This window comes from Corynebacterium sp. MSK047 (assembly GCF_030232285.1).
In the GTDB taxonomy this organism is placed as follows: domain Bacteria; phylum Actinomycetota; class Actinomycetes; order Mycobacteriales; family Mycobacteriaceae; genus Corynebacterium; species Corynebacterium jeikeium_D.
In genome coordinates this window covers 114,492-156,478 of the sequence record NZ_JASPJI010000002.1, presented here as the reverse complement: position 1 = coordinate 156,478, position 41,987 = coordinate 114,492, and the positions used below count along the sequence as shown (strand labels likewise).

The 41,987-nt window shown below is 57.8% G+C and carries 36 protein-coding genes and 1 tRNA gene (1 of these 37 only partly in view); 20 read left to right on the top strand and 17 right to left on the bottom strand.

What is annotated here, in order from left to right; all coding sequences use genetic code 11:
* Positions 1 to 380 precede the first annotated feature (380 nt).
* The 8 genes from QP981_RS01460 (at position 381) to QP981_RS01425 (ending at position 13,930) form a co-directional block, all read left to right on the top strand.
* Positions 381 to 1,028, top strand: a complete 648-nt coding sequence (locus QP981_RS01460; RefSeq protein WP_070603613.1) for a hypothetical protein — start codon at positions 381 to 383, stop codon at positions 1,026 to 1,028.
* A gap of 940 nt (positions 1,029 to 1,968) precedes the next feature.
* Positions 1,969 to 4,971, top strand: coding sequence for a VaFE repeat-containing surface-anchored protein (locus QP981_RS01455; RefSeq protein ID WP_284857314.1), 3,003 nt, complete (start codon positions 1,969 to 1,971; stop codon positions 4,969 to 4,971).
* Positions 4,972 to 4,980: 9 nt separating this feature from the next.
* Positions 4,981 to 5,748, top strand: coding sequence for a class F sortase (locus tag QP981_RS01450; RefSeq protein ID WP_038627376.1), 768 nt, complete (start codon positions 4,981 to 4,983; stop codon positions 5,746 to 5,748).
* Between the two features lie 165 nt (positions 5,749 to 5,913).
* Complete coding sequence (locus QP981_RS01445; protein ID WP_005511660.1) at positions 5,914 to 6,273, top strand: hypothetical protein; 360 nt, start codon at positions 5,914 to 5,916, stop codon at positions 6,271 to 6,273.
* Between the two features lie 673 nt (positions 6,274 to 6,946).
* Complete coding sequence (locus QP981_RS01440; RefSeq protein WP_049181743.1) at positions 6,947 to 8,563, top strand: SpaH/EbpB family LPXTG-anchored major pilin; 1,617 nt, start codon at positions 6,947 to 6,949, stop codon at positions 8,561 to 8,563.
* A 237-nt stretch (positions 8,564 to 8,800) separates the two neighbouring features.
* Positions 8,801 to 9,814, top strand: coding sequence for a class C sortase (locus QP981_RS01435; RefSeq protein WP_284857319.1), 1,014 nt, complete (start codon positions 8,801 to 8,803; stop codon positions 9,812 to 9,814).
* Positions 9,807 to 10,739 carry an isopeptide-forming domain-containing protein gene (locus tag QP981_RS01430; protein WP_049181738.1) on the top strand — a complete coding sequence of 311 codons (933 nt, stop codon included), beginning with the start codon at positions 9,807 to 9,809 and terminating at the stop codon, positions 10,737 to 10,739. The genes QP981_RS01435 and QP981_RS01430 overlap by 8 nt, the downstream gene beginning before the upstream one ends.
* Positions 10,739 to 13,930: an LPXTG cell wall anchor domain-containing protein gene (locus tag QP981_RS01425; protein ID WP_049181735.1), complete on the top strand. Its 3,192-nt coding sequence runs from the start codon at positions 10,739 to 10,741 to the stop codon at positions 13,928 to 13,930. Before QP981_RS01430 ends, QP981_RS01425 begins: the two co-directional genes overlap by 1 nt.
* A gap of 107 nt (positions 13,931 to 14,037) precedes the next feature.
* Here the strand turns inward: QP981_RS01425 and QP981_RS01420 are convergent, their stop codons facing one another.
* Positions 14,038 to 14,670, bottom strand: coding sequence for a trypsin-like serine protease (locus QP981_RS01420; RefSeq protein WP_049181734.1), 633 nt, complete (start codon positions 14,668 to 14,670; stop codon positions 14,038 to 14,040).
* Positions 14,671 to 15,493: 823 nt separating this feature from the next.
* Between QP981_RS01420 and QP981_RS01415 the strand changes: the two genes are divergently transcribed.
* The 5 genes from QP981_RS01415 to QP981_RS01395 all read left to right on the top strand — a co-directional run bounded on the left by QP981_RS01415 (position 15,494) and on the right by QP981_RS01395 (position 18,359).
* Positions 15,494 to 16,021 (top strand): Asp23/Gls24 family envelope stress response protein, encoded by a 528-nt coding sequence (locus tag QP981_RS01415; protein WP_049181732.1) that lies wholly within the window; start codon positions 15,494 to 15,496, stop codon positions 16,019 to 16,021.
* A 65-nt stretch (positions 16,022 to 16,086) separates the two neighbouring features.
* Positions 16,087 to 16,284, top strand: coding sequence for a hypothetical protein (locus tag QP981_RS01410; RefSeq protein ID WP_005511694.1), 198 nt, complete (start codon positions 16,087 to 16,089; stop codon positions 16,282 to 16,284).
* Positions 16,281 to 17,369 (top strand): Asp23/Gls24 family envelope stress response protein, encoded by a 1,089-nt coding sequence (locus tag QP981_RS01405; RefSeq protein WP_284857313.1) that lies wholly within the window; start codon positions 16,281 to 16,283, stop codon positions 17,367 to 17,369. Before QP981_RS01410 ends, QP981_RS01405 begins: the two co-directional genes overlap by 4 nt.
* Complete coding sequence (locus tag QP981_RS01400; RefSeq protein WP_284857312.1) at positions 17,356 to 17,811, top strand: hypothetical protein; 456 nt, start codon at positions 17,356 to 17,358, stop codon at positions 17,809 to 17,811. The genes QP981_RS01405 and QP981_RS01400 overlap by 14 nt, the downstream gene beginning before the upstream one ends.
* Positions 17,808 to 18,359: an alkaline shock response membrane anchor protein AmaP gene (locus QP981_RS01395; RefSeq protein ID WP_284857311.1), complete on the top strand. Its 552-nt coding sequence runs from the start codon at positions 17,808 to 17,810 to the stop codon at positions 18,357 to 18,359. The genes QP981_RS01400 and QP981_RS01395 overlap by 4 nt, the downstream gene beginning before the upstream one ends.
* A gap of 58 nt (positions 18,360 to 18,417) precedes the next feature.
* On the opposite strand, the gene QP981_RS01390 is transcribed toward QP981_RS01395, so the two are convergent.
* The 4 genes from QP981_RS01390 to QP981_RS01375 form a co-directional block, all read right to left on the bottom strand.
* Positions 18,418 to 19,002 carry an RNA polymerase sigma factor gene (locus QP981_RS01390; protein WP_172954594.1) on the bottom strand — a complete coding sequence of 195 codons (585 nt, stop codon included), beginning with the start codon at positions 19,000 to 19,002 and terminating at the stop codon, positions 18,418 to 18,420.
* A gap of 102 nt (positions 19,003 to 19,104) precedes the next feature.
* A complete protein-coding gene (locus tag QP981_RS01385) occupies positions 19,105 to 20,538 on the bottom strand; it encodes an ABC transporter permease (RefSeq protein WP_070858334.1) in 1,434 nt (477 codons plus the stop codon).
* A complete protein-coding gene (locus QP981_RS01380) occupies positions 20,525 to 21,262 on the bottom strand; it encodes an ABC transporter ATP-binding protein (RefSeq protein WP_070644176.1) in 738 nt (245 codons plus the stop codon). Before QP981_RS01380 ends, QP981_RS01385 begins: the two co-directional genes overlap by 14 nt.
* Positions 21,263 to 21,271: 9 nt before the next feature.
* Positions 21,272 to 22,381 (bottom strand): efflux RND transporter periplasmic adaptor subunit, encoded by a 1,110-nt coding sequence (locus tag QP981_RS01375; protein WP_258225596.1) that lies wholly within the window; start codon positions 22,379 to 22,381, stop codon positions 21,272 to 21,274.
* A 363-nt stretch (positions 22,382 to 22,744) separates the two neighbouring features.
* Here QP981_RS01375 and QP981_RS01370 point away from each other — a divergent pair, with 363 nt between their 5' ends.
* Positions 22,745 to 24,274: a catalase gene (locus QP981_RS01370; protein ID WP_284857310.1), complete on the top strand. Its 1,530-nt coding sequence runs from the start codon at positions 22,745 to 22,747 to the stop codon at positions 24,272 to 24,274.
* A 181-nt stretch (positions 24,275 to 24,455) separates the two neighbouring features.
* Here QP981_RS01370 and QP981_RS01365 read toward each other — a convergent pair whose 3' ends face one another.
* The 10 genes from QP981_RS01365 to QP981_RS01320 form a co-directional block, all read right to left on the bottom strand.
* On the bottom strand, positions 24,456 to 24,797 hold the full coding sequence (locus QP981_RS01365; RefSeq protein ID WP_284857309.1) for a hypothetical protein: 342 nt from the start codon (positions 24,795 to 24,797) through the stop codon (positions 24,456 to 24,458).
* A 139-nt stretch (positions 24,798 to 24,936) separates the two neighbouring features.
* Complete coding sequence (locus tag QP981_RS01360; RefSeq protein ID WP_284857308.1) at positions 24,937 to 25,242, bottom strand: hypothetical protein; 306 nt, start codon at positions 25,240 to 25,242, stop codon at positions 24,937 to 24,939.
* Positions 25,243 to 25,830: 588 nt separating this feature from the next.
* Positions 25,831 to 26,172 (bottom strand): monovalent cation/H(+) antiporter subunit G, encoded by a 342-nt coding sequence (locus QP981_RS01355; RefSeq protein WP_284857307.1) that lies wholly within the window; start codon positions 26,170 to 26,172, stop codon positions 25,831 to 25,833.
* Positions 26,173 to 26,196: 24 nt separating this feature from the next.
* Entirely contained in the window at positions 26,197 to 26,487 is a 291-nt protein-coding gene (locus tag QP981_RS01350) for a monovalent cation/H+ antiporter complex subunit F (protein ID WP_005511667.1), read from the bottom strand.
* Positions 26,484 to 26,966 (bottom strand): Na+/H+ antiporter subunit E, encoded by a 483-nt coding sequence (locus QP981_RS01345; RefSeq protein WP_016421915.1) that lies wholly within the window; start codon positions 26,964 to 26,966, stop codon positions 26,484 to 26,486. Before QP981_RS01345 ends, QP981_RS01350 begins: the two co-directional genes overlap by 4 nt.
* Positions 26,966 to 28,507: a monovalent cation/H+ antiporter subunit D family protein gene (locus tag QP981_RS01340; protein ID WP_284857306.1), complete on the bottom strand. Its 1,542-nt coding sequence runs from the start codon at positions 28,505 to 28,507 to the stop codon at positions 26,966 to 26,968. The genes QP981_RS01345 and QP981_RS01340 overlap by 1 nt, the downstream gene beginning before the upstream one ends.
* Positions 28,508 to 28,518: 11 nt before the next feature.
* Complete coding sequence (locus QP981_RS01335; RefSeq protein WP_049190869.1) at positions 28,519 to 29,001, bottom strand: sodium:proton antiporter; 483 nt, start codon at positions 28,999 to 29,001, stop codon at positions 28,519 to 28,521.
* Positions 28,998 to 31,904 (bottom strand): DUF4040 family protein, encoded by a 2,907-nt coding sequence (locus QP981_RS01330; RefSeq protein ID WP_502869546.1) that lies wholly within the window; start codon positions 31,902 to 31,904, stop codon positions 28,998 to 29,000. The genes QP981_RS01335 and QP981_RS01330 overlap by 4 nt, the downstream gene beginning before the upstream one ends.
* A 774-nt stretch (positions 31,905 to 32,678) precedes the next feature.
* A tRNA-Pro gene (locus QP981_RS01325) sits at positions 32,679 to 32,755 on the bottom strand.
* A 171-nt stretch (positions 32,756 to 32,926) separates the two neighbouring features.
* Positions 32,927 to 33,862 carry a metallophosphoesterase gene (locus QP981_RS01320; RefSeq protein ID WP_284857304.1) on the bottom strand — a complete coding sequence of 312 codons (936 nt, stop codon included), beginning with the start codon at positions 33,860 to 33,862 and terminating at the stop codon, positions 32,927 to 32,929.
* A 39-nt stretch (positions 33,863 to 33,901) separates the two neighbouring features.
* Between QP981_RS01320 and QP981_RS01315 the strand changes: the two genes are divergently transcribed.
* Positions 33,902 to 34,363 carry a GatB/YqeY domain-containing protein gene (locus QP981_RS01315; protein ID WP_005511696.1) on the top strand — a complete coding sequence of 154 codons (462 nt, stop codon included), beginning with the start codon at positions 33,902 to 33,904 and terminating at the stop codon, positions 34,361 to 34,363.
* Between the two features lie 95 nt (positions 34,364 to 34,458).
* Here the strand turns inward: QP981_RS01315 and QP981_RS01310 are convergent, their stop codons facing one another.
* Positions 34,459 to 36,867, bottom strand: coding sequence for a transglycosylase domain-containing protein (locus tag QP981_RS01310; RefSeq protein WP_070841443.1), 2,409 nt, complete (start codon positions 36,865 to 36,867; stop codon positions 34,459 to 34,461).
* Between the two features lie 370 nt (positions 36,868 to 37,237).
* Here QP981_RS01310 and QP981_RS01305 point away from each other — a divergent pair, with 370 nt between their 5' ends.
* The 4 genes from QP981_RS01305 to QP981_RS01290 all read left to right on the top strand — a co-directional run bounded on the left by QP981_RS01305 (position 37,238) and on the right by QP981_RS01290 (position 39,424).
* Positions 37,238 to 37,600, top strand: a complete 363-nt coding sequence (locus tag QP981_RS01305) for a WhiB family transcriptional regulator (protein WP_005511664.1) — start codon at positions 37,238 to 37,240, stop codon at positions 37,598 to 37,600.
* A gap of 99 nt (positions 37,601 to 37,699) precedes the next feature.
* Complete coding sequence (gene sp36 / locus QP981_RS01300; RefSeq protein WP_141744780.1) at positions 37,700 to 37,861, top strand: Sp36 family protein; 162 nt, start codon at positions 37,700 to 37,702, stop codon at positions 37,859 to 37,861.
* 135 nt (positions 37,862 to 37,996) lie between these two features.
* A complete protein-coding gene (locus QP981_RS01295; protein WP_070854037.1) occupies positions 37,997 to 38,473 on the top strand; it encodes a RidA family protein in 477 nt (158 codons plus the stop codon).
* Positions 38,474 to 38,608: 135 nt separating this feature from the next.
* On the top strand, positions 38,609 to 39,424 hold the full coding sequence (locus QP981_RS01290; protein WP_005511689.1) for an MBL fold metallo-hydrolase: 816 nt from the start codon (positions 38,609 to 38,611) through the stop codon (positions 39,422 to 39,424).
* 600 nt (positions 39,425 to 40,024) lie between these two features.
* Here QP981_RS01290 and glxR read toward each other — a convergent pair.
* On the bottom strand, positions 40,025 to 40,708 hold the full coding sequence (gene glxR / locus QP981_RS01285; RefSeq protein WP_005511668.1) for a CRP-like cAMP-activated global transcriptional regulator GlxR: 684 nt from the start codon (positions 40,706 to 40,708) through the stop codon (positions 40,025 to 40,027).
* A 500-nt stretch (positions 40,709 to 41,208) separates the two neighbouring features.
* Between glxR and nth the strand changes: the two genes are divergently transcribed.
* Positions 41,209 to 41,987, top strand: partial view of an endonuclease III gene (gene nth / locus QP981_RS01280; RefSeq protein WP_502869545.1) — the 5' portion only. The gene runs 151 nt beyond the window's last position; the window shows 779 of its 930 coding nt (coding positions 1–779); it begins with the start codon at positions 41,209 to 41,211; its stop codon lies off the right edge, out of view.

Sequence of the window (41,987 nt, the reverse complement as noted above, 5' to 3'; positions counted from 1 at the left end):
CTTCGTGCTCTCAATGACAACTACTCCCCACTAGTCGGTAACTGATTTCTCAGTCCAACTAATGGGGAGCAGTTCATTAGGTGCCGGGGCTTTTCTGCTGGAAAAGGCGAGCCTGGTTTGGGGTGACCAAAAGGCTAGCAATGTGACCCGTGACATGCGACGTTTGGGCATAAGTGCAGGTTAGATTTTGCCGTTTTTCTATTTCCAATTACTTGGCTGAAGTGCGTCGATTTTCTATATTGTGACCGTTTTTCATCACCGGTACGGTTTTCGTGTGAGCACGGCAGTGGCCGCAAAGGAGAAGGCGAGAAGCCCTTTACCTTCAGCTCTGGGCATCGCGCCACACCATCTATCTACACTTCATTTTCTAAAGGATCATCATGGATAACCTGTGCAATATCTGCGAACTGATTTCCTCCTTGCCAGCACCGGCTCCGCTGCCGGTACCTGAGTTCAACGTGAACTTCCCGGAGGGCCCACTGGTTCAGGTCGACTCTCTGTTCCCGAACTTCCACTCTCTGACTGAGGGCGGCAACCTGGGTCTGCAGAATGTCGGTGGCGATCAGGACAACGCTCTGCAGAACGTCGGTGGCAACCAGGGTCTCCAGAACGCTGGCGGCGACCAGCTGAACGGTGGCGACCAGATTGGCGGCGACAAGCTGGACAAGGGCGACAAGGTCGGCGGCGACCAGGTTAACGACAAGGGCCAGATCGGTGAGCGTCAGTCCGGTTTCCAGACCGGTGGCCAGGATCAGAGTCTGCAGAACGTCGGTGGCGACCAGGGCCTGCAGAACGGTGGCCAGGAGCAGGGTCTCCAGACCGGCGGTAAGAACCAGAATGGTCTCCAGACCGGCGGCCAAGAGCAGGGCATGCAGACCGGTGGTAAGAACCAGGGTGGCCTCCAGACTGGCGGCCAGGAGCAGGGTGCCCAGACCGGCGGCAACAACCAGGGTGGCCTGCTGGCCGAGGACGGTGCGGGTGACAACCTGCCAGTCGACCTGGACCTCACCGGTGCAAAGGCTATCTAAGGCCGTTTAAGCTGACTTAGGCACTGCACTACAATGACACTGCGCAGCTATTAGCTCTCGCGGCAGTTAATGCGTAACAGCGCACGAGCGCCTTCTCACTCCTTGTGGAGTGGGGAGGCGCTTTTTTGCGTTTATAGCTGGCGACGTTGGGTCGATCCGAGTTACTGACTACGTTTATGACAAAAATGGCCCGAAAAATGGCTTGAAACTGTCATAAACTCGCACAGTTTCACATTTGCAGCCCTCTATTCAGGCGTGATTTACATAACGTGATCTGCTGGAATGTCTTGAATCGGATCCACTTTTGTCTATTAACTGCGGATGGAGAGGGCTGGGGCAGAGAGGCGATTATTTATGCAGCCGTAATTAACGCACAATTATGTGGCTTATTAAATGCGTCTAGGAGGTGTTTTTGCAAATGGCTCAGAGGTGTCATTATTGCGTTCGGAAAATTATTGGGGTGCATTTTCATTAGGTGGGGGTGGGGTGTCGGCTGTGCCTTATCTCACAATTATAAGAATCGTGACATGGGAGACATTTCAACCCGAATTAATGGGTGGAGATTTATTGAAAAATCTTCATATCTGCAGGTAATGGGGGTTTATCTGGGCTGAATGGCTAGGCGTCGTAGAGGAAGGTGGAATGTTGGTATTTGTCTGGTATCCATATGGCTACCCCAGAAAAAATATGCAAACAACAATTATTGGCATTGAAATAAAAGGAAATAGGGGTGCCAATTAAATGGCCTAACAAACATAAAATGTATTTGTTATATTCGGGGACGGCCAACGCTATAAATGAGAATTAGAAGGCGATGTCAACTGGGCTACCTGTGATGGGGGCTGGAGACGCTTATGCGTGGTCATTGATTGTTCATTGAAGGCTGGAAAGGTAGCGAAAGGTGTATAACGCACTGAAATCGAAGGAAGGGGGAGGGCTCATGTTCGGTCGTTTTACAAACGAGAAGCGCTGGTTGGCGCTTTTTAGCTTCATGGCTGTGCTCGCTCTTTTCTTCGCTAAATCTCCAATAATTGCGCATGCGCAGGATGCAGAAGACACTGGCGAAACCCTGACAATCCAGAAGATTTTGAGTGTTCCTGGAACCGTTAAGGGTGTTGAAGCCAATGGAAATGTCCGTGATTTTGGGCCACTCATTGCGGCATTTGACGAGGCTGCAACTCCATTTGGTAGCCACAAAATGGGTTACTGCATTGAGGCCAGCGTCGCCGGTGATCTTTATGACACCGGTCGTGTGCAGAACTTCAGTCAGTTCTCGCGCAGTACAGATACCAATAACAAGCTGCGGAACGACTTTGACCGATACCGGAAGCTCAACTGGATTGCGCACCACGGTTCTCCAGCTGTTGGTTTGGATGAACTGGGGAAGGCAGCTGGAGTTAAAGGACGTCTGAATGTGCTGGACGCCAATAACGCAACTCAGTTCGCTCTGTGGCACTTCTCCGATGACATTGACTTCTCCCAGGGCATTCACAACCCATCGACGAAGGCTGTCTACGACTACCTCACTGGTCCGGCTAACGTCGGTCAGGGCACTGTCGACGGTACGAACCGCACTGGCTACATTTTCAACAATGGTAAGAAACAAGACATCATTGTGATTGACAATGTCACTCCGTCTTCCGGTGAAGTTCCGGCAGAGCCGACGAAGCCAACCGAGCCGGAAAAGCCGACTGAGCCGGAGAAGCCGACTACTCCGACCACGCCTGCGGAGACCACGACTCCGTCCGAGTCGACCAAGCCGTCTGAGCCAGAAAAGCCGAAGACGCGTAAGCCGTCGATCTCCACGCAGGCTCGCCTGAACGGCAACAAGATTGTTGCGGGCGCTGTGGTTAAGGACATCGTGAAGTTCACCGACCTTGTTCCGGGTAAGAACTACCGCCTGGACGCCACCCTGGTGGACAAGATCAATGCTGATCGCATCCTGGGTACCGGCAGCGTCGAATTCACTCCGGAGACCTCTTCGGGTGAGCAGGCCGTCATGATTACCGTCTCCGATGATGTAGATGAGCCGGTATCCGCTGCTGTTGCATTTGAAAAGCTGACCTCGACAGAGGTCACCGCCGATGGCCAGGACAACACCGATGGTCAGCGGGTAGAAATCGCTACCCACGAGGACATCAACGACGCAGCTCAGACCGTTCACGGCGAAAAGCCGGAGCAGCCGTCGACCTCCGAAGAGACCCCGACGAGCGAAGAGACGACCGAGGAGACGACCGAAGAAACAACGGAGCCGTCGTCCAGCGAGACCGCTACTTCTGAGACCAGTGAGTCTGAGACTCCGACGACGTCGGAAAGCGAAGAGCAGCCGAGCTCTTCGACGACTACTCCTAACACCTCCGAGTCCACGAAGCCGGCCGCTCCGACGGAACCGACCGAGCCGACTGACAGCACTGAGTCGCAGACCACGGAGCCGAGCGAGCCGACTGAGACTACCGAACCGTCCAAGCCGAGCGAGCCCGCTGATACGCCGCTGGAGCCGGAGCTACGCACGGTAGCTGAGCTTCAGGGCAACCGCATTGAGGCTAATGCCAAGGTTGTCGACACCGTACATTTCGAGGGCCTGGTGCCTGGTAAGAACTACACCCTCTCCGGTGAACTTGTTAATAAGGCTGATGGCTCTGTGATTGGTCATGGCGAGGCGACGTTCAAGCCGACGTCGGCAAGCGGTACTGTGACTGTCACTCTTGAGGTGTCTGACTCTGTTAAGACTCCTGTTGCTGAGGCTGTAGTGTTCGAGCACCTGACCTCTGATGAGGTTGACTCGACTGGTAAGGAAAGCGCTGGTCAGGTCAATGAGATCGCTGACCACGCAGATATCAACGACGCTAGCCAGACCGTGACCGGCGAGGTTCCGGAGAAGCCGGAAGACACTCCGACTGAGGAAAGCGAAACTCCGTCCGAGGAGACGACCGCACCGGAGACCAGCTCGACTGAGCCGACCACGTCCACGGTTCCGGCAACGCCGAGCGACGATGAGCCGTCCGAGCAGCCGGAGACGACACAGCCGGAAAAGCCGTCTGAGACGACAACTCCGTCTACGTCCGAGTCCGCTCAGCCGGAAAAGCCGTCCAAGCCGACCAAGCCTGCCCAGCCAGAGAAGCCGAGCAAGCCGACCAAGCCTGCCCAGCCAGAGAAGCCGAGCAAGCCGAGCAAGCCCGCTCAGCCAGAGAAGCCGAGCAAGCCGACTAAGCCCGCTCAGCCGGAAAAGCCGAGCAAGCCGACTAAGCCCGCTCAGCCGGAAAAGCCGAGCAAGCCGAACCACCCGAGCACCCCAGCGCAGTCTGAGGACAACCCAGCCATCACGACTACTGCCGGTATTGCCGGCAAGGCTCAGGTTGAGAAGGGCGCTGTCGTCATCGACACCGTGCACTTCACTGGCCTGAAGCCGGGCACGAAGTACACCCTGACCGGTGAGCTGATGTGCAAGGAGACGGGCAAGTCCACTGGCGCTAGGAGCCGCCTGCACTTTGTGCCGACGGCATCCGCAGGCACGGTTGATGTTCCGATCATCATCACTGATGCCGACTGCGCTTCTCAGGTTGTCTTCGAGACGCTGACCGATGCCAATGGCAAGGAAGTTGCTGTTCACAAGGACATCAACTCTGCGGAGCAGACTGTCACGAATGGCAAGACCCCAGAGAACACGCCCGCTGAGCAGTCCAAGGGTGAGGGCGAGCAGAATACGCCTAACGACGATTCCTCCGCACCCACCAGCGATGCTGCCACCCCGAACACTGTGATTAATCAGCATTCGGAGCAGTACAACACCAACGTCACTGTCATTGGTGGCACTGGCCAGGACAAGCAGAAGAACCATGGAAAGCCGTTGGCTCCGAACTCGGAACGACGTGCAATTAGTTCGGTTCCGTCTGGCCCGACCGGTTTGGCTACTCACGCTCTGCCGACGGTAGCTACGAACTAAGGAGATTCCATGACTGATCAGTTTGGCTCGGACGAGGCCGGACAGGAACCTGGAAACGCACCAGGTTACGAACCGGGCATCGAACCGGAAACCGATACCGGCGCACTCGACCACGTTGATGCGTTTGACCAGGACGAAGACCAGGCCGACGGCCATGTCGAAGACCTGCAGGACGTGCCGTGGTGGAAGCAGCCAAGGATGTATATCGCCGCTATCGCATTAATCGGCGTTATCGCTCTGCTGGTTATTGGCCAACTGAACCGCAATGATTCGGCGCTCGAAGGTGCGCAGGAGAATCTGCCCACTCCAGCACAGGGTTCTCGGGGAGCTGTGCACGAGATGGAGATGCTCATTGATGGTAAGTCGGCTCCGATTGATTTCGTTCAGCTGACTGATCAGGGATCTCTGATTCCGCCGACGGATGTTTCACGCCTTGGCTGGTACTCAGCTTCCGCGATTCCCGGTGAGGAAGGTGCTGCTGGTTCGTCCGTCATCACCGGCCACGTCAATGAGGTGGACCAGGGTGATGGCTACGCTGCACGTTTCGCTGACCTGAGGGCTGGAGACACTGTCACGGTGAAGGTGGATGGCGAAAGCCGCGACTTCACCGTCAGCCACGATCCGATTCAGGTGGTCAAGGGCGCTCGGATGCCCGAGGCCGTCAACGATGCAGTTGGTGAGAACCGCTTGGTTCTCATTACCTGCGGAGGCGAGTTCGTCGGCGGCACGTTGGGATACGCAGACAACATCATCGTCGAGGCCACCCCGGTGCGCTAATCCAGTGCGCTAGGGCGCGGCTCTCAATTCATTGACCAATTCCATTGGCTGTGGTTGTTTGGCGCCGTCGAACAACGGCGGTGCCGCTAACCACAGAAAACACAGATAACCACAGAACAAATCTGCAGAAACACTGCAGAAACACTGAAGATAAGGAAGGTACCTATGAGCATGTTGAAGAAAATCGGTGTCTGGGGTGTGGGCGCACTTGTGCTTGCCGCTCCGGTTGCTACTGCCGCACAGGCGGTAGCTGCACCTGCAAACTCTGCTGACACCGCAGTTGTCGCCCCGGGCAAGGGCGGATTCCTCCACTCGGGCAAGCTGGCCGTCAACCGCTACGTCTTCGAGCTTGAGCATCGCGATGGCAAGGACTACGTCAACATCACTTTCACCGGTGACCACAGCGCTGACGTGCAGATCATGCCGGATGGTATGACTCCCGAGGGCAAGAAGAAGGTCGATCAGATTGGTGACGTCCTCAAGCTCAACGGCTACAACGATGTTCATTACTGGGCGGTTCTCTAAACGTCTTAACTGACGCGGTAGGGCGCCCCGTGTCGCTTACTGTCTTTGTGTTTTTACAGGTCCTAGCACAGGGCGGTGCGTCGCGGGGCGGTTTGCTGCAAACGGCTTTTGCTTTCGCTTGACGACGTTGTCGTGGCAACAAATTCGAGAAGGTTGATAAGTCCCCATTTTCCTGGGATGTACTGGGGGGATGACGGTTTCCCATGGAGGTAATCGGCATGGGTCATTTGGCTGCCCCCGGTTGTGGGGGGTGGGTGGATTCTGCGGGGATTCGAGAATGTTTTGGTCTGATTGGAAAAAGTCGTTGTGACCTCTATAAAAGCGATACCAATCTTCGATAATTCTTACTTTTGTATAAGTTTTCCGTGCGTTCCGGCTTGGCGGCGTGTTTGCGTCGAGTGTTGGCTAAGCGCTGAACAGGTTAAGTTATTTATAAGCGGTTCACTGAGCGTTGTTAACCGAACGAGCAATGGGCCTGAGCTGGAATGTTTATAAATATAAACATAAAAGTTCATGATGCTTAAGCTTAGAAGGTTAGGCGGACTGGTCTTTCCTTTAAGGGAACTCTCAGTTTTGTGCGGTCGGGGAATATCAATGTCGCCGTCTGAAGTGAATCGCGAGACGTATTGAAGCGTGTCGCTTCATTTTGGACTTCTGTAAAGGACCTGTTTTCGTGAATAAGTTCTCTCGTACCGCTCGTTCGGTAACCTTCGCTGCCATCGTGGGTCTGTCGATGGGCGTCTCCGCCCCGGCTGCAATCGCTCAGGACACTGCCGTCAACCAGGCTGCCGGCGACTCCCCACTGGTGAATAAGGGCGCCAAGGGCTCGCTCACCATTCACAAGTTCGGTAACCCGACCGGCGAAGGACATCCCTCTGGTACCGAAGCTGACGTCAAGGATGTTGAGGCCAACGGTGGCCAGAAGCTTGAAGGTGTCGGCTTCACTGTTTACAAGATCAACAAGACTGCAGACGGCGCTACCGACATTGATGTCACCACCAACGAGGGTCTGCTGGCTGCTTCGAAGCTGAAGGCATCTGACTTCTCTCAGGGCGCAGCTCTTAAGGGCGACCTTCCTGCGGGGGTCCTGCAGAAGGTCGCAGACGGCAAGACTGACGCAGACGGCAAGTGGAACGTTGGCACGGATTTGCCTCTCGGTGCTTACCTGGTTGTTGAGACTTCCCCGAAGGAAGGCTACGACCCAGCTGTTCCGTTCATCGCTTTCGTTCCGATGACCAGCAATGGCAAGGTCGGCGCCGAGACTCAGGGCACCACCTGGAACTACGACGTTCACGCATTCCCGAAGAACTACAAGGACGAAGAGCCGGACAAGACCGTCAAGGACAAGGACCAGAACGCAGGCGACAAAAACCTGGTCTACACCGTCACAGGTACTGCTCGCCAGCTGAAGCCGAACACGGAGCGCACCCAGTTCCAGATCACTGACCAGATTGACCCGAAGCTGGAAATCACCGACGTGAAGGTGACGGTCGCTGGCCAGGAGATCCAGCCGACGCAGGATGTTGATGGGAAGTTCTTCGAGGGCAACAAGGTCGACGTCGACCTGAAACCAGAAGTTGCAAAGACTCTCAATGCTGGTGACAAGGTCGTCGTTACCATCACCACCAAGCTGAAGCCGCAGTTCGAGAACGCTACCGACATCGCACCGAACACCGGTTTGGTCTTCCAGAACAACCCAGACGGTACCGAGAACGACACTCCGAAGAAGACTCCGGAGGTCAAGACCTACTGGGGCGGCCTGCAGTTCAAGAAGGTCGATGGCGACCGCAAGGGTCTGGAAGGCGCTGAGTTCCAGATTGTCCGTCAGGAGGCTGGCAAGCAGTGCTCCGAGATTGACACCAAGAAGAAGGACTCCTGGACTCCGGTAAACGGTCAGCAGGGTGGCGAGGTTAAGACCACCTTCGTCTCCGACCAGGACGGTACCGTCAAGATCACTGGTCTCCACGTCAACGACTTCGAAGACAACGCTGTGGTTGAAAACGACAAGCAGTCCCACTACTGCCTGATTGAGACCAAGGCTCCGAAGGGCAAGGAGCTGCTGCCGGAGGCTCTCGAGTTCAAGCTGGTTGCTACCTCGACTGACCCGGAGCGCGTCTACGAGCTGGCTTCCGTCCAGGTCGGCGCTAACGAGGGTGAGGTTGTTAACTCCGACGACACCACCCCGAACCTGCCGATGACCGGTGGCGCCGGTGTTGGCATCCTGGCTGCTATCGGTGCAGCTATCGTAGCAGCTGGTGCATGGTTCGCCCGCCGCGGTTCCAAGAACTAAACCCGAGTAAAGGCTCGGTCACTGGAGCGCTGTAGCTCCAGTGTTGCGGGAATAGCGTGCGTTCAACAGCGCACGCCATTCCTGTAGTTTGCGCATCACTGAAATTACTGTTGCGGCCTTTCGATGTGCTCTTTTTCAACAGCAGGCAACCCCATGCCGGTGAGAAAGAGAAAGGCCACATCCCTTTTTGATTGACTTCTTGGGAGTTCCTCCGTGGGTAAACACTCTGCGTCGACGCTGACGCGGGACGCATCAGATGACCAGCCTGATCAGCCTGAGCAGGCGAAGAAGAACAGCATGGTTCTCCCCGCAATTCTGGTGATTGTGGGTTTACTTGTGATGCTGTACCCGGTTGTCTCCACGGCATTGAACAATTACGGCACCTCTAAGGCGGCCAAAGAGTTCGCCAAGTTGGAAAAGTCCGTACCCCAAGAAGTTAAAGATAAACAGTGGGAACGCGCTCATTCTTACAATGAGCGCCAAACCACCGGCCCGATTCTGGACCCGTGGCTTAACGAAGTTAATGACCACAACCCCGAGTACGCCGCTTATCTCGATCAGCTAAACGCTACCGACGTGATGGCGCGTCTGATCTTCCCAGAGATTCAGGCCGACCTGCCGATTTACCACGGCACCAGCGATGAGGTGCTCGCCAAGGGGCTCGGACACCTATACGGATCCGATCTTCCAGTCGGCGGTGTTGGAACCCACTCCATCATTACCGGTCACACCGGACTTACTAACGTAACGCTCTTCGATAACCTGCGGAAAGCAAAAGAGGGAGACGCCTTCTATATCCAGGTCGCAGGTCACAAGCTGAAGTACGAGATTGATCAAATCAAGGTTGTACTTCCGCATGAGACCGATGATCTTCGTCCCATTGAAGGCCAGGACTACATCACCCTCATCACTTGCACTCCTTACGGAATTAACACGCATCGTTTGCTAGTGCGTGGGCACCAAGTGCCGATGGATCCGTCGGAAAGCAAAATCTTCGATCAAACGCACGGAGCTGGATGGCAGTGGTGGATGTATGCCCTGCTTGTAGCGGTACTTGTGCTTGGCACGGGCTTTGCGTGGTGGCTCTGGCGCCAGCGCCTCGACGCCGACGAAGAGCTTGACGACGACGCCGAGAACGCGGACGTCGAGACTGCTGATGGCGACGCAGACAGCGATGGACTCGCTGACGGCAGCGAATCAGCGTCCGAGGATAATAACAACACTTCGTGGTGGGAAAACGACAATGAATAAATCTTTGACATCCACCTGGAACCGGATAGCTGCGTTCTTAGCTGCCTGCGCTCTGGTTTCAGCAATGGGTGCAGTTGGCGCGAATGACGCCAACGCGGCCAGAATTGTTGGGCATCAGGATGCCCCGGGCGTTTCAGCAACGAGCGGCACGGACATTGTGCGCATTACCTTGAGCCCAGGAAACCCGGACGATGATAATTCGCCAGCTTCGGGTTCTATTTCTGGTGTGACCGTCCATCTGGAGCGTCTCAAGGGAGTCTCGCCGTCTAGGCCGCAGGACCGCGAGAAGGTTGAAAAGGCCACTGCCGCTGAGCTTGCTGCGTGGCCGAAAGACCTTCACTTTAGCCAGGTCACTGATGAAAACGGCTCCGTGAAGTTCAGCGATTTGCCGCAGGGTATTTACCTCGTTACCTCGACGGCTCCGAACGACAGCTACCGGGAGATTAATCCCTTCCTAGTATCGGTGCCGTTCTATGGGCTGGATTATGACTCCACTCCGGTAGAGGGAGTCATTGTGGCGAAGTCGCATAAGCCGGGGGAGACGCCACCACCGTCGACACCTCCGACAACTCCGCCGAAGACCCCGCCAACGACGCCGCCGGCAACACCGCCGAAGACTCCACCGACGACGCCGGGCACATCGACTCCGCCGAAGACCCCGCCAACGACGCCGACAACACCGGGTGAACCGGGAACCTCGACGACCCCGTCGACTACCTCCACGCCACCTGATGAGCCGGGGACCTCGACACCTTCGGACTCTTCTGGATCCTCGTCGAGCTCCGGAAGCAGCGGAAGTTCCGGCTCGCTGGCGCTTACCGGTGTACAGGTGGCAGGGCTGGTAGCTCTCGCCGCAGCCCTGATTGGTGGAGGATTCGTCATTATCGCCGCTAGCAGGAAGAACTCAGAAAGTAGGAAGAACTAATGTTTTCGACAACATTCCGCTTGCCGGATTCACTGCGAACTGTGCTTCGCATGTTCTTGGCTGCTTTGCTAGCGGTAGCTCTCGTTGTCAGCGGTCAGGCGTTTGCGCCCAACGCGCCGCAGGCGCAGGCGCAGACGGAGGTCATTCCGACGTCTCCGCCGAAGTATGAGTTTAAGAATATTGATGCTCGCCCCACTCCTGAATACGAGTTCACAATCGATAGGGATGCGACTATTGACAGCCTGCAATTCAACGTTGGTGGGAAAGGATGGATTCAGGGCTATAGTTTGAAAATCAATGGCAGGGCAATCGACCCGCAGATCACTCGTAACGATAGTGCTCGACAGGCGCCACTCGAATTCGTACATAAGGGGTTGAATCAAACGGTAAAGTTGGGCGACAAAGTCACGCTCAGCCTTCACTACACTACCCCGAAAGGAACTGGCGACGTGGCCATAACCCTTCGTGGTACTCCTGACGGCTCCACTGAGCCCACCGAACCGAGTGAGCCAACAGACCCGTCAACGGACCCGACGGAGCCTACCCAGCCGACAGAGCCGACTGAGCCCACCGAGCCAGAGACCCCGGAGCCGGAACCGGGGCCGGGAACGATAACTCCAGCAGAACCGACTCTTGTCGACCCTGCTACTGCACCGGAGTGCGTGGAGAAGGCTTATATCAATATCCCGGATACCAAGGGAGTTGATTACTACCTCAACGCAAAAAAGGCACCCGCCGGACCTCATGTCTATGAGCAGAACAAGCCAGGAACTGTCAAAGTCACTGCTGTGGCGCAGCAAGGTTTTAAGCTTGCCCCGAATGCGCGTACCGAGTGGACTTTCAATCTAAGTGGTGAAGTTAAAAACTGCTCAAATTCCTCCGAAGACCCCAAGCCACCGGCTGTCGAAGGGCGTCACTTTGATGCCATCGGTCACGAGTTTGCAGTTAAAGCTGACCCAGTAGATCCGAAGAAGCCCAATGCCTTTACGGCTAAGGTGACTGAGGAGTCTCACATGAAGTATGCAACGGTGCGTATCGAAACTGACGCGACTTTCTTGGATCCGCAGAAGTACAACCTCACTCTGGATCAAATTGAACCAGGTGTGACTTTGCAGAAGCGCAACGTCAACATTGGCAATGGGTTCATCACTATGGACGTTGTTCCGGTAAAGGACGGCAAACCGGTTGACTCTGCTCTCGTGCCTAAAGATGCAGTGTTTACCTTCACCAATAATCTTTCACAGAACAAGAACCTGAAGGTGACGCTCGACGTGTACGGAGAGAAAAAGAGCACACCAAAACCACCAGAGATTATTACTCCGCCGGATGGAGCTCAGTGGGTTCATGGACGTGTCGCTAACCCGCCGATGCCGCAGCGTTGTGGTCTGCGCATTGCTGTGGTGGCCGACCTGTCCACCTCACTGAATTACGCTGATTCAAATGGCTTTACCGAGTCGAAGCGGGCGGCAAATGCTTTGATTGATTCGTTGGCTGGAACCCCTGCAGAACTGGGTATCTACAACTTCGCGGGTGGAGCGCCACGTGCTGCTAACGGCTCAACCTATGGGCAGAACCCTCCTTACATCTCGTTGCAATCAGAACAAGGTGTAAACCGGGCAAAGAGCATTGTCGCTAATTGGCAAGGCGACGGCTCGACCAACTGGGAGGCAGGCCTCAAGCAGGTCGCGGCAGGAAACTATGACGTGGTGTACTTCATCACCGACGGTATGCCGACATATTCCTCGAAAGCGCCCGGATTAAAACTTGGTGGCGAATTTGTTCAAGAATCTGCCCTTAACCAGGCAATCGACGCAGCAAATGAGCTGAAAGCGGCCGGAACTCGCATCGTCCCGATTATGGTCGACTTGACTGTAGGTGGAACGCATGCTCGGCACACAACTGTTACTCAGGATCTCGTGCTGAAAAATGTACGTTGGTGGAACTCGAATGTATCCAATTCAGAGCCAGGGCTTTATTGGCAGTTCACAAAAAACTACGTGGATGCTGCGAGTTACTTAAAGACGAATACCACGGCAAATTTCGAGCTAGCTTTCAAGGGGGACGGTTTCAGTGTGTTTGAGCGTACCCCGGACGGACGTTGGAATAACATCACGAGAAATCAATCCAAGTGGACCTATGGTCCACGTGGGGTTAAGACCATGGGTGAGGATATTTCCGGTACAGGCGACACCATCCGAGTTGAGCAATACTCCAAGCTCGCCGCGCAGATGAAGCAGATCGGTGAACAACTCGCTTCTCGTTGTAACGGTGTAGTGAAGGTCAAGAAGCGGATTGTCGATGAAAACGGCAAGGTCCTCGAAGACGGCGCCCCAGGTTGGGAGTTCACTCTTTCTGCGAAGAACAATGTCATCAGTTCTGGTAATGGCCCGTTGGTTCATCAGTCGATGAAGGTAACCTCCGGATCTGAATCCGATAAGGGTACTGCATCGTGGAACATTGAAAGCGAGCGTGAGCAGTCGCTGGTTCTGGCTGAAACACAGAAGCAGGGCTTCACTTTGTTCCGCCGCGGTGACACCTTGGATTCCACCGGTGACTTCAACGCCGTATGTACTCAAACCCGCGACGGGAAAACCTCACCTCTCAAGGTGGAGAATGTGGGCGAGTTCGGTTTCCGCGTAAAGATGTCGGAATCCAATAAGGTCCTGTCTTCCATTTCCTGTGTCGTCGATAACTACGAAGCACCGGACACCAAGCCGGGCAAGCTGACCTTGGAAAAGGCAGAGTACGTCGATGGTGAGGGAGTCAAGATTCTACCGGGACTTGGTGGTGCGACCTTCGATATCTACCCCTCGGCAGGTGGTCAGCCAGACCACAGTGGAGGACCGGTCTACACCATCACGCCTGATCAGAAGTCGATTGAAATCACTGAGACTGGCACTTTCTACCTTGTAGAAACGATGGCACCGGCAGGACTTAGCCTGCTGCCAGAGCCAGTAGCTTTTGAAATCTCAATTGACCAGGAGACCAAGGAGTACACCGTCTCAGTGGTAGGTGGCAGCAGCCCGCTTATCAAGGCCGAAGGCTCCGGCGAACTCATGATCATGCAGGTGACCGACACCAAGACCGGTAAGCTGCCAAAGACCGGCGGAAACGGAGTTCTTCTCTGGACACTGTTTGGTGCGGTAATCGCAAGCTGCGGTTGGTTCTGGACTCGCCGCCAGCAGTCCTAATAACAAGAATGGGTTCTGTGCAGTCGCCTGCACAGAACCCATTGGGCAGCACAAAGAACAAGACTCGCGTCCCACCCATCAGGAAGCCCTACGCAAACAAAGCCCTCTTACCAGGGTGAATTAGCGGTGATATAGGAGCCAAGCTGCTGCCCGTTCCCATCGATGATGTTCCAATTAGTCGATACAACGCCAACAGCACCTTTTTCCGGAACCCATACAGGGCCACCGGAATCGCCGCGTTGAGCGTGTACATTCTGAACCTGTAGAGCGTTGTCCTCGATTTGGTATGCCTCTCGATCAGCGGCTAAACCGCAGGTCACTTTCCCCGTAGTGTTTCCGTATATGCAGACTGTCTCACCAGTTTGAACATCTGTTGGGGATATTATTGAGTCACCCGAATACGAATTCTCACCGGCAGTAGCGGGGTCATCAAGCGAAACAACTCCGATATCGTTTCCCGTATCTAGTGAATGGTTATAGGTGGGAGACGGTTGGAATACTCCAATTTTCTGGAAGGTCCCATCCGTCACCGTGTCTCCTTCTTGCCCACAATGACCTGCTGTGTAGATCTGAGAGTTGGTTTTGTCGACGTAGCCAGCTGTACAGACACTGGCTTGTGGCCCATTAGCGTGAACGATAACAACTGGATCACCTTGGTTGATAGTGGCAGCGTAGGCCGGTAGTCCGGTTGTAGCCGTGATGATGGCAGTGACAGTGAAAATCCATGAAGGTCTATTCATGGGGAAATCTGCTCCTCAGTGAGTTGGTCGGTGGCGGCCCAAAAACTGGTTCTGGCGCTTCCAGGTCGCACATTGAAAAGCATTTCCTCTGGTTGATTTTCCTAGAGGGCGAATACGAACGCGCATGGTAAGCGTCCAATCATCCTAAAGATGCGCAAAAACGAAGCTAATCTCGTCGAAAAAGATGGAACTTAAGCGTGCCGGGCAGTTTATATACCCGTTTCGTATCGCGAATATAAGGAAATGTATAAAACTATCAGTTAAGGCAGAACCTACGCTCAACTGAGCAATCATGTGCGATAGCGCTCCAAAAATGGGGTGGCAAAAAGGGCAACGCCTATCGGGGGAGCATGGCTAAACAGCTGCACTAACCAGCAGCAGAGTCGCCGCTGGCACTGTCGCCGTCGTCAAGCGCGGCAACCAAATCGTGGCGCGCACGAGTTCCAACCAGGGCCGGTACTAATCCAACGTCGAAATATGGAATAGTGCCGCAAATTGCACCTTGTTATACAAAGTTGTTGAATTTGTTAGCATTCTGCAGGCAAGTGGGGGCCGCTCGTAACATCAGAACCGTGAATGGCAGGTAAAAACTGCCGTCACGCAGGAGTAATCCAAAAATACAAAAATACCCGGAAGGCTGTGGACAAAAACAAATCAAATCTGCGATCCGGTTATCTAAGAATTTTTTATAACGAAAGCCCTACTAGAGGGGGTCTCACGCAGCTATGTACACCTAGCCGTACTGCAGGTTGCCTGCGGCAGTTATAGCATTGGCGTTGTCCAGACATTTCGTCTACATCACTGAGAATAGGAACGGCACATCATGGCTGACAATGCAAAGAACTCTGCTAAGAACACTCCGGCAACTCAGGCTGGCTCGGATTCTGCGAATAAGGGAACCGGCCACGGCCACACTTCTATCGACGACAGTGTCGTCTCCAAGATTGCAGGCATCGCTACCCGCGAGGTCTCCGGTGTCTATGACCTTGGTGGTGGCATGGATCGCTTCGCTGGTTCCGTCCGTGAGTTTGTCTCCGGCGGCAGCGCCAACGTGTCCCAGGGAATTGCCGTTGAGGTCGGCGAGCGCCAGGCTGCAGTGGACGTCACCATCATTGCTGAGTACGGCGTTGCCATCCATGAGCTGGCAGAGGCTATCCGTCAGAACGTCATTAGCTCCGTTGAGCGTATGACTGGCCTCGAGGTCACTGAAGTCAATGTTGATGTTTCCGATGTTCACACCGACTACCAGACCCCGCAGGAGCGCGAAGAAGAGGCCGCTAAGCAGCGCGAAGAGCAGCGCAAGGCCATCGCGGCTGCTAACGAGCCCAAGGAGCAGCCACGCGTTCAGTAGTTAACAACTATTGCGCGTCGAAGCCGGGCAGGATGGGCAGGTAAGCCCGTAAAAAGGGGAATTTCATGTTCGATAATTACACAAAGACCTTCGCGACGATTGCCGTTGTCCTGTGCTTCGCCGCAATGATTGGTGGTTTCACGGGCTTTCTTGCGGTTATTGCCTTCGGAGGTCTGGCCGGTGCAGCCGGTGCGGTACTCGATGGCAAAATCGACGCGCCCGAGCTCAACCGTAAGTTCAACCGAGGAGGCCGCCGACGGTGACTATCCACGTTCCAGCAACGCGTGGCACCACCGTCGTAAGCGAAAAGGCAATCCGCCGCATCGTAGAGATGGCCGTGCGCGCGGTTCCCGGCACCCTCGACCAATCCCGTGTGCTAGGGCGCGACTATCCAATTGTCTCAATCGACCGTGAGATTGCCCCTAGTTCTGCCACTACAAACGTCGTTAGTGCGGTTCGAGTCGCAGTTCGCGCCGTTGCATCATGGCCGGCGCCGACAGCGGAAATTGCAGTGCGCATTCGGTCCAGCGTTGCCACCTGGCTCGCTGACATGGCCGGACTTGAAAATGTCACCGTCGATGTTGACATCGACAGCGTCGAACCCGGGCACGTGCGTGTCACCAGAGAGGACTTGGCGCACTTTTCAGATCACCCGCAGGTGACACCTGTCCGGGTGAACCAGCAGGTAGTGACTACCCCGCAGGTGCGGTGGGTCCCAGAAGTGCAGTCCATCGCTGTACCGACGCCGCAGCCGGTACGCAGTATTTCAGTACCGCAGCCGCAGTCAGTGCGTAGCATTCAGCCGGTGACACCGCAGCCGGTACGCAGCATTACTCCGCCGCGTCCGCAACGGGTACGCAGTGTCCCAGCACCTGCTCCACAATCGGTGCGCTTCATCACGCCGCCGAAGCCACAACCAGCTGTGGCTATTAAGGCACCAAAGCCGCAACCGGCCCGTCGCATTGTTACGCCGCCGCCGCTGCCAGTGGTTCGCACCTCGGCACCGAAGCCGAAACAGGTGCGTCGCACACCAATTCCACGGCCCATACAGCTGCGAAAGGTCACAGCGCCAAAGCCGTCGTCCTTGGTACAGGTGAGCGTGCCCCGGCAGCCAAATCTGCGTCCAGTACGCGTGCCGTCGCCACGCACAATTAATGTCAAGGCGCCAAGACCAGCGCTACTGCGTCCGGTTAACGTGCCGCGTCCAACTCGGCTGAAACAAGTTCGCGCACCGCGAAAGGAGCAGCTGCGCCCGGTATCCGTGCCGCAACCACGCACCGTGGCGGTAAGCATTCCAGAGCCACGTCCACTGAAAAAGATTGAGGTGACACCCTATGACGCCGACTGAGACGGCTTCGGCCGCGATGGTCTCGGACGAGTCGGTCGAAACTCGCCAGGGACGTGACCCGCGTCAATCGCCAAAGGTCCGCGGGCTAGGAGTTTTCGCTGGTCTGTTGATAATCGCAGTGGCCGTAGTTGCAGGTAGAGAAGCAATTATCAGTGCCAATGGCTCGGGTGGCACCTCATGGTTACAGCCGGTATTCGACTGGTTCAGCAACCCACTGGACTCAGCCGCGTCGTGGGTGCTGCTTCTCGTCGGAATCCTAGCTGCAATCTATGGGCTGGGACAGCTCATCGCAGTGTTTCTTCCTGCCCCGCGTCGGTATGTACGCGTCGATGACGATGGCAACCTGCCAGTGTGGATGCACAAGTCTGACTACCAAGAACTCCACAATGGCACGGCACTTGCTTCCGGAGTTCGCGGCGGATACGAAGGTGATGACAAGTGAAAACATCAGTAAGCGTATTCGACCGAATTGTGTTGTTCCTCTTCTCAGCGCTGTTACTACTGGTAGCAACATGGGCGATTGCTAGCTACCTCGATGTCGCTCCTGCACAGTGGCTTCATGACACCGGGCGGATGGAATCCTGGGGAGAACTACCTGAGCAAAGCTGGTATGCTCCCGTCCTCGGTTTGGTCACAGCGATTTTAGCGGTCGTCGGCTGCATTTTGGTGGTCGCTAATCTGCGCTCGCACCGGTTCAGCACCGTCGCCGCAGCGGAATCACAGGAAAAACTGGGAGAGATTTCGCTGCCGGTCGCCGATGTTGCCGATGCGGTGTGCACCGATCTAGAGCGCAACGCCCACATCAACCAGGCGGATTCACGGGTCTACCGTGATAATGGAATCCCGACCTTAGAAGTGACTGTGGCGATGTCGCCGCAGGCGAGCCTCCCCGCTGTTGTAGCTGCCCTGAAAAACGCGGAGCGTGATATGCGTGATGCCCTAGGTCATGCGGATATCGCCTCGACCTACAAAATCGAACTGGACCGTTAGTCAGCTTCGAGAGGCCACAACCTACAACGGCTAGCTACGTCCCCTGGCCGGAGCGGGCCTAAACAGCTGCAGAGTCGCCGTTGGCGCTGTCGCCGTCGTCAAGCGCGGCAACCAGATCGCGGCGCGCACGGGCGACGCGGGAGCGAATGGTGCCCACACGGCACCCTGCGATTTCCGCGGCCTCCGCGTAGGAGTACCCCAGCACCTGCGTCAGAATGAGTGCCTCGCGGCGTTCCTCCGGCAGCTGCTCCAGCAGCACGCGGGCATCAGCGAGTTCAGACCACGACTCGCCGGTTGTGAACTGCTCGGCAGCGTTTTCCACTTCCATCGCAGACTTCTTTGGGCGCGCCGAATCGTGGCGGACCGAATCCACCCACACACGCCGGGCCAGCGACAACAACCACGTGCGGGCAGAAGAACGCGCCGCAAAGCGGGGAAGTGCCCCCATCACGCGCAGGTACGTCTCCTGCGTTAAATCATCCGCAGCATCAACGCCGCCCAGATGTGCGACCAGACGCCACACGTCCTTCTGGGTCAGCCGCACGAACTCCGTTAGCGCAGCCTGATCACCGCGGCCGGCTTTCAGCGCCAGCTGCGTGATGTATTCGTCATTAGAGACGAGGCGTGCGGGAGTCATGGACATAGCTTAGCAACTTAAAACCTAAAGATAATTCGCCTGGCTGCACGCGGCCTCACCTGCAAAAAGCAGGCGGCGACGCAGCCAGGCGAACTAAGGGCTGAAAAGCTAGAAGCGGATGGCGTCGATGGGCTTGACGCGGACGGCAATCGTGGCCGGGATGATGCCCGCCAGTGCGCCCACGAATGTCGCGACCAGCACGCCGATCACAGCAGCCGTGACGGGGTAGGCCACGGCACCGGTCTCCAGCGGCAACGACAGCATCTTATCCAGCGGCAACTGCTTGACCGTGATGATCGAGGCAATCACGCCAACCACACCCGCCACCGTCGTGGCGACAATCGACTCCAGGAACACAGAGATAAAGATCCTGCCTGCCGACGCGCCCATTGCGCGACGAATACCAATCTCACGAACGCGGTGGCCAATGGTGACAATCGAGACCGTGAGCAGCCCCAACGCACCAAGCGCAATCACAATGCCACCGATAATGCCCAGCGCAGTGGTGATGGTGTTATTCATCTCCTGGGAAATCTGCGTGTCCTTCTCCGACAGGGAGGTATTCACCTTCCAGCTGGGGCCGAGCTCCGCCTGGAAAATGTTGTGCAGCGCCTTCTGGTTCTCCTTCGCGGACTCTTCAGGCGTTGCGACGAGAAGTTGCGGCTCACCCACCTGTCCCTCGTAGCCGGCGTTGAGGAAGGAGTCATAGTGCGTGACAATGCTCGGGGCGTCCCACGAACCCAGGGACTTATACACTCCCACCACGGTGAAGGTAGTGTTGCCGGTTTCCTTCAACCTGAAGGTTGGGTGGTCGGCTAGTGCTGGGTTGCCCAGACTTTCGTAGAACTGGTCGTTGACCACTACGGGGTTCATTAAGCGCTGGCCATCGGCATCTTCCAAACGGCGTCCCTGCACGATGGTGCGGGCGTAGATATCGAACCAGCCCGGGTCAGCGGCGATCAGCTCGGGAGTACCTGGCGAAAAACACTCGTAATCATCTGGAGCGCAGTCATCCATATTTTGCTCGGGAGTCGCTGGCTGCATTCGAACTCGCGACCACAAGTTGGCGTGAGTGGTCTCCACCAGGCGGTGGGTGGCAGCGGAAAAGGCGTCGTTGATAGACCCGTCTGGGTTGATGACGCTCAAATCGTCCGGGCCGTTTCCGCCGGTGCCCTCGCCGCCGAAGCTTCCAAAGCTATCGGCCATTGTGCCGGCGCTGCCGTCACCGCTGAAGCCACCGTCGCCGAAGTTACCGCCTTCCTCGGAATCGGAATTACCCGCTCCGGCCGTCAACGTGACCGTTCCGGCGACACCCGTGCTCTGTGCGGTGACCGCATCCTGAGAGCTGGTGAGAATATTGCCAAGTGCGATAACCGTAGTCATCGCCCACACTGCGGCGGCCACACTGACCAGCGACAGCATGATGCGGCCACGGTTAATGCGCAGCTCATGCCACGCTTCCAGCAGAGCGCCGAGATAAGGCGTTGCTGCATAGAGGAAGGAAGGCCGTGACTTCGATTCGGTTTCATTATTCGTCGTCATCAGCAACCTCCTCGGAGCCGTGCATGACGTTGGCAGCAGATAGCAGGACGGAGTCGGCGTGCAACTGACCGTCGCGAAGCTCAAGCACCCGATCGCCGCGCTCGGCGACCTCTAAATCGTGCGTAATCAGAATCAACGCGGCGTTGTTTTCCGCCGCGACTTCTTCGAGCAGATCCATAACGATTTTCCCGGTGTCGACATCGAGCGCACCGGTGGGCTCATCGGCAAGAATGAGCTGCGGTTGGCGCACGAGCGCGCGGGCAATAGCCACACGCTGCTGTTCACCACCGGAAAGCTGGGAAGGCGTGGCCTCTAGGCGATCGCCCAGGCCGACGCGCTCCAGCATCGCGGCGGCGAGCTCGGTGCGATTCCAGAACTTCTCACCCCGGTCGTACATCAGCGGAACCTCGACGTTTTCCAGCGTGGTGCGGGAGGGGAAGAGGTTGAACTGCTGGAAGATGAATCCCAAATTATCGCCCCGGAGAGCAGCGCGTTTCCTGTCCGACAAGGTGGAAATATCAGTGCCGTCGAACGTGTACGTGCCGAAATCTGGCAAATCGAGCATGCCAATGATGTTCAGCAGCGTTGACTTACCCGAACCGGACTGGCCGACAATGCTGAGGTGCTCACCGCGGGGCACGTCGAGGTCGATGCCTTTCAAAATAGGCAGCTCCTCGCCGTTGGGGAGCGTCACTGTTCGAGTGACTGCGGTCAAACTAAGCATGGCGCGGGCCTACTTTTCAGAGCCAGCGTCATCGCCGGACTCATCGAAGCCGGTGTCACTGCCATCACCAGCGCCGGTGCCAGTGCCGGTGCCGGTGCCGTCGCCGGCGGACTCATCCTTGTAGGACGGCACGTACTCCAAAACCTGCTGGCCTTCCTTCAGGCCGCGCTTGATCTCAATGAAAGTGCCATCGTTGGCGCCCAGCTCAACCTTGATTTTGGTGGGCTTGCCGCCATCCTTAGCTGGAGCGTAGACGACACCTTCGCGGAAGCGTCCCTCCACGGCGGTCACCGGCAGTGCTGGGACCTCCGAGGTGGTGCCGCTGCCAAGAATCAGCGTGGCAGGAACACCTTCGTAGACGGTCTGATCTGCGGGAATATCGCAGCGCAGCTGTGGGCCGCCCGAGGAATTCCCAGCAGCAGCGGCACCCATGCCAGCGCCATCCCCGGCGCCAGTGTTCTGCGAGCCCGCGCTACTTCCCGTGACAGTCTTCACCGAATCACACAAAAATGGTGCCGGGCCGTCAGTGATGGCGAGGCGGCCATTGTTAATCGAGTCTCCCAGCGTGTACAGCTGGCTCGGCTTAATAGGAGCGACGGCGTGGAAGCTGTTCGGAGAAATCGTGCCAATCTCCTGGCCGATCTCAACCGTCTGGCCGATGACGATATCCCACTGCACAGTGCCAGAGGCCTTAGCGGTGATGTTTCCCCAGGTCACGGTGGTTTCGGGAGCGGCGGCTGCGGCGCCTTCTTCATCGGAATCCGCGCCGCCGGAGGTGCTGGCAGTCTCAGATACCGAGGTCTTCTTCACCTGAAGCAGGTTTTGCCCCTCTACGGCGTTGCCGCCGCTGTTGACATAGGCGTCAGTGATTTCGCCGGAAGCGTTGGCGCGGATCACGGTGGGCTCGTCCGGGACGATGGTGGCAGACAGCTTCTGCGTGTTATTGATCCGCTGAGGGGATAGCTCCGTGGTGGGCTGGGAGAAATCACCGGTTGCTTGCGCATAGTCCTCGTCGTTAGCGGGGAAGAATGCGATCTTGAGAAGCGCAACGGTCGCCAGCAACGCCAGCGTGTACTTGAAGACTGTGAGCGCTTTCGCGCCCCTCCCTTGTTTTTTCATGTCTGCAGAAGTATCCGATCAGAATCCAAATTGACAGCGTGGTACGCGTGAAATCCTACCCTTAACCTCCGCGGGCAGTGGTAGTGCTGGCTATACCTTTTATTCAGTGCTAATAGGTATTGCATGAAAGCGCGGTAAGTGCTTTTCGACGGTCATTGCGGGTGGTTTTTTGTGGAGGGAATTTTGCCCTTTTTAGGACCGAGTGTTTGCGGCTGATACAGCGAACCTAATCAGACTAATAATTAAGGCCACATATCAATCGGGGGCGACTAATAGGCGCAATATGAAACTTCGTGTAGGGTGGAGAACGTCAGGGCATGTTGTGACTGTTATCTAGCCCTTGTCTTTAGGAGGAAACGCCCCATGTCGAATCTCTATGAAGGCTCCAATGGTCCGACCACTCGTCTCAACGGTGCGCCGGTTCCTACAGAGCAGCACTCGCTAACCAACGGTCCACAGGGAGGTATTAACCTCCACGATGTCCACCTACTGGAAAAGCTCGCGCACTTCAACCGTGAGCGCATTCCGGAGCGCGTTGTTCACGCTAAGGGCGCAGGTGCTTTCGGTGAGCTGACCGTCACCGAGGATGTCTCCAAGTACACCAAGGCTGCCGTCTTCCAGCCGAACACTGTCACTCCGATGCTGGCGCGATTCTCCACTGTCGCTGGTGAGCAGGGCTCCCCGGATGGTTGGCGTGACGTGCGTGGCTTTTCGCTGAAGTTCTATACCGAAGAGGGCAACCTCGACATCGTGGGCAACAACACTCCAGTGTTCTTTATCCGCGATGGCATTAAGTTCCCGGACTTTATCCACTCTCAGAAGCGCCTGCCTGATACGGGCCTGCGCGATGCCAATATGCAGTGGGATTTCTGGACTGCCTCTCCGGAGTCCGCTCACCAGGTCACCTACTTGATGGGTGACCGTGGTATCCCGAAGGACTTCCGTCATATGGACGGCTTCGGTTCCCACACCTACCAGTGGATTAACGCTGAAGGTGAGCGTTTCTGGGTTAAGTACCACTTTAAGACTCGCCAGGGCTGGGACTTCCTGACGGATGATGAGGCCGCTGAGCTGGTAGGCGAAAACACGGATCACGCTCGCCAGGATCTCTTCGAGGCAATTGAGCGCGGCGACTACCCAACCTGGGACGTCAAGGTGCAGATTATGCCTTACGACGAGGCTGCCGGCTACAAGGTGAACCCGTTCGACCTGACCAAGACCTGGTCGCAGAAGGACTACCCGCTGATTCCGGTCGGTCACTTCACCCTGAACCGCAATCCGGGCAACTTCTTCGCCGAGATTGAGCAGGCCGCATTCGCGCCGTCGAATACCGTGCCGGGTGTCGGCTTCTCCCCGGATAAGATGCTGCTGGCGCGTGTGTTCTCCTACGCTGATGCGCACCGCTACCGTCTTGGTGTCAACCATGACCAGCTGCCGGTGAACCAGCCGCGCTGCCCAGTGAATTCCTTCTCGCAGGATGGCTACGGCACCTACCACTACGCGGACCCGAACCTGCCGGTTCATGGCTCCAACGCCGCTGGACGCGGCCCGGAGGCCGATACTGCGGCTGCGGCCAAGGCCGCTGGCTGCCCAGTGCACTCCGGTCACGCTGGCCAGGTTGATGCTGGTGCCTTTGGTCAGTGGGAGAGCGTGGGCGAAGAGTTCTACGCTGGCGCCTACGTGCAGCACCCTGAGGATGATGACTTCTCGCAGGCAGGCGACCTTGTCCGCAACGTGATGGACGATGCCGAGCGTGATCGTTTGGCAAACAACATCGTCGGCGCCATGCAGGGTGTTTCCCCAGAGGTGGAGCAGCGTGTCTACCAGTACTGGACCAACGTTGATTCCTGGCTCGGTGCCGAGGTGGAAAAGCGCTTCAAGGCAACGAAGTAAAGCAGCCGCGCAGTAGCTCAAAGTAGATAGAAAAGCGTTAGCCCTGCAGATGGTTTGACCAGCTGCAGGGCTAACGCTTTATTTAATAATTCTGTCTGTGCATGACAGCCACGGGCTTGGTGGTTGCCTGCACGCCGACCCGGTTTGGGCGGCTAAGGAACAACCCTAAGTGTGAGCTGTTTTAGGCTCCGATGCCCGGCAGGCTGAAAAGCGACTTTGGAGCAGCTGCAGTCTCGTCAGCCTCTTCGGCGGACTCGGCCTCGGCAGCTTCTTTGCCCTTTTCGACAGCCCCAGCAACGCTGTCAGTCTTGACAGCGTCGCCGCTAGCGGAGTTGTCATTGTGGGTGGACCGATCGTTCGTGATGCCGATGTCCATGAAGTCGCGGCCGAACGGAGCGTTCCAGTCACCGGTTTCTAGGAGGGTCAAATCACCATCGATGGTCGGGTTAATCTCGAAGGTGACGTTGACGGTCGGGCCGGAAGGCATTGCTTCCAGAACCTCAACGATAGGAGTGACGTCCATTTTTGGTGTTCCTTTAGACAGTAAAGAAATGAAAAATATCGGTTTTAACTGAACAATAAACCGCAGTCTTTATTAGAGACTCGCGGTTTATTGTGTCAAGGATTGGCAGAGTTATTGTCCTGCCATGAAGCCCGGGAGCTTAGCCTTTGGATCCGATGCCAGAAATCTGCGGGTTCAGGAATTCGAACTTACGCTGATCGGACTTGTCGACAGTGGTCTCCGGGTTCAGGAAGTCGGAGACGGTGGTGGACTCGTGGGTGGAGTTGTCGTCGGTGACGGAGATGTCCAGGAAGTCGTTACCGAACGGCAGGTTCAGGTCGCCACCGACGTTAGCGAAGTTGACGTCGTTGCCAGCCAGCTGCTCGAAAGCCGGCAGCGGGCTCTCGACGGTGACGGCCGGAAGGGCTTCGAGGATGGTTGCGATATCTTCTGCGGAGCAGGACATGAGAAAATCCTTAGGTTCTCGGGGGTAAAGATTTTGAGTCGCTCTTGGCGAACTCACAGAAATTAAGTTAACCGATGGGGCAAGGGGCTGCAATGAAAAAATAAGTGCCTCGATCCGCTTCCGGTCGGTTGCGTCCCTCAAAGCTCGCTCAAATTCGCCTAAAAATATTGGAAAGAGGGCGGTTTGGTGGTGTCTGTGACGACTCCGGCCTCTGCCTGAATATCGGATGACAAAAGCGTTGTTTTCTTAAAATTTACCGGGATTGCATTGATTGTTTTGTTCTTGGTGTCACAAAGGTGCAGGCAAACGGCAAATTCATCAAAAATGATGATTAAGGGTTCCCTAAGTAAGGGTAACCAAACATTAGTAAATGGCAAAAACTGCCGCTCAATTTAGGGGCATAAACGGGGTTAACGAGCGGGCCATAGCCCATGAGAGGTACATCACATTGTGGGAGGCCAAAAGTGTGGGGAAATATACCCCCTTTTGGGTAGGCCGGGTGGCCTAAAGGGGGTGTCGGAGCGCGCTGAGGGGTCGCTGTGAAACTGGCCGCTAACGGTGTGTTCAGGACGTTTCCCGCGCCGCTAGCTACCGCTCCGGGACGTAGTCCTCAGCGGAGCCGTCACGGGCACCCAGCACCGCGCGTCCAAGTACTTCGGAGGCGACGGTAGCGACGACCAGAACAGCAACAATGGCCAGAATGGCCGTGAGGGTTTTGCCCCACGTCAGATCGCCCTGGTCGGCCTCTAAGACCAAGTTGGCAATCACCAGCGCGGGGATGCCCACCATGATTCCGGCCGAAAGCTGGTTCAACCGGCTCAGGGCATCTTTAGAGCGCCACATGGCCACACCCGCCAGAAGCAGGTACAAAGATCCACCAATGACCAGCATGGCAAACAAGATAGTTACAAGGATTGAAGCGATACTCATAGTGCGATTCGTCCTTAATCGGTCTTAGCGGCGGCCACGGGAAATAACTCGGGCCAGGCCCACGGTCGACAAAATGCCAAGCAAGCCCGCCAGCATTGCAATATCGAAAGTAATGGCCGTAGTCCGCAGCATGGCAGTTGTGAGGAACACTCCCACCATGGGGTAGAAGGCGGCGTCGGAAAGCACTGCGCGTGAGACATTGCCCTTGACCCGGAAGATCAGCACCACGCCCACAAGCAGCGCCACTGAACACAGAGCAATGCCAATGCCGCTAATTACCTGTACTGCGGTGGGATCGATCAATGTGTCATTCATGAGCGTGCTCCTTTGTCTTCGCCATTGGAGGCAATGCCATCCGGCAGTGGCAGACCATGGTCGACCTCAGCGGCAACACCGACGACGGCATCCGGGTCAATGAACTGGTCTGCGTTGTATTCCTCGAAGACGAACGCCTTCGGGCGGGGGACATCGCGGAGGCGGGGGACGAGGTGCTCCTCCATGTCGTAGAGGGAGTCGTACAGCGCGTCCAGGTCGGCACCGAAGATCGCGTGGATGATAAACAACCGTCCCGCATCGGTTTCACGGACGCCGCAGACCAGCGTGCCCGGGGTCATGGTGATGGACTCAGCAAAGAGAGTGACCTCAAGGTCAGACTTCACACGCAGCGGCAGTCCAATGAGCACCGGCTGCTGCTTCTGGTTCGGGCGCAGAGTATCGAGCACCACGTCCGTCGCAGCCACAACAACCTGCCAGACCAGCCATAGGGAATAGCGGATAACATGCAGAAACTTCATCAGTAAATACCTCCGATGGCGTTTTCAACTCCGCCGAGAGTCGCCTCGCGGTAGCCATCAATATTCAGCAGCGCATCGGCCGCGCCGGTGGTCGCCCAAGTGACGGCGCCGACCGCGACGAACATGGCCACAGAAACAATTGCCAGCATGGCGGACGGCGCAACCAGCGTTCCCGGAACACGAACCGAATCATCCACGCCCTGCATGGGTCGGCCCCAGAAGACCGCGCGCCACAGGCGAATCATGGCCAGCAGCGAGCCCAGTGAGGCAACGATGATTGCGGTAATCGCAACAATCGAGCGGGCATCGCCAGTAGCGGCAGAGGCAAAGACAATGCCCACCTTGCCCCACACGCCGGAAAACGGTGGGAAGCCCACAATGGAGAAACTCATTGCCGCCATCACCCAGGCAACCGCCTGGTCGCGGCGAGCAAGCCCCGAAAGCCTAGAGAGCGTACCCGTACCGTAGGTCTCTTCCACCGCGCCGGAGCCCAGAATGAGGGCGCCGACAGTCACCATGTGGTGGATTGCGTAGAAAATACCCGCAGCCAGGGCAGCCTTGGCGCCGCCCCCGTCGTTAGCGTCCGTGAACGCCAGCACAATCAGAATGAACGGCATACCCGTGACCATCTGGTAGGCCAGCACCTCACGCATGGTGTTCTCCGCAAGCCCAGCAAACGCGCCGACCAGCATCGAGATCGCCATGATGATAATGATCGGCCAGTGCCAGGAGGGATTCATGCCCACAATCACGACGTAAATGCGGAAGAGCATGTACACCGCAACCTTCGTATGCACCGCAGAGAACAGTGCCATCACCGCAGGGCTTGTCGACGGGTACGTCCTCGGCAGCCATGTGTGCGCCGGAACCAAACCAGCCTTCACGCACAGCGCAATGATGACAATGCCGAGTGCGACCACACCCGTGCCGCCAGGGCCGCCCTCACTGGCCATGTCCGCCAGCATTGCGATGTTCACATTGCCCGCCGAGCCGTAAATCAGCGCGACACCAATCAGCAGCACCGTGGAGGTCAAGAGGTTGACCAGCACGAAGCTACGACCAGCAGCCAGGCGGTGCCAGGTACCGGTGACCGCAATTAGGCCGTAGGAGGGCAGCAGCATGACCTCCATGAACACGAAGAAGTTGAACAGGTCGGCAGTCAGGAAAGCACCCGACATACCGGACAGCATCATCAGTGTCAGGGAGGGGAAGAACCGCGAAGTGTTTTCACCCGCGACGTGGGCGAACCAGTTACCGATGGCAACCACAGCTGCGGCCACACCCAGCATCAGCATGGAGAACGTGTCCGCCAAGAAAGGAATCGAGATACCACCGGGGAACGCGCCCACACCGTGGCCGACCGGGCCGTTTTCAGCGACGTAGAACATCATCCAAAACGCAGCCAGCGACGACAGTGCCGGAACGGCGATGCCCATCGTCGCGCGCATCCACAGCTTCGGCAGGATGGCTGCGACCGCCGACAGAATCAGCGGCAGTGCCGCAAACAGCGGCAGTAGCGAAGACAGAGTTGAAGGAGACATTGCAGAGGCTTCTACCATTTCTCGTCACCGCCGAATGGGGTCTCGCGCGGGAACTTATTCGGAGCCGGAGAGACCCCTGGGGTGCCGGTGACCGTGGAGTCCGAGTCAGCCGGAATGTGCTTACCTGTACGACGGCCAGCGGTCGACAGCTGTCGCATGGCCTCGCGGTCCTCATGGATACGAGTGTCGTCATCGCGGCCCAAACCAGACAGTGCCAGCATGAACGCGGTGACGGCCATGGTAATCACGATGGCCGTCAGCACGAATGCCTGCGGCAGCGGGTCAGCCATCTGCTCGGCAGCGCCAGCGCCCGCAGTAGCCTCGTTGCCCAGCAGCGGCTCGCCACGCCAGGCGCCGACACCCGTGGACAAAATAATCAGGTTGGCGGCATGGGAAATCAGAGTCATACCGATGATGGTGCGCAGCATGCCGCGTTGTAGCACCAGGTACGTGCCACCGCCTGCGAGGACGGCAGCCATGATGGCGATAATCACTTCTTAGCCTCCTCAACGGTGGCATTAGCTGGGGCGGGGGCGGAGGCGCTCTCCGCTTCTGAGGCGAACACGCCCATCTCCGGCGGCACCCGCAAGCTCGAGCGGTCTGAGTAGAGATCCTGCATCACATCGTCCGACCCGGTCACACCAGGACGGTTCGGGCCGCCCAGGAGATTCAGCGCGGTTGCCACAATGCCGATGACGGCCAGGTACACGCCGACGTCGAAAAGCAATGCCGTGGTGAGGTGCTGACCCAGGAACTCGCCGTACAGCGGTGCCAAGAACGACCCCTTGGCGAATCCGACGAAGCCCGTGCCGATAGCCGTGATGACACCCGCAGCACTGAGTGCCACCGGGATCTTCTTGCCGAAGACCAGCTCGTCGCGGTCCTTGGACAGGTAAATCAGCATGACGGCAGCGGCACCAATCAGCGCCGCGTTGAAGCCGCCGCCCGGAGCGGTACCGCCGCGGTAGAGAACCACAGCGGACAGGGCGAACAGAAGCGGAGCCAACCAGCGGACCAGCCAACGCATCATGATGGAGTTCAGAGCGGGCTCCGCAAGCGGGGAAGGCTGATCGAGCAGGTGCGGGAAACGAGGCATCGACGTGACAACCGCCGCCATCGCGACACCCGCCATACCGAGAACCGCCAGCTCCCCCATCGTATCGAAAGCACGGAACTCAACCAGGATCACGTTGACAATGTTGGTTTCGCCCGTGACCTTCTCAGTGTTGTCGATGTACCACTGCGCGACCTCAGGCATCTGACGACGGCCAGTGAGGAACCACACCGCGCCGAACGTAGCCAAGCCCACGGCAACTGCCACAACCGCCGCCGAGGCACGGCGGTTCTTCGAGGTCTCAGAGAACGCACGCGGCTGGAAGCGCAGCACCAGCATCATCAGCACGACAGTCAGGATTTCCACCATGAACTGCGTCAATGCCACATCCGGTGCGCCCAGCAGGAGAATCTGCAGCGTGACACCAACACCGGTGACGCCGAGCAGCACAGCCGCCTGCAAACGGTTCTTCGCCCGAAGCGTGGCCCACACACCAATCACGACAACAACCAGCGGAATCAGATCGGTCAGGTGATCGATGCCGTCGATCTTCGGCAGCACCGGAGCGCCCCCGACACCCGGAGCGATCGCAATAACCAGGGCGTACACCGCGAGCAAACCAAGCAGCGGCAACAGGTGACGCGATGGCTGATGCGAACGCGCCACCTTGCCCATCGCGCGCCCCACACGCTGCGAGACGCTCAGCGACGCGTTGATTGCCTCCACACCAGTGAACGGGAAGAGCTTGCGGTCTGCCATGACGGCGCCTACGCGGGCACGAGTGAAGATGAAGCCCACGCCGACAGCCAGCACAATCACAGAGATAATCAGCGGCACATTCACGCCGTGCCACAGGCTCAAGTGCGATTCCTGAGTCGTGCCAGCCGGAAGCTGACCGACCGTATCGGCCACGCGGTCCAGCGGGCGGTTAAGAATCGCACCGGCAGCGAAGGCGGCTGGAAGGCTAAGCACGCCAGGGATGGCAGCCGGGAGCCACAGCGAAATTGGAGCCTCAGTGATGTGGTCCACGTTGCGCGGACCATCCACAAACGCACCGAACACCAAACGTGCCGAGTACGCGAAAGTACCAATCGCACCAATCGCCGCCACCGTCAGCAGAATGACGACACCGGTGTTGCTGAGCGGCGCACCTTCGAATGCGGTCAGCATGCCTTCCTTCGACATGAAGCCGAAGAACGGCGGAATTGCCGCCATCGATGCCGCACCGAAAATCATCGAGCCAAAGCTCCACGGCATCTGCTTCCACAGCGGACCGAGGCGACGAATATCGCGCGTGCCTGCCTGGTGATCAACCACACCAGCCATCATGAACAGCGAAGACTTAAACATCGCGTGCGCAATGGTGTGCACAACCGCAGCCATAATCGCGAACTTCGTGCCCACACCAATCGTGGCGACAATCCAACCCAACTGCGAGACCGTCGAGTACGCAATCAGCTTCTTCAGGTCAGTCTGCTGCAGCGCAAAGTAGGCCGTGGCAACAGCCGTCCACATACCCATGACGATCAGCAGCAACTGCCACACGCGCACGTCCGCGAAGACCGTGGAAAAACGCATCAGCAGGTAAACGCCTGCCTTGACGACGGCCGCAGCGTGCAAGAAAGCCGAGACGGGAGTTGCCGCCGCCATGGCCTCTGGAAGCCAGGCGTGGAAGGGGAACTGAGCTGCCTTCGTGAAAGCGCCCAGGGCCACCAGCGCGGCAATGAGGCTGCGCGCTGCCGGGTTGGCCTCCCACTCAGGCGAAGCCAAAACCTCGGTGAGATTCGTGGAACCGGTTAGCCACACCGCACCGCCGAGGGCGGCCAGAAGCAGCAGGCCACCGGTGAAGGTCAGCAGGAGTGTGCGCAACGAGCCCAGCTCGCCCGACGAGCCCGACCTCGCAATGAGCAGGAACGACGCCATCGAGACCAGCTCCCACCCGATGAAGAGGAGCATGATGTCGTCGGCAAGCACGAGGAGCAAAACCGCCAGCATGAACGCCGTCATCAGGACGTAGAAGCTCATCGCGGATTTCTTCGGCGGCAAATACGCGGTGGAGTAGATGAAGACTATCGAGCCCACCAACAGCGCCAAGAAGCTGAACACCATGGAGAGGGGATCGAGCTTCAGCGCAAACGCCGCGTTCAGTTCCGGGGACCAGACGCGGGACCAGGTGAAGGTGGTGCCGTCGAGAATATCGCCCGTTACACGCGAAAGCTGGACCACCGACGCGAGAAAAAACGCGACGATGGGCCAGCCTGCGTGACGACCAAGGAGCTTCACAAACAGCGGGGTCAGCGCCAGGGCAACCGCAACCAACAGCGGGACCGAAAGGAGGGTCAGGCTGTTGGTGGAGGTTTGGGCAGCTTGGGCTGCTTGGGTGGCTTGGACTGCTTGGACTGTTTGAGCTGCGAGCGTTGTTGCGTGCTCTGCGGAGCTGCTTGCTTGGGCGGTAATCGTTGCCGGGGCAGAAAGAACGGAATCTAAAGAATTCAATGTTGCCGATACGCCGCCGGACGCAAACTCAGAAGCCAATGTCTGGTCTGGTGGTGCGGTCGCCGACGGCGGACTGGCTGTAAAGGAGCTGGCTGATGCCAGAGCTGCTGCCAGGTGCGTCACTTTGGGGGCTACTTTCACATTGCTGTTAAAAAGGTTCGTACTTCTACAGACTAACAGCCACGAAAATGCTTCACGCGGGGTGAAAGGGGCATTTGGGGGAGCGGGGAAAGGCTCTGTGAATCCAGTAGTAAAAATACATAGGAACGAGTGATGGACGGCGCGTCGATCCTAGTTACTGACTGCGTTTATGACTGGTGGCGTTGGATTGACGCGAGTTACTGACTAGGTTTATGACAAAAATGGCCCGAAAAATGGCTTGAAAGTGTCATAAACTCACACAGTTTCACATTTGCAGCCCCGGAGTTTTCGGGTTGACAGTTTTGCCACGTAACTCCGGGCTGTGGTGCTGCCGCAGTTGGGGCCTGACTAGTCGCTACCTTGAGAACTGGACGCACTCTTTGGCTATCAACCCTGAACCGCGGCAAAAAGTAGGGTTCAGCAGCCAACGACGAAACCCTCCCTCGCCCGGATAACTCCAGGTGAGAGAGGGTTTCTACTTGGTCGGGGTAGCGGGATTTGAACCCACGGCCTCTTCGTCCCGAACGAAGCGCGCTACCAAGCTGCGCCATACCCCGAGGCCGCAGACACGAACTGGGAACATACGTCTCAGTGCTGTGCTTGCGAGGACTTACTTTAGCCCGACGCTGAGTCAGAATGCAAAACGCCTGCTTAACGGGCTGTGGGAAAAAGCCGCGGTCTCCGCCGCGCCCTTACAAACTACGAACTGCACCCCGACGGACTACGAACTACGAATCCCGCTCCACAACCTCGATCAAGGTCGCGGATGGGCGGCAGAACAAGCGCACCGGAGCGTAAGGGGAAGTGCCAAGGCCATTGGAGACATGCAGCCACGTCTTCTCGGTCCAGCGCGACAACCCCGAGGCCCGCGAGCGGTCGATACCGCAGTTGGTCACAATGGCCTTCCCGCCGGGCAGGCACACCTGGCCACCGTGTGTGTGGCCAGAAAGCACCAGGTCGTAGCCGTCTTCCGCAAAAGAATCCAACACGTGTGGCTCCGGCGAGTGCGACAGGCCGATAGCGATGTCGGCATCCGCATTCGGGGCACCGGCAATCTGCGAATAGTCCTCCAACTCGTGATGAGGGTCATCCACACCGGACAGCGCCACCTTCACGCCACCCGCCACAAACTCCAGCCGGGCATGGGTGGCATCCTGCCAACCGTGTTCGATAAACGCAGCGCGCATGCCGCGCCACGGCAGTTCGACGCGTGAGGGCTTGCGCTTCTTGCCCGTCAGGTACTTCAGCGGATTGACAGGCCGTGGCGCGAAGTAGTCATTCGTACCGAACACGAAGGCACCCGGACGGTTCAGCAGGGGGCCGAGCGCTGCGAGGACACTGGGAACGGCCTTGTCACTGCCCAGGTTGTCGCCGGTATTAATCACCAGGTCAGGGTTCAGAGCATCGAGGCTGGCAACCCACTTCTGCTTCAGCTTCTGGTCGGGGATCATGTGGAAGTCGGAGACATGCAGAATCCGGAAAGGCTCACCCTCGCGCTTTCCCGCCCGGGCGAGCGTGCCGGGTGCCAGCACGGGAACTTGCACACGGTGGAGTTTAAATGCGCGCAATTCGATTTGGTTCGCGTAGATGAACGTCGTCAAGCCGAGCGTGGCGAGAGCTGCGGCAGACCGCAGAATTCGGTTGGAAAAAGCGCGCGATGTCATGACAGAGACACTATCAACTACAGCGGTAATCTAGGGCGTATGAGTGAACTGAAGAACACAATTGTCTCCGATATGACCGCCGCAATGAAGGCCCGCGACAAGGAAACCGTCGCGGCGCTACGCATGCTGAAGGCCGCCATCCAGACCGAGGAGGTTTCCGGCTCCAAGCACGAGCTCACCGATGAAGAGGTGCTGCGTGTGATTGAGCGGGAGGTCAAGAAGCGTCGCGAGTCCGCTGAGATGTACGCCGAGAACGGCCGCCAGGAGCTTGCCGACGCCGAGCTCGCCGAAGCAGAGGTTTTCGCCCGCTACCAGCCGGAACAGCTTGACGACGACGCCGTGAAGAACCTCGTTGCGGAATCCGTGGCCGAGGTTGCTGGCGATGATGCGCCGAGCATGAAGATTATGGGCCAGGTTATGAAGGTGGCTAAGGAAAAGGCCGCTGGCCAGGTCGATGGCAAGCGGCTTTCCGAGGCCGTTAAGGCTGCCCTGCAGGGCTAGCGCGACCTTTCGCCGTTTTCCTTTTTCGGCGATAAGCGTTGGAGCTGTTTCTTTGGCGCGGGTTGGAGCTGCCTCCCAGAGCGAACTAAAGCGGACTAGAACGGCAGCAGCGGAATCAGATCCCGCAAGCTCGGCGCTGGCGGAGTGTTCGGGCGAGGGAACTGCGGTAGCGGATCCGGCCGGGACGTCGTCGAGTCCGGCCGCGGCGACGGCGCTGGTGGCGGGGTCGGACGGCGGGTGCCATCGGCCACGCGGATCGTGACGGTGCCACCCTTGAGTAGTAGCGGCGGCTGATCCAACCCGACCACGATTCCGCGCGACTCGCCGGTGAGGGAGACTGTGCGTTCCTCTACCTTGTAGCCGGCCTTCTTAAGGGTCTCCCGGGCCTCGGCCTTCTGCATGCCCACCACATTCGGCATTTGGGTGATAGAGGTACCCAGTCCGTAGTCCGAATCCAGTGGTGGGAGGTTCTTTCCGCCATAGTCCTCGATGACCGGGCCGACTGCGCCGAACCATGTCCGCGCGGGCTCGCGACCACCAAAGAGGTTGCCGTTCGGGCACTGGCGCAGCGGCGACGTGCACAGCTCCGTGACAGTCGGGGTGTCGTTGTAGGCGTACACCGATCCGGCCAGGCCGCCGGTGAAGCCCAGGAATGCCGCGGACTGGTTCGACTCGGTGGTACCGGTCTTAGCCGCGACTGGACCTTCCCAATTCAGCTCTTTCGCGGCATCCTTCGCGGTGCCATCGGTGGCGTCATTGCTGAGCGCATTAGCAATCGCGTGCGCGACACCCGGCTCCACTGCCTGTTCGCACGGTGGCACATTCAGCTTGACCGCATTGCCCTTGGAGTCCGTGATCGACTCAATTGGAGAGGGCTCGCACCAGCGGCCATTGCTGGCCAGGGTGGCAGCGACATTGGACAGCTCAAGGTTATTCACCGGCGTCGGACCCAGCACGAACGAGCCGAGCTTATGCTCCGAGACATAGTCCGCCACCGAGGACTCACCATCAAAACTGCCCGGCTCCGTGTATGAGCGCATGCCCAGGCGTACCGCCATGTCCATCACGCCATCGACGCCGACCAGCTCCGAAATCTGAATAAAAGGAGTATTCGGCGACCGTGCGAGCGTCTCACGCAGCGACATCGACGGCGGGAAACTACCTACGTTCTCCACGCAGTACAGGCCCGGCGGGCAGCCCTCTGCGCCACCGGTGCCCAGCCCGGAGGCCTCATAACGACGCGGCACCGGGAAGTTGGTGTCAATACCCAGCCCCTTTTCCACCGCCGACGTCGCCGCGAAAATCTTAAAAATCGAGCCCGCGCCATTGCCCACCGGCGTAAATGGCTGCGGCTGCACGGTCTGCATTTGTTCCGCATCGAGGCCGTATACGCGTGACGACGCCATCGCGAGCAACTTCCTGGAGTCATCCCCAGGCTCAAGCAAACTCATAACCTCGGCTGCGCCATCCGCAGTCGGTGACGCCTGCTGACGCAGAGACTCCTGCACGCTGTCCTGCACACGCGGGTCCAGTGTGGTCTTCACATGGAAGCCACCGCGCTTGAGCTTCTCGGTCTCAATACCGTGGTTCTCCAAGTAGGAGACCACATAATCACAGAAGAAACCCCGATCGCCCGCCGCGATACAGCCCTGCGGCAGGCGCTGAGGCTCCGGAAGGATGCCGAGATCAGCTGCCTTGGCGTCCTGAGCCTCCTGCGGGCCAATTGCCCCCGTGGATTCCATGGCCGCAAGCACGTCGTTACGCCGTGCATGCGCACCTTCCGGATTTGTATACGGATCGAGCCCGGAGGACTGCTGAACCATGCCCGCGAGCAGAGCGGCCTGCGGGACATTCAGATCGGACGCGGGAATGCCAAAGTATGTCTGAGCTGCAGCTTCCACGCCGAACGCGCCATTGCCGAAGGGGACCAAGTTCAGGTACTTAGTCAGAATCTCGTCTTTCGTCAGCTCATCTTCCAGATCCAACGCGATGCGAATCTCGCGGATCTTGCGACCATAATCCGTGGCAGTAGCAGCGCGGCGCTCCGACTCCGACTCTGCGTCCACCAGCAGCGTGTGGTTCTTAATCAACTGCTGCTCGATTGTGGAGGCGCCTTCCTGCACCGACTGGGACATGAAGTTCTTTACCGCCGCACGAGCAGTACCCTTCCAGTCCACACCAGAGTGCTCATAAAAGCGCCTATCTTCCACGCTGACCAGCGCATCCTTCATAGCTGGCGAGATACGTTCCGACGGCACATTAAACCGCCGCTGATCATAGAGCCACGCAATTGGCTGATCATTACGATCCGTAATAGTGGTGACCCCCGGTGCGTCCTTAGAAATCACCGACCGCGACGCCGACGCGAATTCATCAGCCGTGCGCGCGACGAGGTAGGCCGAGCCGCCCACAAGAGGAAAGAGGGCGCTGGCCACAATCAACGCAGCCAACACAGTGGCAACGGAGAGCTTGAACAGCGTCGAACCTTTATTCACAGCAATCACACTACAAGGTAGGGCGGATTGAGCCGAAGTGAGTTTTCGAAAATCCGCCTAGAGGCATGCCCGGCGAGCCCAGAAAAACGCCTGGCGAGCGGGGGCGGAGTGCTACGAGCGCCCTTACAATACCGGGCAACTCGTCGTGTGGTGGTTTCCGGAAAAAGATTTTCATAGTGACGCAAATCACCCCCGTGCTTTTGTTGGAAAAAGTTGCCCCACCTGCATTGTTGTATTTAGAGCTGCGCCACGTCCACCCTCCCAGTGTGACCCAATCGACATTATTTGGGTGGTGTGAATAGACTTACAACAAAATTTCAGCACTATTTAGTTGAAACTATTTCGAAATAACGAAAATCGCAGGCACGAGGAGGCTACAATGACCGCCACGATTCCCGATCGCAACCGCACTGCTACTACGCCAGACTACGAGCTCGGTGTAGAGAGCTTCCGCGATCGTCAGGAGTGGGTCCCGCGCGCTAAGTGCCGCGATATTGACCCGGATAAGTTGTTCGTTCGCGGCGCCGCACAGCGCGAAGCCGCAGTTATCTGCCGCCACTGCCCAGTGGTTCTGCAGTGCCGTGCCGACGCTCTGGATAACCGCGTCGAGTTCGGCGTCTGGGGTGGCCTGACCGAGCGTCAGCGCCGCGCAATGCTGCGCGAGCACCCGGAAATTACTTCGTGGGCCGACTTCTACGCTGAGCAGTACGCAGCTCAGCGCAAGGCAAAGCTGGCCAAGTAAAGCCGCCGGACTGGCGGACAGCTGGCTAAGTACCAAGTAAAACCGAAGTAAAATTGAACCCCCAGCGCGCGAGGCTGGGGGACAGATAAAGTAGCTTCCATGACTACTAAATGGGAATACTTCACCGCACCGCTGCTCATTCACAACACCAAGGCCATCCTGGACAACTTTGGTGAGGACGGCTGGGAACTCGTCACCGTTCTCCCGGGCCCGACCGGCGAAAACCACGTTGGTTACTTCAAGCGCCCGAAGACTGACTAATTACCTCGGTGTCTAGTACCTAACTAACAACGGCGGTTGTGCTTTCGATTGGCAGCTGACTCACGGTTGGCTGCCATCTTTCTTTGGCCGGCTTTATTCGCCCGGCCCTAGCCGCCGTGGAAAGGCTTAACTTAAATGAGCAACTCTGAATCTCGCACTCCTTCCCAGGCCCTCGAGGACCTGGGGCTTACCCTGCCTGCAGTTGCCGCGCCAGTTGCGGCCTACGTACCCGCAACGCGCACGGGCAACCTCGTTTTCACCTCCGGTCAGCTCCCATTCGTTAACGGCGAGCTCACCCACGTCGGCCACGTCGGCTCAGAAGTCACTGCTGAGGAGGCCAAGGAGGCAGCCCGCACCTGCGCCCTCAACGCTTTGGCCGCAGTCGATGCTGAGGTTGGCCTGGACAACGTCACCCGCATCGTGAAGGTCGTCGGCTTCGTCAACTCCGCCGCCGGATTCACTGGTCAACCGGGCGTTATCAATGGAGCCTCGGAACTCTTCGGCGACGTCTTTGGCGAACGCGGCCAGCACGCTCGCTCGGCAGTGGGTGTGAATCAGCTTCCGCTGGACGCTCCCGTGGAAGTCGAGATCATCGTTGAAGTAGCCCAGTAGCTGCTGTGTTTGCTGCCGTGAACAGCGGGAATGTTGCGTTCTCCGGGGCGTCGTAAAGCGTGCTTACACCCAAATGAGCCGAATTGGACGACGTGGCGCGCTCCCCGGATTGCGCAACCACGTAGGATAGAGGACATGGAGCATCCTGCGTATAGCCAACTGCGTCAGATTTCTCAGTCTGTGGGCGTCGTTCTGTGCCCGAACCCCAGCTACTCTTCGCTGGAGGGTACGAACTCCTACGTTATTAAGGCTGAGGGGGATAGCCGCAGCATTGTCATCGATCCGGGCCCGGAGGACGAGGGACACCTGAACGTCCTCCAGCGCTATGCCGGCGACGTTGCGTTGATTCTGCTGACGCACCGTCATGGCGACCATGCTGATGGCGCCGCACGTTTCCGCCAGCTCACCGGCGCGCCGATTCGTGAGCTGGAGTCTCAGTACTGCGCGGGAGGTCAGGATCCGCTTGTCGACGGCGAACGTATCGTCCTCGACGGAGTGACTCCGCAGATTGAGGTCGTGGCAACCCCTGGTCATACCGCTGATTCCGTCTGCTTCTTCATCCACACTGGTGATGGCGAGGACGATGTTGAAGGCATCGTTACCGGTGACACGATCGCTGGCCGCCACACCACTATGATTTCGGAGACCGACGGCGACCTGGGTAAGTACATGGAAACCCTGAAAATGCTGGATTCGCGCGGCAAGGGTGTTCGTCTGCTGCCTGGTCATGGTGCTGACCTGCCGGACATCACTGTAATGACGCAGAAGTACATTGAGCGTCGTAAGCTGCGCCTGCAGCAGGTGAAGGATGCCGTTGCCAAGCTGGGTGACGAAGCTACGGTGGACCAGATTGTGGATGAGATTTACACCGATGTCGATCCGGTGCTGCGTCATGCTGCTGAGCAGTCGACGCGTGTGACCCTGCGCTACCTGCGCGATCACGGGGAGTAGTTGCTGGGCTTCGGCTTCGGCTTGGGTTTTGGCCAGTTGCTGGGCTGGTCTGGGCTGAGCTTAATTGAGGCTTGGCTGAAGCCGAGCTTGAGTGAAGCTGAGCTTGACTCACCGCATGAAAAGAGCGTGTGACCTGCAGTTTTGCGGGTTGCGCGCTTTTTGTTTGGGCTAGTGCTAGTTGGGGTGGGCTAGTGCCGGTTGGGTGGGTTGGCCTCGTCGGGGCCAGCTCAATCACTTATCGATGAGGTATCCACTTGTCGATGAGCTATAGCGCGCGCACAAGTGAACAGCGCATCGATAAGTGATTGATGCAAGGAGAAATCGGTGAATGGTGCATCGATAGGTGCCGGGAAAGCATCGATAAGTGGCAGAAAAGCGTCGATAAGTGCGCCAAACTTGGCCGGCATGCCAGGTCAGCATGCCAGGTCAGCATGGCAGGCCAGCGGGGGAAGACAACAAAAATCCCGCGAGCCTCATGCGTTTCATGTGCTCCTACGGGAACCGAGGATCCAAAAGCAGAGGCTGCGGGATGTGAGTCGTTTGGGCAGCGCCACAAGCGCCACAAGCTAACGTGCGCCACAAGCTAACGTGCGCAACAAGCTAACGTGCGCGTCGAGCCAAACGCTCCGTATCGGAGATGAGCACGGACTTGCCCTCAAGGCGGATCCAGCCGCGGTGCGCGAACTCTGCCAGAGCCTTGTTAACGGTCTCTCGGGAGGCACCGACGAGCTGTGCGATTTCCTCCTGAGTCAGGTCGTGGTTCACGCGGAGAGCAGAACCTTCCTGAACACCGAAGCGATTGGCCAGCTGAAGCAGGGACTTAGCAACGCGACCTGGGACGTCGGTGAAAATGAGGTCAGCCAGTGAATTGTTGGTGCGGCGCAGACGGCGGGCCAGCATGCGCAGCAGCTGAGCTGGAACATCAGGGTGTGAACCAACCCATTCCTGCAGCTGATCGGCACTCATGGACGCGGCGGAAACTTCGGTGACGCAGACCGCCGAAGAGGTGCGCGGGCCCGGGTCGAAGATGGAGAGCTCGCCGAACATGTCGGATGGGCCCATGATGGTCAACAGGTTTTCACGACCGTCGGCTGAGCGACGAGCCAGCTTCACCTTGCCATCAATAATGATGTAGAGCCGATCGCCCGGCTCTCCCTCATTGAAGATGGTGGTTCCACGCGGGAAGCGAACCGTCTCGAGCTCGCCGAGCAAGGCCTGCACAGCCTCCTGGTCGACTCCCTGAAATACACCGGCCCGGGAGAGAATCTCCTTGACGTCATCCACGGTAAAATTCTCCTGTCTTGGGCCACTAACCACCGTAAATACAGGCCAGCAGCCGCCAAATTAGCACTCGACTACAGATTGCAGTGGCCAAACAGGAAGAGAAACTGCCCCGTCCCACTAGTCCCACTACTTTCGGTCTTTCCCGGTAACGCCGCTGCCAGCTTTCAAGGCAGGTTCATCCCTGGGCGAATTTCACGACAAAACGCCTCTACAGATGCATCCCAAAACTACGCCGTCACCAAGATGTGATAAACACCACTGTAGCAAAAGAGCCACTGCGCCTGTGGGGAATTCTGGTGAAAAGCCGCTGAACTGTGTATTTATAACTAATAATTCGCTAACGGTGTTCCAAGATGTGGTGGGGCATGACTTCTTTGGTTTTTGACCGAATATGCCCGAGCTGCTACCGGTTCCATCCGCATCCCGGACGAATCTAAAGATTCGGCCCGCGAAAGGTGCGCACGCGAATTGCAATCCGGGGTAGCCGATACACTACGACCATGGATACGACTGGCAAGGCATCGTCGTTAAGCACGCACCAGATAAACAAACCCCAGCCCACGCACCCGCAGGGATCCCTGACGTCGAAGAAGCGTCGGGCGGTGGGGGCGCATCCGGCGGCGCGAGGGAAGGAGACGCGCCTGGGTATGGTGCGGCGCGCGCGGCGGATTAACCGCACGCTGGCGGTGGCATACCCGAATGCTCACTGTGAGCTGGACTTTCGTAATTCGTATGAGCTCGCGGTGGCGACGATTCTGTCGGCGCAGTGTACGGACGTGCGGGTGAATATGACCACGCCGGCGCTGTTCGCTAGGTACCCCACCCCTGCCGATTTGGCGGTTGCGAATCAGGAGGAGGTCGAGGAGCTCGTTCGGCCGACGGGTTTCTATAGGAATAAGGCTGCGAACATTATCGGCTTTGCGCAGGGGGTGATGGAGCAGCACGGCGGCGAGGTGCCGGGCACGTTGGAGGAGCTGGTGAAGCTGCCGGGCGTGGGGCGAAAGACGGCAAATGTGGTGTTGGGGAATGCTTTTGGGGTGCCGGGTTTGACGGTCGATACGCATTTTGGGCGTCTGGTGCGGCGCATGGGCCTCACGGAGCAGGAAGATCCGGTGCGCGTGGAGCACGAGATGATGGAGGTGCTGCCGCGCGCGGAGTGGACGTGGTTTTCGCATCGGCTGATTTTCCACGGTCGCCGGGTGTGCCATTCGCGCCGGGCGGCGTGCGGGGCGTGCTTCTTGGCGGCGGATTGCCCGTCGTACGGCATCGCGGGTCCGGC

Coding starts and splice junctions, on each gene's coding strand:
- QP981_RS01460 (WP_070603613.1), top strand. CDS start 381: ATGGATAACCTGTGCAATATCTGCGAACTGATTTCCTCCTTGCCAGCA.
- QP981_RS01455 (WP_284857314.1), top strand. CDS start 1,969: ATGTTCGGTCGTTTTACAAACGAGAAGCGCTGGTTGGCGCTTTTTAGC.
- QP981_RS01450 (WP_038627376.1), top strand. CDS start 4,981: ATGACTGATCAGTTTGGCTCGGACGAGGCCGGACAGGAACCTGGAAAC.
- QP981_RS01445 (WP_005511660.1), top strand. CDS start 5,914: ATGAGCATGTTGAAGAAAATCGGTGTCTGGGGTGTGGGCGCACTTGTG.
- QP981_RS01430 (WP_049181738.1), top strand. CDS start 9,807: ATGAATAAATCTTTGACATCCACCTGGAACCGGATAGCTGCGTTCTTA.
- QP981_RS01425 (WP_049181735.1), top strand. CDS start 10,739: ATGTTTTCGACAACATTCCGCTTGCCGGATTCACTGCGAACTGTGCTT.
- QP981_RS01420 (WP_049181734.1), bottom strand. CDS start 14,670: ATGAATAGACCTTCATGGATTTTCACTGTCACTGCCATCATCACGGCT.
- QP981_RS01415 (WP_049181732.1), top strand. CDS start 15,494: ATGGCTGACAATGCAAAGAACTCTGCTAAGAACACTCCGGCAACTCAG.
- QP981_RS01410 (WP_005511694.1), top strand. CDS start 16,087: ATGTTCGATAATTACACAAAGACCTTCGCGACGATTGCCGTTGTCCTG.
- QP981_RS01400 (WP_284857312.1), top strand. CDS start 17,356: ATGACGCCGACTGAGACGGCTTCGGCCGCGATGGTCTCGGACGAGTCG.
- QP981_RS01390 (WP_172954594.1), bottom strand. CDS start 19,002: ATGTCCATGACTCCCGCACGCCTCGTCTCTAATGACGAATACATCACG.
- QP981_RS01385 (WP_070858334.1), bottom strand. CDS start 20,538: ATGACGACGAATAATGAAACCGAATCGAAGTCACGGCCTTCCTTCCTC.
- QP981_RS01380 (WP_070644176.1), bottom strand. CDS start 21,262: ATGCTTAGTTTGACCGCAGTCACTCGAACAGTGACGCTCCCCAACGGC.
- QP981_RS01375 (WP_258225596.1), bottom strand. CDS start 22,381: ATGAAAAAACAAGGGAGGGGCGCGAAAGCGCTCACAGTCTTCAAGTAC.
- QP981_RS01370 (WP_284857310.1), top strand. CDS start 22,745: ATGTCGAATCTCTATGAAGGCTCCAATGGTCCGACCACTCGTCTCAAC.
- QP981_RS01365 (WP_284857309.1), bottom strand. CDS start 24,797: ATGGACGTCACTCCTATCGTTGAGGTTCTGGAAGCAATGCCTTCCGGC.
- QP981_RS01360 (WP_284857308.1), bottom strand. CDS start 25,242: ATGTCCTGCTCCGCAGAAGATATCGCAACCATCCTCGAAGCCCTTCCG.
- QP981_RS01355 (WP_284857307.1), bottom strand. CDS start 26,172: ATGAGTATCGCTTCAATCCTTGTAACTATCTTGTTTGCCATGCTGGTC.
- QP981_RS01350 (WP_005511667.1), bottom strand. CDS start 26,487: ATGAATGACACATTGATCGATCCCACCGCAGTACAGGTAATTAGCGGC.
- QP981_RS01345 (WP_016421915.1), bottom strand. CDS start 26,966: ATGAAGTTTCTGCATGTTATCCGCTATTCCCTATGGCTGGTCTGGCAG.
- QP981_RS01340 (WP_284857306.1), bottom strand. CDS start 28,507: ATGTCTCCTTCAACTCTGTCTTCGCTACTGCCGCTGTTTGCGGCACTG.
- QP981_RS01320 (WP_284857304.1), bottom strand. CDS start 33,862: ATGACATCGCGCGCTTTTTCCAACCGAATTCTGCGGTCTGCCGCAGCT.
- QP981_RS01315 (WP_005511696.1), top strand. CDS start 33,902: ATGAGTGAACTGAAGAACACAATTGTCTCCGATATGACCGCCGCAATG.
- QP981_RS01305 (WP_005511664.1), top strand. CDS start 37,238: ATGACCGCCACGATTCCCGATCGCAACCGCACTGCTACTACGCCAGAC.
- sp36 (WP_141744780.1), top strand. CDS start 37,700: ATGACTACTAAATGGGAATACTTCACCGCACCGCTGCTCATTCACAAC.
- QP981_RS01295 (WP_070854037.1), top strand. CDS start 37,997: ATGAGCAACTCTGAATCTCGCACTCCTTCCCAGGCCCTCGAGGACCTG.
- QP981_RS01290 (WP_005511689.1), top strand. CDS start 38,609: ATGGAGCATCCTGCGTATAGCCAACTGCGTCAGATTTCTCAGTCTGTG.